The organism is Pseudomonas extremorientalis, from assembly GCF_024584605.1.
Taxonomy (GTDB): Bacteria; Pseudomonadota; Gammaproteobacteria; order Pseudomonadales; family Pseudomonadaceae; genus Aquipseudomonas; species Aquipseudomonas extremorientalis.
Genome location: NZ_CP089519.1, coordinates 5557753 through 5613364, shown reverse-complemented (window position 1 = coordinate 5613364; position 55612 = coordinate 5557753). Strand labels below are relative to the sequence as shown.

Genomic DNA, 55612 nt, shown 5'->3' with positions numbered 1-55612 from the left:
GGCGTAATCGAAGTTCGCCGGCAGTTGTTTCACTTCGAAACCCCACGGTTGGCCTTTCTGCCAGCCGGAGCTCTGCAGGTAGTGTGCGGTGGAGGCGAGGGCGTCTGACGGGCTGTTCCAGATATCGCGGCGACCGTCGCCATCGAAGTCGACGGCGTGGGTGTTGTAGGTGGTTGGGATAAATTGGGTCTGGCCCATGGCGCCGGCCCAGGAACCTTTCATCTGGTCGGCCTGGATATCGCCGTGCTGGATGATCTGCAGCGCCGCCAGCAATTGCGCCTGGGCAAATGCCGGGCGGCGGCCTTCGTAGGCCAGGGTCGCCAGCGAGCGGATCACCGAGTTGTTGCCCTGGAACTGGCCGAAGTTACTTTCCATGCCCCATACCGACACCAGCGCCTGGCGGTCGACGCCATAACGTTGTTCGATGCTTTGCAGGATGTCGGCGTACTTGACCAGCAACGCCTGGCCGTTGCGCACGCGCACGGGCGACAGGGCACCGTCGAGGTATTCCCACACCGGGCGGGAAAACTCCGGCTGGCTGCGGTCGGCGCGGATCACCGCCATGTCGGGGGTAACGTTGGCGAATGCGTTGTCGAACACGGCGGCGGTGATGCCGGCCTGCAGGGCTTGCACGCGGAAGGCCGCCTGCCATTCGGCGAAGGTCTGGGTCGGCTGGATATCAAGATTATCCACAGCCAGCGGGGCCACGACAGCGGGCGCAACCGCAGGGGCGGTCTGGAGCTTGGGCAGCGGTTGAGCGTCGGCGGCGGTGGGTTTCTCCGCACAGGCGACGAGCAGGATGAGGCTGGAGGCAGCGATCAGTTGGCGAAAGTGCCAACGACGGGAAAGACTAGAGGGCATGCACAGGTCCAGGGATTGCAAATCAGGTGCAGACCTTATCATGCCAGAGGGCTGCTTGCCTTCAGGCAGCCAGAAAGTAAGAAGCCTCCCAGCTTTTAGACTGGAAGGCTTCGCGGCGGTAGCTGCCTTTGCCCTTGCCGGCGCGTTCCTGACGGCTACGGAACAGTGGCTGGGCGATGATGGATTTGGCCTTGTTGGGGCCATGCTTGGATGGCTTTTTGCTCATGGTCGTTACTCTCGTTGGGTGGTTGAAACGGTGCAAATCATCTGCCGATGTTGCGCCGCTGTAAAGCCCTTCGAGAGGTAGGACTATTCTGCCGGCAATGTCAGGCGCTGGCCGGCCATCAACAATGATAAACGGCTCAGGCTCATCCACGGCGAACCCGCCGCCTGGCCCTTGATCTGCGCGTCGATGCGTTGCGCTTCCAGCAGCAATTGCGCCCAGCGTTGCGCCGAGTGCCGCTGCAGTGCTTTGCTCATCAAGGGTTTGCGCTTGTCCCACACCGGTGGCTTGGCCTGGCTGAAGCATTTGTCCAGCGGCGTACCCTGGCTATATTGCAGGGCAATATTGGCCAGCACCCGCAGTTCCCGGGCCAGGGCCCAGAGAATCACCGGCGGTTCCACACCTTCGCCGCGCAGGCCTTCGAGCATGCGCAGGGCGTGGGCGGGCTCACCGTTGAGGATCGCATCCACCAGCCCGAACACATCAAAGCGTGCACTGTCAGCCACGGCGCCCTGGACGGTCTCGACGGTAATCTGCCCGTCTTCGGCCATCAGCTTGAGCTTTTCGATCTCCTGGGCAGCGGCCAGCAAATTGCCTTCAACCCGGGCGGCGATCAACTCCACTGCGTCCTGGGTCGCCGACAGTCCCGACTGCGACAGCCGCTGGCGAATCCATTGCGGCAACTGGCTGCTGTCCACCGGCCAGATCTGGATGAACTGGGTCTGCGCCCCTTCCACCAGGGCCTTGCCCCACTTGGTTTTCTGCGCGCTGCCATCAAGCTTGGGCAGGCTGATCAACAGCACGGTGTCTTCAGCGGGGCGCGAGCAGTATTCCATCAGGGCGGCCGCGCCTTTGTCGCCAGGCTTGCCCGAAGGCAGGCGCAGTTCCAGCAGGCGCTTCTCGGCAAACAGCGACATGCTCGCACCGGCCTGCAGCAGCGTGCCCCAGTCGAAGCTGGCGTCGGCGCTGAAGACCTGGCGTTCGTCGAAACCTTGCTGGCGTGCCGCCGTGCGAATGGCATCGGCGGCTTCCTGACACAGCAGCGGATCATCACCGCTGACAATGTAGACAGGCGCAAGGCCACCTTGCAGGTGTTTGGCGAGTTGGGCGGGGGCGAGTTTCATAGGCGGGATAAACGGGGCGCTTGGGGCGCCCCGTCCGGCTTACTCGACAGGGACTTCAACAGGCGACTGTTTCGGTGTGTTGTCTTCGTACTCTTGGGCGGCTTTCAGCGCGTCGGCGTCAGCCTTGGCCTTGTTGTCAGCTTGTTGCTGCAAGGCTTCCAGCTGCTGTGGCGTCAGGAACTGCAGGCGAACCATCATGCGCTGGATCAGTTCCCGGCGCATTTCCTTGCGCACCTGGACAACTTCCGAGTCCGAACCCACCAAGTTGTTGCCGTCGTGGCTGACAACCTTCTGCACCTGAACCTTGTCGCCCATCAACGGCTGATTATTCAGGCCTTGCACTTCAAAATTGAGCACCGTGCTCAGCTCGATATCCGACGCACGGCCGGCGCTGGCGTAGCTCAGGCTGCGCTGGGTTTCTTTCTCATCCACCAGCACCAGTTTGTAGGTCGCGCCGGTGTAGACGTGCACGCCGCTGTTTTCCAGGACCTGACGCAGTTGCACCACAGTATCGCCGTAAGCATTGCGGGCGCTGACGTCCAGTTCCTTGATCGCCAGTTGATTGGTGCCGGTGCCGCGTAGTTGGAAGCCGCAAGCGCTCAGCAGCACGGCAAGGCCCATCACCAGCAAATTGCGTTTGATCATTTTGTTGCTCCCCTTGAAACCATGTGGGCCTTATAGAGGCCCTGAAGGCTTTATTCAGCGCAGAGCCCAAACCCTGCGCCCGATCCGATTAGCTAGCGACGATATTGACCAGTTTGCCAGGCACCACGATCACTTTGCGGATCGTCAGGCCTTCGGTAAAGCGCAGCACGTTTTCGTTGATGCGGGCAGCCGCCTCGACGTCTTCGCGGCTGGCCGTGGCCGGCATGTCGATCTGGCCACGCAGTTTACCGTTAACCTGGATGACCAGTTGCAGCGTGTCCTGTACCAGGGCGCTGTCATCCTGCACCGGCCAGCGCGCATCGATGACGGCGTCGCTGTGGCCCAGGCGGTTCCACAGGTCGTGGCTGATGTGCGGCGTGATCGGCGCCAGCAGCAGGGTGACCGTTTCCAGGCCTTCCTGTACCAGTGCACGATCCTGCTCAGTCACTTGTGGGGCTTTTTCCAGCACGTTCATCAGCGTCATCACCTGGGCGATAGCGGTGTTGAACTTGTGGTTCTGGCCCACATCCTGGCTGGCTTGCTTGATGGCCAGGTGGGTGCTGCGGCGAATGAGTTTCTGCTCGTCGCTCAAGGCGGCCACGTCCAGTTTGCCCGGCAGGCCCTGGCTGATGTGAGCGTGCGCCAGGCGCCAGACGCGCTTGAGGAAACGGTGCGAGCCTTCGACGCCGGAGTCGGACCATTCGGCGCTCATGTCAGGCGGCGAGGCGAACATCATGAACAGGCGGCAGGTGTCCGCGCCGAACTGATCGATCATCGACTGCGGGTCAACGCCATTGTTCTTGGACTTGGCCATCTTCTCGGTGCCGCCGATTTCCACCGGCAGGCCGTCGGCGATCAGCTTGGCGCTGACGACCTTGGCTTTGCTGTCGCGCTCAAGCTCGACGTCGGCCGGGTTGAACCAGGTATAAGCGCCGTTGGCTTCGCGGCGATAGTAAGTCTCGGCGACCACCATGCCTTGTGTCAGCAGGTTCTTGAACGGTTCATCGGAACTCACCAGGCCTTCGTCACGCATCAGCTTGTGGAAGAAGCGCGCGTACAACAGGTGAAGGATGGCGTGTTCGATACCGCCGATATACTGGTCAACCGGCAACCAGTGGTCGGCCGCGGATTTCTCTACCAGGCCGCCTTCATAGTGCGGCGAGGCGTAGCGGGCGTAGTACCACGAGGACTCCACGAAGGTGTCCATGGTGTCGGTTTCACGTTTGGCAGGCGCGCCGCATTTCGGGCAACTGCACTCGTAGAATTCGGGCATGCGCGCCAATGGCGAACCGGCGCCGTCCGGCACCACGTCTTCAGGCAGGACGACCGGCAGTTGGTCTTCCGGTACTGGCACGTCGCCACAGCTTTCGCAGTGGATGATCGGGATCGGGCAGCCCCAGTAGCGCTGGCGGCTGATGCCCCAGTCGCGCAGGCGGAACTGGGTGCGCGAGGCACCGAGGTTTTTCTTGATCAGGGCGACTTCAATGGCGTCGAAGGCGCCCTGGAAGTCCAGGCCATCAAACTCGCCGGAATTGATCAGCTCACCGTGCTCGCCGTAGGCGTCCTGCCACGGGGCCGGGTTGGTGTCGCCCGAGCTGGTACGCACCACGGACTTGATCGGCAGGCTGTACTTGGTGGCGAATTCGAAATCGCGCTCGTCGTGAGCCGGCACAGCCATGACAGCGCCATCGCCGTAGTGCATCAGCACGTAGTTGGCCACCCACACCGGCAGCTTTTCACCGGTAAGTGGGTGCTCGACGAACAGGCCGGTCGGCAGGCCTTTTTTCTCCTGGGTGGCGACGTCGGCCTCGGCCACGCTACCGCCTTTGCATTCGGCGATGAACGCCTGCAACTCAGGGTTGTTCTGTGCAGCCTGGGTGGCCAGCGGGTGTTCGGCGGCCACGGCGACGTAGGTCGCGCCCATCAGGGTATCCGGGCGGGTGGTGAAGACTTTCAGTGCGCCCGCTTCGCCGATCGAGTCGACGTTGTACGGGAACTGCACTTCCATGCCCTTGGATTTGCCGATCCAGTTGCGTTGCATGGTCTTGACCTGCTCCGGCCAGCCCGGCAGGTCGTCGAGGCTCGACAACAGTTCATCCGCGTAGGCGGTGATCTTGAAGTAGTACATCGGGATTTCGCGCTTTTCGATCAGCGCGCCGGAGCGCCAGCCGCGACCGTCGATCACTTGCTCGTTGGCAAGGACGGTCTGGTCGATCGGGTCCCAGTTCACAGTGCCGCTTTTTTTGTAGATCACACCTTTTTCGAACAGGCGCGTGAACAGCCATTGTTCCCAGCGGTAGTAATCCGGCTTGCAGGTGGTGACTTCGCGGGACCAGTCCACCGCCAGGCCCAGGCTGCGCAGCTGGGTCTTCATGTAGGCGATGTTTTCGTAGGTCCACTTGGCGGGGGCCACGTTGTTTTTCATCGCGGCGTTTTCCGCCGGCATGCCGAAGGCGTCCCAACCCATGGGTTGCAGGACGTTCTTGCCTTGCATGCGCTGGTAACGGGAAATCACGTCGCCGATGGTGTAGTTACGCACGTGCCCCATGTGTAGTTTGCCGCTGGGGTAAGGGAACATCGATAGGCAGTAGTAAGTCTCCTTGCCTGGCTGTTCACTGACTTCAAAGGACTTGTGCTCGTCCCAGAAGGTTTGGGCGGCATTTTCTATTTCACGGGGCTGATATTGTTCGTGCATGGCTACTTTTGAACTGAATAGGGGTGGCCTAATCCTCTTCGGTGCAACATTCAGGTTGATCGACACCAAAAAGCGGCGCGTCCGTGCCCAAACCCTGCGGGAAGTGGAGTTACAGGAAGCGCCGTAGCATACATGACCCCACTCTATCGAGGGAAACCCTGATTGCTCTGGCAGGGCCGTCTGTCGCGGCGCCGGGCAGGCGCAGCCACGGGGGCTACGCTGTTTATTGGGGAGCAAGTCTTTCTTCAATGAGGTGAGGGGATGGTTGAATCGCAGCGAATCGTAACGAAACCGGAAATCTACGAAGGACTGATCGACCGATTGGGTCGTGCATTGGATGCAGCGAGGACAGCGGGCCGATTGCGTGATGAACGGCCTGTGGAGTTGGAACTGCGCGGTTTGACCCGCGCGGAGCTGGAACTGATCAAGGCTTATCTGGAACGGAATGGGCGCGGTGCGCCTCCTCTGGTGGCAACCCCGCCACCCAAGGAGCCCACGCACTCTGCCAAGGTGGTGTGGCTCAAGGACTTGTCGGTCGGTCGCGGCCCGGAAAAACGCCGCTTCGTACGCTACAAGTAGTTCACTCCCCCAGAGCAACACCTTCGCGTCATGTCACGGTAAAGATTGTCGCTAAACCCCGTTACACCTTAGGCTTCGGGCATCTTTGGAGATGCCCGATGCCTATTCGTTACTTCATCAAACAACTGCTCCTGCCGCCCGGCATTCTTTTGCTGTTGCTGGCCCTTGCCTGGTGGTTTCGGCGCAGCCGGCCACGCTTGGCGGGTTGCTGCTTTGCGCTGGGGTTTGGCGGTATGTGGCTGATCAGCCTGCCGGTGATGGTGGAGTGGGGCGCGCGAGCCCTGGAGACCGAGCCGCCGTTGGCGCGGGAAGACTGGTCGACGCTGGCGCAGCGCGCCGATGCGATCGTGGTGTTGGGCTCCGGGCGGGAGCGCGGGGACCCGGCCTGGGGCACCGATCAGCCGACGGGGACCGGCCTGGAGCGCCAGCGCTATGCCGCACGATTGGCCAAGGCCTCCGGGCTGCCGGTGCTGACTACCGGCGGCCTGCATTACGGCACACCACCCAGCGAGGCGGAACTGATGGCGGTATCGATGCAGGATGACTTCGGCGTGACAGTGCGCTGGAAGGAAGAACGCAGCCGAACCACCTGGGAAAACGCGCAGATGAGTGCGGAAATTCTCTTGCCCGAAGGCATCAAGCGCGTGGTGGTGGTGACCCAGGCCTGGCACATGCCGCGTTCGGTGTGGAGCTTCGAGAAGGCCGGTTTCACCGTGGTGCCTGCGCCGGTGGGCTTCCTGGGCGTGGATAACGCCCGGCCACTGGGTGGCTGGATGCCCGAGTTCGTATCAGTGTGGCGCAGCGGGCAGTTGATCAACGAAGCGGTGGGGCAGCTGGGTTATCGGTTGTTCTATCGATAACACGGCAGATCAACATCTGGGAGGGGGGCAAGCCCCCTTCCACATTGGTTATGGGGTGTCTGTCAGACGGTTTTGGACATGCGGCCCGCCAGCAGCGCCCAACCGAACAGCCCCAGGCACAGGATAATCAACGGCCACGAACGCCATTGCAGGTACGGCGTGAGGTTGTGCATCGGCACCACTTCGCCGTAGAGAATGCCGCGTTCGAATTGCGGGATCTGCGCCGTGATCTGTCCAAACGGGTTGATCAGGCCGGTCACGCCATTGTTGGTGGCGCGGATCATCCAGCGCCCGGCTTCCAGCGCGCGCATCTGCGCCATTTGCAGGTGCTGCAACGGGCCGATGGAGCGGCCGAACCAGGTGTCGTTGCTGATGGTCAGCAGCAGATCGCTCTGGGCCGACAGGCCGGCGGCGAATTCCGGGTACACCACTTCGTAGCAAATGAACGGCGCAATCTGATAACCCTTGGCCTGCAGCATCGCCTGATCAGAGGGACCGCGGGCGAAGTCCGACATCGGTAGATCAAAAAAGGCAATCAGGCCACGCAACATGTCCTGCAGCGGCACGTATTCACCGAACGGCACCAGCTTCTGCTTGAGGTAGGTACCGTCGCCTTCGCCGACCACGGTGATGCCATTGAAGTAGCGCTTCTGGTGGTGCACTTCCTGGCGAATCGGTACCCCGGTGATCAGCGCGGTGTGCCGGTCGGCGGCGAACTTGCCCATCATGCCCAGGTAGCCTTCGACAGACTCCTTGAGCACCGGCACCGCCGTTTCCGGCCATACCAGCAAGTCGACACGCTTGGAGCTGAAGCTCATGTCGCGATACAGCGCCAGCTGCGCGTTGAGCTGCTCCGGGTCCCACTTCATGCTCTGTTCGACGTTGCCCTGGATGGCGGCCACGCTCAGCGGCGCGCCGGACGGACTGGTCCAGGCGTGATGCTTGAGTGCCAGGCCGATCGCCCAGGGTGCTACCAGCAATACCAGGCCGGCACCGATAAAGGCGTTGCGCTTGCCGGCCAGCAGGCGCGGCAGGTTGCACAGCAGCGCGGCGGTGAGTGCCAGGGCAAAGGAGATCAGCCACATCCCGCCCAGCGGCGCGAGGCCGGTGAGCGGGCCATCGAGTTGGCTGTACCCGGAATACAACCATGGGAAACCGGTGAGGAACCAGCCGCGAAATGCTTCCTGGCCCACCCACAACGCCGCGAAGGTCAGGGCATCGGCCAGCGGCGCTTCGTTGCGACGCAACCAGCGCGCCCACAGCCAGGCGGGCAGGGCGAAGAACCAGGCGATGGCAGCGGTGAACAGCAGCATCAGGAACCCCGCCAGCAACACCGAAGCGCCGCCGAAGTGGTGGATGCTGTAGTAGATCCAGCTGGTGCCGGCGCCGAACAGGCCGAAGCCGAAACACCAGCCACGGCCCAGGGCCTGGCGTGGGCTCAGTTCCCGCAGCCCGATATAGAACAGGCCGACCGCCACCAGCGCAAAAGGCCACAGGTCGAACGGCGCCAGCGCCAGGGTGGTGATGGCGCCGGCCACCACGGCCAGCAAATTACCGGGCCAGCCGGGGCGGGTTAGGCGCTGCATGTCATTCCTTAGCGGGCAATTGGTGTCAGGCGGATCAGATGGATGCGACGGCTGTCGGCATTCAGGATGCGGAAGCGATACGCGCCGATCTCGGTGGTTTCGTTACGCTTGGGCAGGTGCCCGAACGCACTCATCACCAGGCCGCCCACGGTGTCGAACTCGTCATCGGAGAATTCGCTGTCGAAGAACTCGTTGAAGTTCTCGATCGGCGTCAGCGCCTTGATCAGGAAGTCACCGCTGGGCAGTGGCTTGATGTAGCTGTCTTCTTCCACGTCGTGTTCGTCTTCGATATCGCCGACGATCTGTTCCAGCACGTCTTCAATCGTCACCAGGCCAGCGACGCCGCCGTATTCGTCGATCACAATGGCCATGTGATTGTGGTTGGCGCGGAATTCGCGCAGCAACACATTCAGGCGCTTGGATTCAGGCACGAAGGTGGCCGGACGCAGCAAGTCCTTGATATTGAAGCTGTCGCCGTTTTCCTTGAGGATCAGCGGCAGCAGGTCCTTGGCCAGCAGGACGCCCATGACATCGTCATGGCTTTCACCGATCACCGGGTAGCGCGAGTGCGCCGAGTCGATCACGGCCGGGAGGAACTCCCGTGGGGTCTGGGTCGCCTTGATGCTGATCATCTGCGAGCGCGGGACCATGATGTCCCGTACTTGCAGGTCAGCCACCTGGATGGCGCCCTCGACAATGGCCAGCGCTTCGCTGTCCAGCAACTTGTTCTGATGGGCCTCGCGCAGCAGCTCCAAGAGCTCCTGGCGGTTTTTCGGCTCGTGGGCAAAAGCCTGGGTCAGTTTACCCAGCCATGACTTCTGCCCGTTGCTCGATCGGTCTTCGCTCATAGCGATTACTCTGAATCCTTTATTGTTACAGTTGAGTGTTTTTAAGCTTCGTCGTCGGCATATGGGTCCGGATGACCCAATTCTGCAAGCAACGTTTGTTCCAGTGTTTCCATTTCCTCGGCTTCCTCATCGTCTATATGGTCGTAACCCAAGAGATGCAAGCAGCCGTGGATGACTAGATGGGCCCAGTGGGCTTCAAGTTCCTTGCCTTGTTCCTTTGCCTCGCGCTCCACCACGGCGACACAGATGACCAGATCGCCCAGCAACGGGATATCCAGCAGCTCATCCGGCACATCGGCGGGGAAGGACAGCACGTTGGTCGCGTAATCCTTCTGGCGCCAGGTGTGATTCAGTTCGCGGCCCTCGGGCTCGTCCACCAGGCGAATGGTCAGTTCCGAGTCGGCGGTGCGCTGGCGCAGGGCCAGGGCGCACCACTGACGGAACTGGGCTTCGCTGGGGGCGGGCGCTTCGGTGGCCAGCTGCAGGTCTAGCTCAAGCATCGCGGCGAATGTCCTTGGCCGGTGCTTCGTCGCGATGGTCGAAGCGCTCGTAGGCTTCGACGATGCGCTGCACCAGCGGGTGACGAACCACATCCTTGGGCATGAAGTGCGTGAAGCTGATGCCCGGCACGTCCTTGAGCACCTCGATCACCTGGGCCAGGCCCGACTTGGTGCCTTTGGGCAGGTCGACCTGGGTGACATCACCAGTGATCACGGCGGTGGAGCCGAAACCGATGCGGGTGAGGAACATCTTCATCTGCTCGACCGTGGTGTTCTGGCTTTCGTCGAGGATGATGAAGCTGTTGTTCAAGGTACGACCACGCATGTAGGCCAGCGGGGCGATCTCGATCACCTGGCGTTCGATCAGCTTGGCCACGTATTCGAAGCCGAGCATCTCGTACAGTGCGTCGTAGAGCGGGCGCAGGTACGGGTCGATCTTCTGGGCGAGGTCGCCGGGCAGGAAGCCGAGCTTCTCGCCAGCCTCGACCGCCGGGCGTACCAGCAGGATGCGGCGCACTTGCTCGCGCTCCAGCGCATCGACCGCACAGGCCACGGCCAGGTAAGTCTTGCCGGTACCGGCGGGGCCGATGCCGAAGTTGATGTCGTTGCCGAGGATTTCCTTGACGTACTTCTGCTGATTCAAGCCGCGCGGGCGAATCATGCCTTTTTTGGTACGCAGGGCCACGCTGGCTTCGGCCACGGGGTTATTGGCCAGGTCTTCGACAGCCGATTCCTGCAGGTACAGGTGCACGGTTTCCGGCGACAGCTCGCTACCCTTGGTTTCGCGGTAGAGGCGGCGCAGCAGGTTTTCTGCGGACGTGGTGTGTTGGGGTTCACCAATGAGCTCGAACTGATTGCCGCGATTGCGGATCTCGATGCTCAGGCGTTGTTCGATCAGGCGCAGGTGCTCGTCGAACTGTCCGCACAGATTGGCGAAACGGCGAGCCTCAAAGGGCTCGAGGAGAAAACGATGGGGTTCTGCTATGGGTGCGTTCAAGGTTGTTTTTAGCCGCCCTTTGGCTGTTGAGGTGAAAGAGAGAATAACGCCAGCTGCCCGTGCGCGAAAGCACTTACGTCATCGGAATGTTGTGCGGTCAGAATGTGGGAGGGCGCTTGCCCCCGATAGCGCCGGTTCAGATAAAACATCTGTATCTGACACGCCGTCAGCGGGGGCAAGCCCCCTCCCACCTAATCAGGCAATTATTGCCGCAATGACCCGCGCAACGAATGCGGCTGCGCCGCATCGATGTGCACATCGGCAAACTGGCCGATCAGGGTCGGATTATCGCAACGGAAGTTTACGATTCGGTTGTTCTCGGTACGCCCCTGCAATTCGCCCGGGTCTTTTTTCGAATAGTCGGTGACCAGGATGCGCTGGACAGACCCGACCATTTGTCGGCTGATCTCGAAACCCTGCTGGTTCAAGCGGTGTTGCAGCGCATTGAGGCGCTCTTTTTTCAGCGCTTCCGGGGTGTCGTCCGCCAGATCGGCCGCCGGGGTGCCGGGGCGTTGGCTGTAGACGAACGAATAGGAGAAGTCGAAACCGACGTCTTCGATCAGCTTCATGGTCTGCTCGAAGTCTTTCTCGGTCTCGCCGGGGAAGCCGACGATAAAGTCCGAACTGATGCAGATGCCCGGCACCGCTGCGCGCAATTTGCGCAGTTTGGATTTGTATTCCAGGGCGGTGTGGTTGCGCTTCATGGCCGCCAGGATGCGGTCCGAGCCCGATTGCACCGGCAAGTGCAGGTGCTTGACCAGTTCCGGCACTTCAGCGTGGGCCTGGATCAGGCTGTCGGAGAACTCCAGCGGGTGTGAGGTGGTGTAGCGGATGCGCTCGATACCGTCCACGGCAGCCACCACGCGGATCAGCTCCGCCAGGTCGGCCAGGCGGCCATCCTCGGTCAGGCCGCGGTAGCCATTGACGTTCTGGCCCAGCAGGGTCACTTCGCGCACGCCGTTTTCGGCCAGGTGGATGATTTCCGACAGCACATCGTCAAATGGCCGGCTGACTTCTTCACCGCGTGTGTAGGGCACCACGCAGAAGGTGCAGTACTTGCTGCAGCCTTCCATCACTGACACGTAGGCGCTTGGCCCATCGATACGGGGTTCGGGCAAATGGTCGAATTTTTCGATCTCCGGGAACGACACATCCACCTGCGGCAGCTTGGTAACGCGCGCGGCATCGATCATTTCCGGCAGGCGGTGCAGGGTCTGCGGACCGAAGACCACGTCGACATAAGGTGCGCGGTCGCGGATCGCGGCGCCTTCCTGGCTGGCCACGCAACCGCCGACGGCGATCACCATGTCCGGGTTGGCCAGCTTCAATTCGCGCCAGCGGCCCAGCTGCGAGTACACACGGTCCTGGGCCCGCTCGCGGATCGAGCAGGTATTGAGCAGGATCACGTCGGCATCTTCGGCGCGGGCGGTGACTTCCAGGGCCTGGTGTTCGCCCAGCAGATCGACCATGCGCGAGCTGTCGTACTCGTTCATCTGGCAACCGTGGGTTTCGATGTAAAGCTTCTTGGCCATGGGAATCGTCAACTGGTGGTAAAGAACCGCGCATTATAGGGGGCATGCCCATTGGTTCCTAGCGTTGTGCATCGGGTGCCATGCTATAGTTCGCGCCCTCTTTTATATCCCCGATGTGTTGTTCGCCCACCATGACCAAACGTGAAGCTCCAATCTACAAGGTGATTTTCCTCAACCAGGGCCAGGTGTTCGAAATGTACGCCAAGCAGATCTATCAAAGTGATCTGTGGGGTTTCCTGGAGGTGGAAGAGTTCGTCTTTGGCGAGCGCACCCAGTTGGTCGTCGACCCGGGCGAAGAGAAGCTCAAGGCGCAGTTCGAAGGCGTGGTGCGCAGCTTTGTGCCGATGCATTCGATTGTGCGCATCGATGAAGTCGAGCGCCTGGGCACGCCGAAGATCAGCGAGGCGCGGGGCACCAGCAATGTGATGCCATTTCCGATGCCAATGCCGGAGAAGTAAGGCGGCTGTCAGGGCAGCGGTGAGAAGGGCGAACGCCCATCGGCGCTCTGCAGTTCCAGAAGGTAGTTGCGGAAAATCTGGCCCAGCACCTGGGTCGCCACTTCCAGTTCATCGCGCTGCATGTGCTCGGCGACTTCGTCGGCGGTGTCCAGCGCGTCTTCAGCGCCGTTGACCGCGGCCATTTTCAGCACGATGTAGGCCTGGACGTTGTTGGCCGGCACGCCTTCGCCTTTGAAGAACATGTTGCCCAACTGGAATTGCGCTTGGGCATGGCCCTGCAACGACGCTTTCTCGAAGTAGCTCAAGGCCTTGTTGAGGTCGCGGGCAGGGTTCTTGCTGTCGTGGAAGTACTCGCCCAACTCGTATTGCGCCTGCGCATCCCCGCCGTCGGCCTGCTTCTGGCACGCGCTCAGGGCTTCGGCCTGGCTGTCTGGCTGGGTATTGAGGGTGCAACGACCCATCGCTGGGATTAACAACGAGTTGCCGCCTGCTTGTGCATGTGCCAGCAGCGGCTGAAGGAGCAACAGGCAGCCCAGAACCAGGGTGCGGCCGGTGCGTTTCATGGGAATCGACTTACCTCTGACGGGGCACGCGGACCCTCGGGGGATCCAATAAGCGCGCATTATGAAATAAGCAGGCCTCTGCTTACAAAGTCTTTACTCGTTTTTCTGCTGCTTGGCCAAGTTATCTGCCGGATTGCAGGTGAATTCTCGGAAAAACTCGGAAATATCTGTAAGCAAAGTAGCAAATCAGACACCGTTTGCGGGGTGCCTGATGGTTGCGGCCTATTACTTCAGTGCGGCGAAGGCGCGTTCGGCGGCGTCGAGGGTCAGTTTCAGCTCGGCTTCGCCGTGGGCGATCGAGGTGAAGCCGGCTTCGAAAGCGCTCGGTGCCAGGTATACGCCGCCTTCCAGCATCAGGTGGAAGAAGCGTTTGAACAGATCGGCATCGCTGCCCATTACGTCGTCAAAAGTGACGATATCGTCGGCACCGCTGAAGTACAGGCCGAACATACCGCCCGCCTGGGTGGTGACAAACGGAATGCCGGCGGCATCGGCGCGCTGTTGCAGGCCGTCGAGCAGGCGCGTGGTGTAGTCGGTCAGCTCGGCGTGGAAGCCCGGGCGGCTGATCAGGCGCAGGGTGGTCAGGCCGGCGGCCATGGCCAGTGGGTTACCCGACAAGGTGCCCGCCTGGTACACCGGGCCCAGCGGCGCGATGTGCTGCATGATCTCGCGCTTGCCGCCGAAGCAGCCCACCGGCATGCCGCCGCCGATGATCTTGCCGAAGGTGCTCAGGTCCGGCGTGACGCCGTAGTGCGCCTGGGCGCCGCCGAGGGCGACGCGGAAACCGGTCATCACTTCGTCGAAAATCAGCACCACGCCGTGTTTGTCGCACTGTTCGCGCAGGCCTTCGAGAAAGCCCGGCGCGGGCGGCACGCAGTTCATATTGCCGGCCACCGGCTCGACGATGATGCAGGCCACGTCCTGGCCCACTTCATTGAGCATCTGCTCGACGGCGGCGATGTCGTTGAACGGCAGGGTCAGGGTGTGCTTGGCAAACGCGGCTGGCACGCCCGCCGAGCTAGGGACACCTTGGGTCAGCGCGCCAGAACCGGCCTTGACCAACAGGCTGTCGGAATGGCCGTGATAGCAGCCTTCGAACTTGATGATGCTGTCGCGGCCGGTGAAACCACGGGCCAGGCGGATCGCGCTCATGGTGGCTTCGGTGCCGGAGCTGACCATACGCACCATTTCCATCGACGGCACGATCGAGCAGACCAGGTCCGCCATCTCGGTTTCCATGGCGGTCGGCGCGCCGTAGGACAGGCCGTGTTCCAGTTGCTTGCGCACCGCGTCCAGCACGTCCGGGTGGCTGTGGCCGAGGATCATCGGGCCCCAGGAGCCGACGTAGTCCACGTAGCGCTTGTCATCTTCGTCGGTGACGTAGGCGCCTTCGGCATGCTTGAAGAACAGCGGCGTGCCGCCCACGCTCTTGAACGCACGCACGGGGGAGTTCACACCGCCGGGGATGTGTTTCTGGGCATTGGCAAACAGCGTTTCGGAACGGGACATGATCGGGCTCTCTAAACTGAAATTTTAAGAAGGTCGTTGAACGCACGGGCGCGGCGCGTGACTTCCTGGGTGCTATCGGCGCCAAACAGGCCGTGCACCACCGCCAGCAGGTCGGCACCGTGGGCCACCAGGGGTTCGGCGTTCTCCAGGGTGATGCCGCCGATCACGCAGATCGGCAGCTGCAGGCGCGCACGGGCCTGGGCCAGCATTTCGAGGGTGGCGGCCGGGGCGCCGGGCTTGGTACTGGAATTGAAGAAGCGACCGAAGGCGACGTAGCTCGCACCTTCCTTGGCAGCCTGCTCGGCCAGTTCGATCTGGCTGTGGCAGGTGGAACCGATGATGGCCTTGGAGCCGAGCAGGGCACGGGCCGGGGTCAGCGGGCCGTCGGTCTGGCCCAGGTGCACGCCGACGCCGAGGCGCGCGGCCAGTTCGGCGTCGTCGTTGATAATGAGTTGGGTTTTGTAGCGCGAGCACAGCTCCCGCAGCTTTTCTGCTTCACGCAGGCGCCGGGCTTCGTCGCTGCTTTTGTCGCGGTATTGCAGCAGAGTCACGCCACCGTCCAGCGCCGCTTCGACGTAGGCGAGGAATTTGCCGGCCAACAGTTGGCTGTCGGTAATGGCGTAAAGGCCACGTAGTTTCATCAGGCAGGCCTCGTGCTGTTAAGAGCAGAAATCCAGCGGCAGACGGCGCGGCACGAACTGGCCCTGGCCGAGTTGTTCAGCGTCACGCAGGGTGCGCCAAGTGTAGTTGAGGGCCGATTGCACGGCGCTCACCAGGCCTTCGCCCTGGGCGATCCGGCCCGACAGGGCACTGGCCAGCGTGCAGCCCGAACCGTGATAGCTGCCAGGCAGGCGCTGGCAGGTAAAGGTCTGGCGCGTGCCGTCGCGGCTGTAGAGGCGGTTGTGTACTTCGTGCTCGTCGCCATGCCCGCCGGTGATCAGCAAATGCCTGATATACGGCAGCAGCTTCTCGGCGCATTCGTCTGCCGAGCCTTCCGGCAGCTCGGCGAGGATGCGCGCTTCGGGCAGGTTCGGCGTGGCGATCAGCGACAACGGCAACAGCCGCTCGCGCATCGCATAACCGACCTCGTCCTTGCCCAGGCTACCGCCGCCACCGGCGCGCAGTACCGGGTCGCACACCACCGGCAGGTGCGGATGCGCCTGCAGCAGTTCGACCACGGTGTCGACCATCGCGGTGGAACCGAGCATGCCGAGCTTGACCGCCGCCACTTCGGAGTCGCCGAGCACGGCATTGGCCTGGGCCAGTACCCATTCGCGGTCGAGCACGCGGAAGTCGCTGACGTTGACCGTGTTCTGCACGGTCAGCGCGGTGACGGCCGGAGCCGCGTGGCAACCCTGGGCGAGCAGGGCTTCGATATCTGCCTGCAAGCCGGCGCCACCACTGGGGTCATGGCCGGAGAGACAGAGGACAACAGGGCGAGAGCTGTAGATATTCATGGTGCGCGAGCTTACCACCAAACGCTTTTGGCGGGGCTGTTGCGCGAAAGAGGATTTTCACCGCGGGTGGAAGGTTTCAGCAATCCAGGTCAGTGCATGAATATTGCTGAAAGCACCGTTCTAGAGCCTTTCAAAAAATTATTTCAATGGTGTCCAATAGCCTTTAGTGGCTATGCTAGAGTGGATCCAAACTACTAACTGTATTGCCGGTGTACGTCTTCTCAAAAGGAATGGGGGGCTTTTTGACATAACCGGGCAGGCCACGCTGGGGCTCTATGCGCTATTTGCTGATTTTATTGTTGTGCGGGCTGCCGCTGCTCGCCAGCGCCATCGAGTTCAACCAGGACACGCGCAGCCTGCCGCTGGGTCGAGCCTTGCAAGTGCTCGAAGACCCGACCGATGCCCTCACGATCGCCGATGTCAGCGCACCCTCTGCCGTCACGCAGTTCAAGCCCCACGATAAAGACACGCTCAACGCCGGTTACTCACGTTCGGTGTTCTGGCTCAAGGTCAATCTGCACTACCTGCCTCAGAATCCTGAAGCCCAACGCACCTGGTTGCTGGAGCTGGCCTACCCGCCGCTCGACCATCTGGACCTGTACCTGCCCGACAGCACAGGCACCTATCGCCTCGCCGGGCGCACAGGGGATGCGCTGCCGTTTGCCGCCCGTGAGATTCGCCAGAACAACTACCTGTTCAAGCTCGACTTCACGCCGGGCGAAGCGAAAACCGTCTACCTGCGCCTGCAAAGCGAAGGCTCGATCCAGGCGCCCTTGACGCTGTGGTCCAGCACCGCCTACCTGGAACAACAGCCGCTGCGCCTGTATGTGTTGGGCCTGATCTACGGCGTGTTGCTGGGCATGCTGGTGTACAACCTGTTCATCTATCTCAGCGTGCGCGACACCAGCTACCTCTATTACATCCTGTATATCGCTTCATTCGGCATGTACCAGCTGTCGGTCAACGGCGCGGCAGTGGAGTACTTCTGGCCGGACAATCCCTGGTGGGCGAATGCCGCGACGCCGTTCCTGATTGGCTCGGCAGCGTTGTTCGGCAGCCTGTTTGCGCGCAGCTTTCTGCACACGGCCCAGCACAGCCGCTGGATCAACCGTCTATTGCTGGGGCTGGTGGCGTGTGGCGGTGTGGTGATGCTGCTGTCGTTGATGACCAGCTACGCCCTGGCGCTGCGCCTGGCCACCGGCTTGGCGCTGGTATTTACCGTGACCATCTTTGTCGCGGCCATCAAGGCCTGGTATTGCGGGCAGCGGGTGGCGCGCTATTTCATCATTGCCTGGTCGGCGTTCCTGCTCGGCGGGGTGGTCAATACCCTGATGGTGCTGGGCTACCTGCCGAATGTGTTCCTGACCATGTACGCCAGCCAGATCGGTTCGGCGATCGAAGTAGCGTTGTTGTCCCTGGCCCTGGCCGACCGCATCAACGCAATGCGTGAGCAACAGGCGCAGATCCTGTTCGATGCCAGCCAGAAGCTCGAAGTGCTCAACCTCCAATTAGCCCGCAGCAACCGTCTCAAGGATGAATTCCTCGCCACCCTGACTCACGAACTGCGCACCCCGATGAACGGCGTGATCGGCTCCCTCGAACTCATGCAAACCGTGCCGCTGGATGCGGACCTGGCGCAGTACCAGCAAACCGCCGCCGGCTCGGCGCGGGACATGATGCGCATGGTCAACGGCATCCTTACCCTCACCGAGTTGCAGGCCGGGCGCCTGGTTGCGCGGCCCGAGGTGTTCAGCCTGCGCGGTACGCTCGACACCTTGCGCCAGCAGTTCAGCGCCAGCGCCCAGAGCAAGGGCCTGGCGTTTTCCATCGATGTGGCGGACGAGCTGCCGGACCGCGTGCTGGGCGATGCCGACAAACTGCTGCAGTGCCTCGATTGCCTGCTGGATAACGCCTTCAAGTTCACCCACGAAGGTTCGGTGCGCCTGCGGGTGGTCGGTGTGCCCCACAGCGATGGTCGCCTTCGCCTGAGTTTTATCGTCACCGACACCGGGATCGGCTTTGCTTTCCTTGATGAAGCCACCCTGTACCAGCGCTTTTTCCAGCTGGATGGCTCCACCACTCGCGAGTACGGCGGCCTGGGCATCGGCCTGGCCATCTGCCGGCAACTGGTCGAACTGCTGGGCGGGCGCCTCACCCATCATTCCGAGCCGCGCAAAGGCAGCCGCTTTCAGCTGGAAGTGGAGGTCAGCCCGGTCCCGTCCGAGTCAAAGCCTGGACCGGACAAACAACGTGCGCCCCAGGAATGCTCGGTGCTGTTGGTGGATGACAACAGCGTCGGCCAATTGGCGGTGCGCGGTATGTTGCTCAAGCTCGGTTACCGGGTGAAAACCGTGGACAGCGGCCCGAGCGCGTTGGCGGCGTTGCAGGCAGCGGATTTCGATGCAGTGCTGTTGGATGTTCCAGAAGGCGGTTTCTCGTTGTGCTGTCAGATTCGTGCGTTGCCTGGCTGCGGCGAATTACCGGTGATCGCCTTGAGCTCGTCACCGAATGTGTCGGAGCGCGAGGGCTGCCATGGCATCGGGATTTCCGAGCGCCTGGCCAAGCCTGTACGTTTCGAGGCGTTGCAGGTGGTATTGGAGCGTCGGTTGTTGTGTCCGTTAGAGGGCAAAAGCGCCGGACAATCGGCGGGTATGTCACTTTTTTAAGCGGTATGACGGTGCTTAACTGAAATGCAGGCCTCAACTGAACGTGGCCTTTTTTCTTGGAGGCCCGTCATGAAACTGCATCAATTTGCCGAAACCCACGACGTCACCAACCAGCCGCCGTCCCTGGACGGCACCAACCTGTACCGTATCGATCTGCCCCTGCAGGAATGGTCGCGCCGCTTTGGCGCCGGCTGGGCGCAGGCGCGTATCGATGCCTACGGTGTGTTGGCGGGCGGGCCGTTGATGGAAGCCGGGTTCCTGGCCAACCAGAACAAGCCGGTGTTCAACAGCCATGACCGTTATGGTCGTCGCATCGACCTCGTGGAATTTCACCCGGCTTATCACGAGCTGATGCGCACCGCCGTCGAACACGGCCTGCCGTCACTGCCCTGGGCCCATCCGCAGTCCGGCGCCCACGTGGCCCGCGCCGCCATGACCTACCTGCACAGCCAGGCCGAAGCGGGCACCGGCTGTCCGCTGACCATGACCTTCGCCTGTGTGCCGACGCTGCGTTTGCAGCCTGACCTGGCCGATATCTGGCTGCCGAAAGTCCTCAGCACCCAATACGATTCGCGCAACGTTGGCATCGCCCACAAGGCCGGTGCCACCATCGGCATGGCCATGACCGAGAAGCAGGGCGGCACCGATGTGCGTGCCAACACCACCCGGGCATATCCGGTGGGCGCCGGCGGGCCAGGGCAGGCTTATGAACTGGTGGGCCACAAGTGGTTCTGTTCGGCACCGATGTGTGATGCGTTCTTGACCCTGGCGCAAACCGACAAGGGCCTCACCTGTTTCCTGCTGCCCCGGCACCGACCGGATGACACACGCAACGAGTTCTACATCCAGCGCCTGAAAAACAAACTCGGCAACTGCTCCAACGCTTCCAGCGAAGTGGAATTCCGTGGCGCCCTGGCCTGGATGATCGGCGAAGAAGGTCGTGGCGTGCCGACCATCATCGAGATGGTCGCCATGACTCGCTTCGATTGCATGGTCGGCTCCAGCGCCCTGATGCGCCAGGCGCTGACCCAGGCCAGCCATCATTGTGCCCATCGTTCGGTCGGCGGCCGCGTGCTCAGCGAGCAGCCGTTGATGCAGAACGTGCTGGCGGACCTGGCGCTGGAAAGCGAATCCGCACTGGCCCTGAGCCTGCGCATGGGCCGGGCGCTGGATCATCTGGACGATGAACAGGAAGCCAAGTTCGCCCGGCTGGTGACGGCGGTGGGCAAGTATTGGATCTGCAAACGTGCGCCAGCGATGATCAACGAGGCCGCTGAGTGCATGGGCGGCGCGGGGTATGTCGAAGACAGCATTCTGCCGCGCCTGTACCGCGAGGCACCGGTGAACTCGACGTGGGAAGGGTCCGGCAATGTGCAGTGCCTGGACGTGCTGCGGGCGTTGTCGAAAGAGCCGGGCGTGCTGGAGGCACTGTTTGTCGAACTGGGCGATGGGCACGGCGACCGGCAGCTGGCGCGGCATATCGAGCAGTTGAAGTCGGCATTCATGGACACCCAGGACATCCAGTACCGTGCGCGGCAACTCACCGAAGACATCGCCGTGGCATTGCAGGCCAAGTTGTTGCTGGAGGCGGGGAATGCGGCGGTGAGTGATGGGTTTATTGCCAGTCGGTTGGGTGGCTCGTCTGGCCGTGTGTATGGAACCTTGCCACGCGGCGTAGATGTGGAGGCTCTCATCGCCCGCTCCACCCCCAATCTATCGGACTAAAATGCGGTAAACATGTGGGAGGGGGCTTGCCCCCGATAGCGGTGTGTCAGCGATAGATGTGTTGGCTGACAGTCAGCTATCGGAGGCAAGCCCCCCCCACATGTTTACCGCATTCCAACTCTGGTGTTTCGGTGAGGCCGGGATACAGGCAAGATAAAGGCCTGCAAGTCAGAACACAGGATGCTTACCGTGACCGAAGCTTTTGTTGTCGTTCAAACCGCTGAAGAAGCCGTGGACCGGCTGGCGGCCCTGCATGAGCGTGCCACTGGCGCGCTCAATCAAGCCCTCAAGCAATACCTCAAAGATCGCGTCGAGCCCGACGCCGAACAACGTGCGCTGTTTCGCTACCCGGAACTGCGCCTGACCTACCACTGCCACGGTGAAGTCCCACAGACCACCCGGGCGTATGCCAAGGTCCAGTTGCCGGGAACCTACAGCGTCACCGTCACCCATCCTGCAGCGTTCCGTAAGTACCTGCTGGAGCAACTGGTGCCGTTGATGCACGACTTCACCGTGACCGTGGAAGTCGGCGTGAGCCAGCAGAACATTCCGTACCCGTACGTGGTGGAGCAGGGCGACGAACTGGCCGGTTCCGGCGTGACCGCCGCGACCCTGGCCCGTGTATTCCCCAGCACCGACCTGTCGGCCGCCACCGATGGCATCGCCGACGGCTTGTACGACTGGGAAAACACCGACCCACTGCCCCTGGCACTGTTCGATGCGGCCCGCGTGGACTTCTCCCTGCGCCGCCTGGTGCACTACACCGGCAGCGACTGGCGCCATGTGCAGCCGTGGATCCTGCTGACCAACTACCACCGGTATGTCGACCAGTTCATCCTGCATGGCCTGGAGCAACTGCGCAGCGACCCGCGCTTTATCCGCATGGTGCTGCCGGGCAACGTGGTGATCGACAAGAGCATGGATCACGGTGAGGCGTCGGCAATTGCCGCCGGTGTGGTGTGGCACCGTTACCAGATGCCGGCCTATCACCTGCAGGCCACTGATGGCCATGGCGTGACCCTGGTGAACATCGGCGTCGGCCCGTCCAACGCCAAGAACATCACCGACCATCTGGCCGTGCTGCGTCCGCATTGCTGGCTGATGATCGGCCACTGCGGCGGCCTGCGCCAATCCCAGACCATCGGCGACTACGTACTGGCGCACGCCTACATGCGCCGCGACGGTATTCTCGACCGCGTGGTGCCGCCGAACATCCCGATCCCGGCGCTGGCTGAAGTGCAGCTTGCGTTGCAGCAAGCGGCGGCTAACGTTACCGGCGAAAAAGGCGAAGAGCTGAAAAAACGCCTGCGTACCGGCACCGTGTTGACCTACGACGACCGTAACTGGGAACTGCGCTGGGCCCAGGAACGCCCACTGATCAACCTGTCCCGCGCCGTGGCCGTGGACATGGAGAGCGGCACCATCGCCGCGCAAGGCTATCGTTTGCGGGTGCCGTACGGCACCTTGTTGTGTGTATCGGACAAACCGCTGCATAGCGAAATCAAGCTGCCGGGTTCGGCCAACGCGTTCTATGAGCGTGCGGTCAGCCAGCACTTGAAGATCGGCATCGAGGCGGTGGACCTGTTGCGCACCGAACTCAACTCGCTGCACTCGCGCAAACTGCGCAGCTTCGACGAGCCGCCGTTCCGCTAAGCGGTTGGGATGGTCATTTAACGGTCAGGCCACTAGCATTGTCGGTCCTGACCGTTAGATGTTCCTTTGCCATGTCCCGTCCCACCCGTCCCGATTCGCGCCGCCCTGGCGTGAAACCCCCGTATTCCGCTGCGCGGCGTGTCGCCAAGGCGCCTCCGGCCGAACCGAAGTTGATCCTGTTCAATAAACCGTTCGATGTGCTGACTCAGTTCAGCGACGAAGGCGGCCGCGCGACGCTCAAGGATTTCATCGATATTCCCGGCATCTACCCGGCGGGCCGTTTGGACCGTGACAGCGAAGGCCTGCTGCTGCTGACCAATGACGGCCAGTTGCAGGCACGGATTGCCGATCCCAAACACAAGCTGGCGAAAACCTACTGGGTGCAGGTGGAAGGCGAACCCACCGAAGAACAGTTGCAACGCCTGCGCAAAGGCGTCGAACTGAACGACGGCATGACCTTGCCCGCCGAGGCTCGGCAGTTGGATGAGCCCGAGCTGTGGCCGCGCAACCCGCCCGTGCGCTTTCGCAAAAGCGTCCCGACGCACTGGCTGGAACTGGTCATTCGTGAGGGGCGCAACCGACAGGTACGGCGCATGACCGCTGCTGTCGGTTTGCCTACTTTGCGCCTGGTGCGCGTGCGGATTGGCGATTGGTCGATCGACGGCCTGGACCAAGGCCAGTGGAAGGAAGTGCCGGCGCGCTTATAACGCGCCGGACTCGATCAGGCCGATCACCACGCTCTTGATGATGAACGCGGCCACGCCCAGGCCCAGCACGAAGAACAGAATGAACGAGCCAAAGCGCCCGGCCTTGGACTTCTTCGCCAGGTCCCAGACGATAAAGCCCATGAAAATGATCAGGATCGTGACCAGGCCGGTCATCATCCATTCTTCGAAGAGGGCGGGGTCGATGTTGTTCATGGGGGATTTTTCCGACAGGGCAGGCGGGCAGTATACGGCAGCGTTACCGACGCAACATTGACCTGGATCGAAGTGCAATCCAAATGTGGGAGGGGGCTTGCCCCCGATAGCGGTGGGTCAGTTGATAAATAACTGACTGACACTCAGCCATCGGGGGCAAGCCCCCTCCCACATTTGACCTTCACCGATCTTAAGTGCGCAGGTGGGTCAGGGGCAGTTCGGTGCTGTTCAATACCTGATTGAGCACAAAGCTGGAGCGCACGCTGGTCACCCCTTCGATACGGGTCAAATGCCCCAGCAGCAATTTCTGGTAGTGGTCCATGTCCGGCACCACCACCTTCAACTGATAGTCCGCATCCATCCCCGTCACCAAACTGCACTCCAGCACCTGGGGCAGGGTGCGGATCGCCGCCTCGAAATTCTCGAAACGCTCGGGGGTATGGCGGTCCATGCCGATCAGCACGTAGGCGGTCAGGCTCAGGCCGAGCATCTTTCGGTCGAGCAACGCGACCTGGCGGGCGATGTAGCCGTCATCCTCCAGTTGCTTGACCCGGCGTGAGCAGGGCGACGGCGACAGGCCGATGCGTTCGGCCAACTCCTGGTTGGAGATCCTCGCGTCGCGCTGCAATTCCGCCAAAATACTCAGGTCGTATCGGTCAAGCTTGCTCATTGGGTTGGCCTTTGTCGTAACTATTGCGGCGAATTATCCATGAAGGGTTAAAAATTGCGCAAGCACTGTTTATTGACGCAATCTTCGCAATCATCCGTCGGGCGCCTACGGGTATCTTTATCAACAGAATCACCGCCTGGACAACAGTCCACAGCAGCCCGCCCAATCAGGCTCGCTGCGGCCGCTACCCCAGCAGGGTTGAGCCGGCCTCCAGGCTGCACACTGTCCACAAGACGGCGTGAGGTGAGCCAACGTCAAAAGCGTTGAGCCAGGACGAAGTTCTCAAGGGGTGGCCGACGGGTCGCCCCTTTTCTTTTGCCTGCTGATAACCTGTGCGAGAACCGGGCCTGGCTTTTCCAGTCTCATGGACAGGCCCTAATCCGCAGTGAGGAATAGCATGAAGCGCATCTGGCGTATGGCAGGTGTAGGTTTGCTGGTGGTCACCGTTGGCGCCCAGGCAGTGGCCGACGAACGTGACAACGGGCCGCGTGGTGAAGGCGGTGGTCAGCATGAAAGAGGGCCGGAGGGCGGACGGCCAGGGGGCAATGAACAGCCGCGCCCGCAGAGCAACCCGCCACGGCCGGAAAACAATCAGCCACGCCCGCAGAATCAGCACTTTGATCGCGGCGGCCAGAACGGTGGCGGCCAATGGCAGGGACGTCCCCAGGGCAATGAGCAGGGGCGGCCGGTGCAACCCCCACCGCCACAACCGTCGAACAACCTGCCGATCCAGGGCCGCCCCGACACCGTACGCCAGACCCAGGAGCCCCGTCAGGGCTACTACCGCGACATCCCGCGCCGCAATGACGGCAATCAACACTGGGAAGCCGGCGGGCCCGGCTCGCGTCCCGGCGACAACCGCTGGCCAGGGCGCCCCGACGGTCATGGCAATGGCTGGGGCCCCGGCCCTCAACATCGCCCAGGCTATGTGATCGACCGTTTCCCCGACCGCAACTACCGTGTGCCTTACCGTGGCCAGGATTATTTCTACTCCGGCGGCTATTGGTATCGCCCGCAAGGCCCGCGTTATGTGGTGGTGACGCCACCGTACGGCATCCGTGTGCATTACCTGCCGGACTACGCGCGTGAAGTGTGGGTGGGCGGCGCGCTGTTCTTCCTCGCCGCAGGTGCCTATTACACCTACGAAAGCAGCTCCCAGCAGTACGTGGTCGTGCAACCACCGACGCAGGTGCCGCCGCCGCCCGCGCCGCAAGGCAATGGCTATGACGTGGTGGCGTACCCCGTCAACGGCCAATCGCCGGCCCAGGTGCAGCAGGACGGTTATGACTGCTATCGCTGGGCGGTGCAGCAAAGCGGTTTCGACCCGCAGCAAGTGACCTACGCCCCCGACCCGGCAGTGGTGCAAACCTATCGCCAGGCCCAGGGCAACTGCCTGAGCAGTCGCGGCTATCAGGTGCAGTACTAGGGTTTATTGCCCGTGACCACTTCCCGTGGGTCGGCGTGCACCAGCACTTCGGCACGCGGGTAGGCTTTGTGAATGGCATCGGCGGCCTGGTCGCTGATGCCGTGGGCCACTGACAGCGTCAATTCCCCCGGCAATTCCAAGTGCAACTGTACGAACCAGTGGCTGCCGGAAATCCGCGTGCGCAAATCATGGGCGCCCAACACTCCGGGCACACCACGGGCCAGTTCCAGCATGTGCTGGCTGACCTCCGGCGGCAGCTCCTCGTCCATCAGTACCGCAAAACTTTCCCGGGCGATCTGGATCGCGCTCCACAAGATATAGGCGGCAATGCCCAGGCCGAACCAGGCGTCCACCTGATGGTAGCCAAACCCTGCCAGCACCAGCGCCACCAGGATGCTGCCGTTGAGCAGCAGGTCCGAGCGATAGTGCAGTGAGTCGGCGCGCACGGCGTTGGAGCCGGTTTCGCGGATCACCCGGTGTTGCAGCATCAACAAGGCCACGGTCAGGACCAGGGAAAACACAATCACGCCAATGCTCAGCCACGGTGCGCCGACCGGCTCCGGGTGTTGCAGGCGCTGGTAGGCCTGGAACGCGATCAACACCGCACTGACGCCGATGAATAGCGCCTGGGCCATGCCGGACAGCGACTCAGCCTTGCCATGCCCATAGCGGTGATCGTCATCGGCCGGGCGCAGGGCGTAGTGCACCGCGAGCAAATTCAACAGCGAGGTCACGCCGTCCAACAGCGAATCGGTCAAGCCGGCGAGCATGCTCACCGAGCCGCTGAGCCACCAGGCGATGGCCTTGGTGATAATCAGCGCACAGGCCACGCCCACCGAAGCGCGGGTGGCCAGGCGCAAGAGCCTGGCGTGTTCGGGACTGCTGGTCATGGACGGTCCTTATGCGGCGGGTTGCAGGCCCAGGGACGCGAGTTGCTGCACACTCCCTTTGAACTGGATCATGCGCGGGTCGTCCAGCGGCAGGCTGCGGCCGGTTTCCTTCTGGATGATGCTTTGCAGCTTGGCATTGTCGACCTTGCCGTCGGCGCCAATGGCGTCGTGGAGTTTGGCCGGGTCGACCTGGGCAGTCTTGCCCGGTTCGAAATAGATGGCGCCGGTGGCGAAGTCCACGCCGAACGCGATCAGGCCGGGGATCACATAGAACAGCAGGCCCACGGCGTCGAGCACGGCAATGGTCGGGTCGATCTTGCCGTCGATCTGGCCACGGCGGTCGGGGTAGAAAATCGACCCGCAGGCGGTGAGTTGGCTCAGCAGGGTGACGGCGAGGACACCGCCGATGACACGGGAAGCGATACGCATGGGGACTCTCCTGAACACGGTGGATACGCGACTATATAGCAACGGCCTTACAGCAATGGCCTTGAGACCATCGTCGGCATTCGGCAGTTCGCCGTTATACTCGCCGCTCTGCTTTGGAGCCAGTATGAATTCGTTGCCGATCGATGAAGTTTTACCCGCGCTGCGTGACGCCTTGGCGAATCGCCATGAAGCCGTGTTGGAAGCACCGCCCGGCGCCGGTAAAACCACCCGTGTGCCTTTGGCGTTGTTGAACGAGCCCTGGCTGGCCGGGCAGACCATTCTCATGCTCGAACCCCGCCGCCTGGCCGCCCGTGCCGCGGCCGAGCGCCTGGCCAGCGAGCTGGGTGAAAAGGTCGGCGAAACGGTCGGCTATCGCATCCGCCTGGACAGCAAAGTCGGCCCTGACACCCGTATCGAAGTGGTCACCGAAGGCATCCTCACCCGCCGTCTGCAGGACGACCCGGCGCTGGACGGTGTGGGCCTGTTGATCTTCGACGAGTTCCACGAGCGCAGCCTCGACGCCGACCTGGCGCTGGCCCTGAGCCTCAACGGCCGCGAACTGTTTCGCGATGAGCAACCGCTGAAGATCCTGCTGATGTCCGCCACTCTGGAAGGCGAGCGTCTGGCCAGCCTGCTGGATGACGCGCCGATCCTGCGCAGTGAAGGCCGCATGTTCCCGGTGCAGATGCGCTGGGGCCGCCCTTATCAGCCCGGTGAATTCATCGAACCGCGGGTGGTGCAAACCATCCTCGAAGCCCTGCACGACGAAACCGGCAGCGTGCTGGTCTTCCTGCCAGGGCAGGCAGAAATTCGTCGGGTCCACCAGCAACTGGTCGACGTCCTCGGCGGGCGCCCCGATGTGCTGTTGTGTCCGCTGCATGGCGAGTTGGACCTCAACGCTCAACGCGCCGCCATCGACCCGGCGCCCGCCGGTAAACGCAAAGTCGTGCTGGCGACCAACATTGCCGAGACCAGCCTCACCATTAACAGCGTGCGCGTGGTGATCGATGCCGGGCTGGCACGCGTACCGCGTTTCGACCCGGGCAGCGGCATGACTCGCCTCGACACCCAGCGCATCTCCCGCGCCAGCGCCACCCAGCGCGCCGGTCGGGCAGGGCGCCTTGAGCCGGGCGTGTGTTATCGCCTGTGGTCCGAAGACCAGCATGAAGGCCTGGCCGCCTACGGCAGTGCGGAAATCCTCGCCGCCGACCTGACCGGCCTGGCCCTGCAGCTGGCGCGCTGGGGCGTTACACCCAATCAATTGGTGTGGCTGGATGTGCCGCCGACCGCCGCGTATGCCCAGGCCCAGGATTTGCTGGTGCGCCTCGGTGCATTGAATGACGACGCACTCACCGCCCACGGCCAGAAAATGGCCGAACTGCCGGCCCACCCGCGTATCGCCCATCTGCTGTTGCGCGGGCAGGACCTGGGGCTGGCAAGCACCGCGTGCGATGTCGCCGCGCTGTTGGGCGAGCGCGATATCTTGCGCGGCGGCGGTGCGGACTTGCACAGTCGCCTGGCGCTGCTGTCCGGTGAAGAGCGCTCGCGCGGTACGCAAGGCGGCGTGCAACGGGCCAGGCAGTTGGCCCGGCAATACCGCGGCTATTTAAGAGCGCAGGCGACTCAAGCAGTGGCCGACCCCGATCATCCGCGCTGGCTCGGCGCCTTGCTGGCACTGGCCTACCCGGACCGTGTCGCCCAGCAACGTTGCCCAGGCGGTGCCGAGTACCGCCTGGCCAATGGACGCGCGGCGCTGTTCGCCGAGGCCGATAGCCTGATGAAACAACCCTGGCTGGTCATCGCCGACCTGGGCAGCCGCCAGGGCCAGCGTGAAGAGCGCATCTACCTGGCGGCGGATTTTGACCCGGCGCTGTTCGACACGGTGCTTGCCGAACAAGTGCGCAACGTCGATCAACTCGACTGGGATGAGCGCGAAGGCGTGCTGCGCGCCGAGCGCCAACGCAAAGTTGGTGAGTTAGTGCTCAGCCGCGAACCCCTCACCGGCCTCGATGAGTCCGCGCGCAGTCAGGCACTGGTCAACCTGGTGCGTCGCAAAGGCCTGGAACTGCTGCCGTGGACGCCGGAACTGCGCCAATGGCAGGCCCGCGTCATGCTGCTGCGCCACCTTGACGCCGGCAAAACCAGTGAATGGCCGGATATCAGCGACAGTGCCTTGCTCGCCAGCCTCGAACACTGGCTGATGCCCTACCTGGGCAAAGTGTCGCGCCTGAGTCATTTCGCCAACCTGGATATCTCCAGTTTCCTGCACAACCTGCTGCCGTGGCCGCTGCCCCAGCGTCTCGATGAACTGGCGCCGCAGCATGTGAAAGTGCCGTCGGGCTCGTCGGTGCGGCTGGACTACAGCGAACAGCCACCGATCCTCGCGGTGCGCTTGCAGGAGTTGTTCGGGCTGGCCGACACCCCGCGCATTGCCGGTGGGCGCCAGGTGGTGAAGCTGCACCTGCTGTCCCCAGCGCGACGGCCGGTGCAGGTCACCCAGGATCTGGCGAACTTCTGGCGCAGCACCTACGCCGAGGTGAAGAAGGATCTGAAGGGGCGCTACCCCAAGCATTACTGGCCGGATGATCCGTTGGTGGCCGAGGCAACGGCGCGGATCAAGCCCCGCAAGTCGTAACACCACAGGCTCCAAATGTGGGAGGGGGCTTGCCCCCGATAGCGGTCTGTCAGCTAGAGAGGTATTGGCTGGCACACTGTAATCGGGGGCAAGCCCCCTCCCACATGGGTTTGTGTTGTTGGTTATGGCGCGGGGGGTAGCAGGAACCGGGCGATCACCGGCAGGTGGTTGGAAATGCGCAAGGTATCTTCCTGCCGCACTTTCGCTTCGACCCGCTTGATCTGCGGGCTGTAGAACAGGTAATCCAGTGTTCGGTCCGGCCCTTCCACACTGGGGTCGTTGGGGAAGTGCGTCAGCCACTTCTCACGGTCGATGCCGCTGGATTGGCTGTTGCTCGGGACCATCGGGTATTTGTCCCACAGCAGATGCAGCTCGCTGTCCGGCGAATACTGCCCGCGCTTGCCGGCGTCCAGGCGCAGGAATTGGCCCAGGGGCAGCAGGTTGAAATCCCCGCCGATCAGCCAGGGCGTGCCGCGCCCTTCGAATTTATCCAGCAGCTTGACCGTGGTCTGTACTTGTTCCAATACCGCGCTGCGCCCTGGGGCGTCACCGTCCAGGCGTGTGTTGAGCACCGCCAGTTGGCCGCCGTCGCTCAGGGGCAGGTAAGTCAGCAGCAAGGCCGGCTTGGGCTGGAACTGGCGGCTGAGGATGTTGGCCTCGGACGCCGGCAATTGCAGGCGTTCGGCGTGTTCGATCTGATAGCGGCTGAGTGTCGCGAGCTTGCGGCCGACGCTGCCGAAGATATGCCAATCGGGCACGAAGTCGGCTTTCCAGTCGAAGGCCTGGGCGCTGCATGGGTACAGGTCGACCAGGCGTTCTTGCAGCAGGGCCAGTTGGTCCTGATAGTGGGAAGGCTTGGCGTTTTCGTCGAGCTCCTGCAAGAGCAGGATGTCGGGTTGTTCGTCGCGGATCACCCGCGCCACTTCGTCAAGGCTGGCGGCCATGTCTTCCACGGTAGGCCGATCATCCGGGCCGCTGCCATCGGCCGTGTCGTACCAGAACACGTAGTTCTTGCCGGCAAGGTATTGCACGTTCCAGGTCATGACCTTGAGCGCCTGCCCCGGCAGCAGCGTGGGCGCACGGGGCGCAACGCAACTCACCGGCAGGGTTTCCTTGGGCTCGGGACGCCAGGTCAGGCTGTAGACCATGGCTGCAAACAGCCCCGCGATGATCAGCAGGCTCAGCAAGGTGATGCGCAATAAACGGGTCATCGGCTCGGCTTATAGCGTTTCAGAAGTGGCACGGAGCATATCACCGCGCGTCGGCATCGCCACCGATCAGCATGAATAAACGGAACAGTACCACGCTGGTAAACAGCTGCAGGAAGCTGTGGGCGCTGTCCAGTAACAGGCCCAGCAGCGGCGCGGGCTCGGGGTAGGCCGCTACGCTGGCGCCCTTGAGCAGCCACAACGGCGTCATCACACACAGCAGGCACACCAGGATCCGCCAGAAATGCCCACGGCTCAGGCGGAAACTTTCCTTCATCGCCTCCAGCGCTGGCATGCCGCGCAGCACCAGCAGGTACTCGGCAAACGCCAGCACCACCATCAGCCACAGCCCCGGCAGGAAATACAGCGACAGCCCCAGCAGGATCAGCAGTGTGCTCATGGCCGTCAGCAGGGCAAAGCGCGGCCACAGGGTCAGGGCCATGGCCCAGACATCCTTGGTGCGCGGCGACTCGCCACGGGTGCGGGCATCCAGAAACAGGATCAAGGCCCCGGTGTACAGCGGGTACACCAGCAACCCCACCACCACGCTGTAGCCGGGGAATGCATCCTCGCCCACCACGTGATTCAGCACCTGTTGCAGCAGGGCTTCGAAAATCACCAACGGCAAGCACAACTGGACGATGGCGCCCAGGTTGCGTTGGGTGAAACGGAAGGAGTCGCGCAGCACGTCTAACGGATTCATCAAGTTCATCGCAGGCCTGAAAGCAAGGGCAACACTTTAACCGATCATCACCGGCGGTGAGCAAACGTAAACCTTGAGTAAAGACCATTGAAACAACTCGTAACACCCCCATAACTAGAGCGGCGCCTGATGACAGGCACACCACGATTTCTACCGGCAATCTAACGAGGTCGCCATGAACAGCGAAGAGCAAACCCTGATCGATGGACTGTTTTCACGGTTGCAACAAGCCGAAACGGACTCAGCCCCCCGCGACGCCCAGGCCGAAGCGCGGATCAAGGAGCACATGACGCGCCAACCGGCGGCCGGGTACTACATGACCCAGTCGATCCTGGTGCAGGAACATGCGCTCAAGAGCCTCGACGCGCAGAACAAGCAGCAGGCGCAGCAGATCCAGCAATTGCAGGATGAACTGCAGAGGGCCAAATCCGCGCAGCCTGCTCCGGCGAGCAGCGGCGGTTTCCTGTCGAGCATCTTTGGCGGCGGTGGTTCCCGTGATCAGCAGCCGGCTCAAAGTGCACCGCCTTCTTCTGGTGGCGGCTGGCGCGAACCGGCGCGGCCTGGGTTCAGCCAACCTGCCCCGCAGCAGAATTATCAACAGCCTGCTCCAGCCGCTCCGGTGGGCAGCGGCTTCCTTGGCGGCGCGATGAAAACCGCAGCCGGCGTGGCCGGTGGTGTATTGCTGGCCGAAGGCATCAGCAGCCTGTTCAACCACAATTCGCAACAGCCGCAAGTCGTGGAAGAAATCATTCGTGAGGAGCCAGCGCCTGCCAGTGACAACGGCAACTGGGGCAATGATGACCAGAAGTACGCCGGCAACGACAGCTGGGGCAGCAACAATTCGGACAGCTTTGCCGACAGCGATTATTCCGACGATTCTTCCTCCTTCGGCGACGACGATTCCTTCGTCTGACCTACCTTGGCCCGGGGCGCTGCGTCGCCCCGGTCTGATTTTTCCCGGCAACCCTCTCGCGGCTGGCATACTTGCACCCTTTCCGGGCCCTGGCGCCTGGCTGTCATGAGGAAGTGCGGTGAAGAAAATTGCAGTGTTCGCCGATGTGCAAAACCTCTACTACACCGTCCGCCAGGCCTATGGTTGCCACTTCAACTACGCCGCGCTGTGGGCTGACATCAGCGCGCGCGGGCAGATCGTCGAGGCGTACGCCTATGCCATCGACCGTGGCGACAGCAAGCAGCAGCAATTCCAGCAGATCCTGCGCAACCTGGGCTTCACGGTAAAACTCAAGCCCTACATCCAGCGCAGCGACGGCTCGGCCAAGGGCGACTGGGACGTGGGCATCACCCTCGACATCATGGACGCCGCCGACCACGTCGATGAAATTGTGCTGGCCTCCGGCGACGGTGATTTCGACATGCTGCTCGACCGGGTTATCCACAAGCATGGCGTCGAGGCCGTGGCCTATGGCGTACCGGGGCTGACGGCCAATTCATTGATACGCGCCGCCAGCCGCTACGTGCCGATCGAAGGCGCTTTGTTGCTTAAATAGATCTTCAGATGGAGTTGGAACAGGTTTGGAACGTATAGCGGTCATCGACTTTGAAACCACCGGCATCACCCCGAGCAGCCGTTGCCGTGCCACGGAAATCGCGGTGGTCATCCTTGAGCGTGGCCAGATCGTGGACCGCTACCAGAGCCTGATGAAAACCGGCGTGCACGTGCCGGCGTTCATCGAACAACTCACCGGCATCAGCAACGCCATGCTGCGCAGCGCGCCGCCGGCGGAGCGGGTGATGAACGAGGTCAATGAGTTCGTCGGGACTACGCCGCTGATGGCGCACAACGCTGCGTTCGACCAGAAGTTCTGGGATTACGAATTGGGCTTGATCCGCCGCACGCGTTTGCAGAAGTTTGCGTGTTCTCTGTTATTGGCGCGACGCCTGATGCCGTCGGCGCCAAACCATAAGCTCGGCACGTTGAACGCCTTCGCTCAACTGCCCCACACCGGCCAGGCTCACCGGGCGCTGGCGGATGCGGAGATGGCGGCCAACCTCACGGCGCACCTGGCTCAGGAGCTGCGCCGTACCCACGGCCTGCGCGAACTGTCCCACGACCTGCTGTGCACCTTGCAGAAAGTGCCGGCGGCGAAGATCAATGAACACTTGAAGAAACATCGCGGGTTCTGACCTCGCCACACGCTCCAGAACACTGGGCTCTGAATGTGAAACTCAACATGTGGGAGGGGGCTTGCCCCCGATAGCGGTCTGACAGCTACAGATGTATTGGCTGACACACTGCCATCGGGGCAAGCCCCCTCCCACATGGGTTCTGCGGTGTTTAGCGAGGCTGCACACAGGCCAATGCCCGATCCACTACACCCTTGGCCATCTCTACTAAATGCATCACGGCCCGCTGTTGCGCCTTCATCCGCCTGATAAAGCAGGCGTTGGATGGTAGGGCTTTTGCGCATTTTCCACTGATCGGACTTGCACGTCCGGTCACCGGATATTCGATGACATAGCGAGACTAGCCACATGGCTCAATGGAAACAAGGCTGTGGAATTCTCTAGGAAACTTCCCGCAAATGAAAGGGATCGGTCTTGCTGGTCATCCACAGCATCAGTGCTGTGTAATTAATCCTGCGGGTGAGTGAGAAAATCTCATACGCTGGTAGGGCCTTACACGTCATTCAGCCACGGGGCAGTATTAAGTGAAAAAGAAGCCAATCCATCTCTTGAGTCTGGCGATCACATCAAAGATACTCGGTATAAATTAGTCGCTGCTCGATTATAGAGAGCTATCATGCTTACCAAACTCGAAGCTCATGGTTTCAAAAATCTTTTAGATTTTTCTGTGTCACTTGGTCCATTTAACTGTATTGCTGGTCTGAATGGCGTAGGAAAATCAAATATATTTGATGCTATTAAGTTCCTCTCGCTGTTAAGTGACAAGTCTATCGTAGAGGCGGCATTGGCAGTTCGGGATTCCGAATCTACTGATCCGCTAGATATTTTTTGGACAAATGGTGAGTATCGAGTCGAAAGTTTAAAGTTGGCTGTGGAGATGATTGTTCCGCTGGATATAGTTGATGATTTTGGCCGTAAGGCTCAAGCAACTTCAACATTTTTGCGTTATGAGGTCGAAATTGCTAGGGATCCTCTAGAGGAGAAGTCTGGCTCCTTGGGGTTGTATCTTTCGCGTGAAACGCTTGTGCATATAAATAAGGGGGAGGCTACCAAGTCTTTGCATTTTCCGCTAAGTGTTTCACAGTTTCGTGATAATGTTGTTTTGAATAAAAGAAAAGGTGCAGGTTTCATTTCTACTCAAAAGGTAGATGATGGGATTGTGGAGATTCACCTTCATCAGGATGGTGGGAGTAGTGGCCAACCTCAGAAAATTCCCGCTAGGTACATTCCTAAAACGGTTGTCGCGAACACGAATAGTGCTGTTTGGCCAACGATTTTGGCAGCTAGAAGAGAAATGCAATCTTGGAGATTCCTTTCTCTAGAGCCGACAGCGATGCGACGTTCAAACAAAATGCACGAAGACGCAAGTGTCGGTGCTGATGGCGGTCGTTTGGCTGCCGCATTACATAAGTTATATCGTAAAGACGAGAATGTCTATTCGCGTATAGCGAGTAGACTTTCTGAAATTGTTCCTACATCTGATGTGCGAGTCGATGTAGATCAAGTTAGGCAATTGCTCACTGTTGAGGTCAAAGAGCGCTCTGGTGCGTTTTTACCAGCAAGAGCTCTTTCCGACGGAACTCTTAGATTCATGGCTCTATGTATTATGGCCGAGGATCCGGATTTCAAAGGACTTCTTTGTTTCGAAGAGCCCGAGAATGGTATCCATCCTGCAAAAATGGGAGCGATGTTAGCGTTGCTTAAGGAACTGGCTGTTGATACCAGCTATCCAGTAGGGGAAGATAATCCAATGAGGCAAATATTGATTGCTACTCACTCCCCAGTTTTAGTGAAGCTAGAGTCTCCAGATGATTTGATATATGCAGATGTCGTAAAGGTTTTGGGGCCGGATGGAACGCCGGCGTCTACGATTCGCTGTAAAAGCTTGCGCGAAAGCTGGCGTTTTAAATCTGGTTCTGAATGCATTGATAAAGGATCGATTATTGCTTATCTGGCTCTGCCGCCGGATAGTCAAATCTCTATGGAATTTGAAGAGTAAATCCTGGGGTTTTTGCATATGAAGATAAGGTTCGTTCTCACTGGGGAAGGCTCTTCGGATTTGAGGCTGGTAGAGCATATACAAACAATACTAATCGAAGAGGGGTTTTCAGAGGTCAGTGGTGAGGTTCCTGATTTGGGTATGTTTAGGCCCGCTATAGGACGCTCCGTTCGTGATAAGTTGGTGGCGCTGGCGAAATATTATCCTCATGCAGACGTAATATTTGTGCATCGTGATGCTGATAACGTCGGCGTGGCAGTTAGAGAACTTGAAGTTTCTCAAGCGAGCGTAGGTGTGTTGGAATTGGAGAGAGTTATATCGGTGGTTCCAGTTACCATGCTAGAAACTTGGCTGCTCGCAGACGTGAACGCAATAAAACGTGTGGCGGGAAACGCGTCTTACCGTGGAGCCATCGGCTGTATTCCGTCCGTTCGGAGACTTGAAGATGCACGTGATACAAAGCAGATATTGATGGATGCCCTCTGTGAGGCGAGTGGAACTCAAGGTGCGAGGTTGAGCAAGTTCAAAAAAAGATTTTCCGAGATGCGGGCTCGTCTGACAGTAGATCTGGATCCTGCCGGTCCGGTTCGAGACCTGCCCTCCTATCAGCTGTTTCGAGAGAAAGTCAGTAGCTATGCAAGAAATAAACTTGATGCTTAGTGAAAACTGGTTGTTGAGGTGAGTTTAAGGGGGGCGCATGCCCCCACTTGACTTACTTAGTACTCCCCTCCAACTGCCCCAACGGCACCCGTCGCTCTATCGCACTCGACAAAATAATCGAGGTCTTGCTGAACCCGAACTTCGCCACGCGGTTGATCAAGCTCTCCAACTCCGGCATCGACCCCACCGCCGCCTGCATGATCACGCACGGGTCGCCGGTCACCCGATGGCATTCTGTCAGCTCGGGAATTTCCGCCAGCGCGTCGTACACCTTCTGACTGCCATGATTGGTCAACCGCAGTTCAATCACGCACTGGATCGGCAACCCCACCTTGGATAAATCCACCTTGGCCTGATACCCGGTGATCACCCCGCTGGCCTCCAATTTGGCCACGCGTTCGGCGACGGCAGGGGCGGAGAGGTTTACCGTGCGGGCCAGTTGCGCGTAGGACGCGCGGCCGTCTTCGAGCAGGGCGCTGAGGAGCATGCGGTCGTATTTGTCCATGATAAGGCTCCGGTTGCACGTGACTTTCGAAAGCACGGTTTATAGCCTTCACAACCGTGCTTTGAAAAGTGTATTGGCGTTTTAAACAGGTTTTGTAACTTATGTTTAACGACCTGTCTTTTTAGAATAAGCCTCCCATCTCCTGCCATAGAGCTGCCCAATGCCTGGCCCACGTCGCTTTCCCTTACCGTTGATCGCCGCTTTTTTTGCGCTGTATGTGATTTGGGGGTCCACCTATCTGGTGATTCGCATCGGCGTTGAGTACTGGCCGCCGTTGTTGCTGGCGGGGATTCGGTTTTGCACGGCGGGGGCGTTGATGTATGGCTTCCTGCGCTGGCGTGGGGTGCCGGCGCCGACGTGGCCGCAGTGGAAAGCAGCCGGGATGATTGGTCTTTTGCTGCTCACCGTGGGCAACGGCGGTGTCAGCGTGGCGGAACACATGGGGGTGTCGTCCGGCGTGGCGGCGCTGGCCGTGGCGACGGTGCCGTTGTTCACCTTGCTGTGTGGATATTTCTGGGGCGCGCGCAACACTCGCTTGGAGTGGGCGGGGGTGATTCTGGGGATCATCGGCATCGCCATGCTCAATATGGGCAGCACGTTGCAGTCGAGCCCGATGGGTGCTGTGTTGCTGTTGGTGGCGGCGGCTTCCTGGGCGTTTGGTTCGGTGTGGAGCCGGCAATTGCCGTTGCCCCAGGGCGCGATGGCCAGTGCTGCGGAGATGCTGGTCGCCGGTGTGGCGCTGTTGTTCGTCAGCGCGCTATCCGGTGAACGCCTGCAGGCCGCGCCGCCGCTGGAAGGCTGGTTGGCCCTGGCCTATCTGACGGTATTCGGCTCGATCATCGCCTTCAATGCCTACATGTACCTGCTCAAGCACGTACGCCCGGCGGCGGCGACCAGCTATGCCTACGTCAACCCGGCGGTGGCGGTATTGCTGGGGATTGTGTTCGTGGGCGAGACCATCGGCCTGGAAGAAGCCCTGGCCATGCTGGTGATCATTAGCGCCGTCCTGCTGATCAGCCTGCCCCAGTGGCGCAAGCCCAAGCCGGAAATAAGGTAAACTGCGGCGCATTGCGACCTTGCGCTGAATTTTTCCTACGGTAAACACATGACTTTCGCCACCCTTGGCCTGATCGAACCCTTGCTGCGCGCCCTTGAGACGCTTGGCTACCAGACCCCGACGCCGGTGCAGGCGCAAGCCATTCCGGCAGTGCTGGCCGGTCGCGACCTGATGGCCGCGGCCCAGACCGGTACCGGCAAGACCGCCGGTTTCGCCCTGCCGCTCCTGCAACTGTTGACGATGGAAGGGCCGAAAGTCGCCGCCAACTCGGCGCGTGCGCTGATCCTGTGCCCGACCCGCGAGCTGGCCGAGCAGGTGCACGCCAGCGTCGCCGAGTACGCCCAACACCTGCCACTCACCACCTACGCGGTGTACGGCGGCGTGAGCATCAACCCGCAGATGATGAAGCTGCGCAAGGGCGTCGACATTCTGGTCGCCACGCCCGGTCGCCTGATCGACCTGTTCCGCCAGAACGCGCTGAAGCTCAACCAACTGCAAACCCTGGTGCTCGACGAAGCCGACCGCATGCTCGACCTGGGCTTCTCGGAAGAGCTGGCGAACATCTACCGCATGCTGCCGAAAAAGCGCCAGACCCTGCTGTTCTCCGCGACCTTCTCCGATGACATCCGCCTGCTGGCCGGGCAGATGCTCAACGACCCGCTGAGCATCGAAGTCAGCCCGCGCAATGTTGCTGCCAACACCGTGAAGCAGTGGATCGTGCCGGTGGACAAGAAGCGCAAGCCGGAGCTGTTTGTGCACCTGATGCGCAAAGGCCGCTGGAAGCAGGTGCTGGTGTTCGCCAAGACCCGTAACGGCGTGGATGCGCTGGTGGATAAGTTGCAGGGCCTGGGCATCAATGCCGACGGCATCCATGGCGACAAGCCTCAAGCGACCCGCCAACGTGCGCTGGACCGTTTCAAATCCAGTGAAGTGCAGATCCTGGTAGCCACTGATGTGGCTGCCCGTGGCCTGGACATCGAAGACTTGCCGCTGGTGGTCAACTTCGACTTGCCGATCGTGGCTGAAGACTACATCCACCGAATCGGCCGTACCGGGCGTGCGGGCAATACCGGTGAGGCGATTTCCCTGGTGTGTGCCGATGAAGTGAACATGCTGTCGGCCATCGAGATGCTCACGCGTCAGACCCTGACCCGCAAGATGGAGCCGGACTTCGAACCGGAGCACCGCGTGCCGGACACCGACGCCAGCGGGCAGGTGGTGAAGAAGCCGAAGAAACCGAAGAAGCCTAAAACGTCCGGTGGTGGCGGTAAGCGCAACCTGGGCAAGTGGGTGGACAGCGGTGAAGTGACGCCGGCGGAGCCTTCGATCAAGCCGGTGCGCAAGGTGCCCGTTTTTAATACCGGGCCACGCAAGAAGAAGTAAGTTCTTCAGCGCGGCTGATGGCCTCATCGGGGGCAAGCCCCCTCCCACACTTTGATTTGTGAATACAGTCAAATGTGGGAGGGGGCTTGCCCCGGTACAAACCGGGGACATCGTTTACATTTCTAACCGGGGACATGGTTTACAGGTTAATACGCATGATCAGGAGGTAACTGATCATGCCCTGGAACCAAGAGTCCCCCATGAACCAACGAATCAAGCTGGTTGCTGACTGGCTTTCGGGTAACTTCACGAAAAGCCAGCTGGCCCGCCGCTTCGGTGTCAGTCGACCTACCGTAGACAAATGGATTTCTCGGCATAACGGCGATTTGAAGTCGTTAGCCGAGGTTTCTCGGCGACCTCATAACAGCCCCAACAAGACCGACGATAAGATCCTGGCTCGCGTAGTGGCCATGAAGGAAGCCCACGATAAATGGGGGCCAAAGAAGCTCATTGAGCTATTGCGAATTGAAGATCCCTCTATCGATTGGCCGTCTCCCAGTACAGCCGGCCAATGGCTTGACCGACTTGGGCTGGTCAGCAAACGGCGGTTCAAGCGTCGGCACGGTACCTCCCATATTGAAATGCGAGAGGCCAATGACCCCAACAAAACCTGGTGCGTGGACTACAAAGGGCAATTCAAGATGCTCAACGCCCAGCTTTGCTTCCCGCTGACGGTTACAGACCATGCATCCCGTTTGATTCTGGCGTGCAGGGCTCATCCTAAAATCATGACCCAGCCTGTAAAACAAACCTTTGAGCGGCTTTTTCAGGATTACGGCATGCCGGAAGTCATTCGCTCTGACAACGGAGTCCCTTTCGCCTCTCCTGGCCTGGCGAGGATATCCACACTGGCCGTTTGGTGGATCCGTTTAGGTATCTATCCCGAGCGAACCATGCCGGGAAGACCTGCCCAGAATGGTCGACACGAACGAATGCATCGCAGCCTGAAACTTGAGCTACCGCTAGGGAGCAACTTGGTGGAGCAGCAGCTTTTGCTGGAGCATTTCCGGCATGAGTTCAATTACGTACGCCCTCATGAAGCGCTTGGTATGAAACGTCCGGGAGATGTGTACGTGCCATCTACCCGACTGTACCCAGGGTGCTTGCCCGATGTGGAGTATCCGGCAGAAATGCGGGTGCGAAGCGTCAGGCAGGATGGATCGATCAAGTGGAACGGCAAGTTGGTATTTGTCAGCGAGGCCCTATCCGGAGAAAGGATAGGTCTTAAAGAAGCTGAGGATGATGTCTGGGATTTGTACCTGTGTGATTATCCCTTGGGGAGGCTTGGACGAGGTATGACCCGCGTCCAAGCCTCAAATGTGTAAACGATGTCCCCGGTTTCAGATGTAAACGATGTCTACGGTTCTACACCCCGATGGCGGCTTTGAATTCACCGCAATATCAGCGATTGAGCCACTCCAACATCCCCCGCCCAGCCGCCCGGCCGCTGGCAAAACATCCCGTCAGCAAATACCCCCCGGTCGGCGCCTCCCAATCCAGCATTTCCCCCGCACAAAACACTCCCGGCAACTGCTTGAGCATCAAGCGCTCATCCAGCGCCTCAAATGGCACGCCGCCTGCGGTGCTGATGGCCTCATCCATCGGCCGTGTCTTCACCAACGTCAATGGCAGCGCCTTGATCGCCACCGCCAACTTCGCCGGATCGTTGAAGTGCTCAGCCGGCGCCAACTCGCGCAGCAGTGCCGCTTTGACCCCCTCCAACCCCAACTGACTGTGCAGGTGTTTGCTCATCGAGCGCGAACCACGCGGCTTGGCCAGGGCAGCCAGGACCTTGTCCAGCGGCTTGCTCGGCAACAGGTCGATATGCACGGTGGCCGCACCGTCGCGGTTGATCGCTTCGCGAATCGGCGCTGACAGCGCGTAGATCAAGCTGCCTTCGATGCCGGTAGCGGTGATCACGCATTCGCCCAGCCGAGGCTTGTCGTCCCCCAGCCCGATGGCGACGTTTTTCAACGGCGCGCCAGCGAATTTGCTGACCATCAATTCGCTCCAGGCTGACACCTCGAAACCGCAGTTGCTCGGTTGCAGCACGGCGCAGGGCACGCCGCGATCCGCCAGCAACGGGAGCCACGCACCGTCCGAGCCCAGGCGCGACCAACTGCCGCCGCCCAGCGCCAGCAGCACGGCATCGCTGCGGACCGTTTTTTCGCCTTCGGGGCTGTGGATAAGTAAGTCGCCCTCGGCATTCCAGCCTACCCAACGATGCCGGGTGTGGATAACCACGCCCTGGTCGCGCAGACGCTTGAGCCAGGCGCGCAGCAGCGGGGCGGCTTTCATATCTGTAGGAAACACTCTGCCCGAGCTGCCGACAAAGGTCTCGATCCCCAAGCCATGAATCCACTCGCACAACGCCTCGGCCCCAAAACTACGCAGCAGTGGCGCCATGTGCGGCGCACGTTCGGCATAGCGCGACAGAAACGCCGGGTACGCCTCGGAGTGGGTGATGTTCATGCCGCCCACGCCGGCCAGCAGGAACTTGCGCCCCACGGACGGCATGCCGTCGTACAGGTCCACCCTTACGCCTGCCTGGCTCAGGACTTCGGCGGCCGTCAATCCGGCAGGGCCGCCGCCGATGATGATGACGTGTGGGGGAGGGGTATCGGGCATGGGCTGCGCTCGCATAAATTAGCCGAGCATTCTACCCGACGAGAGTGAAAACGCCTGATCAAAAAACGTACAGCTTCCTACAGGCCTTATGATTAGTAGCTCTCACACGCTTACACTCAAGTTATCCACAGGTGGTTCCACAGGCATTGTGGGTAACGCCCACAGTTCAGTGACAACCTGATGACGTCCATACCCGTTGCGCACTGTGGTGCAGAATGCCGTGGCGGCGGGCCAGGGCCGGGCGGTCCTTGCTGTAGCCGCCGCCGATCACGCCCATCACCGGGATGTCGCGGCCCAGGCAATGGCGCATCACGCTTTCGTCGCGGGCGGCGACGCCTTGGTCTGTCAGCTTGAGGTAACCGAGGGCGTCGTCCTTGTGCACATCGACGCCGGCGTCGTACAGCACCAGGTCCGGCTGGTAGAGCGGCAGCAGGTAGTTGAGCGCGTCGTCCACCACCTTGAGGTAATCGGCGTCGCCCATGCCCATCGGCAGAGGGATGTCCCAGTCACTCTGGGCCTTGCGCGCGGGGAAGTTCTTTTCGCAGTGCAGCGATACGGTGATGGCGTCCGGCGTGTCGTGGAGGATGCGTGCCGTGCCATCGCCCTGGTGCACGTCGCAATCGAAGATCAGCACGCGGTTGACCCGGCCGCTGGCCAGCAGGTAATGGCTGATCACCGCCAGGTCATTGAAGATGCAGAAGCCCGCCGGGTAATCGTAGTGGGCGTGGTGGGTGCCGCCGGCCAGGTGGCAGGCCAGGCCGTGTTCCAATGCTTGCTCCGCTGCCAGGATGGAGCCACCGACCGCGCGCACGGTGCGCCGGGCCAGGGCTTCGTTCCAGGGCAGGCCGAGGCGACGTTGGTCCTCGCGGGACAACTCGCCGCCCATGTAGCGTTCGATATACCCAGCGTCATGGGCCAGGGCCAGAATCTCTGGCGGGCACAGCTGCGGGCGCAGCAGTTGGCTGTCCTCGGTCAGTCCGGTGGACACCAGGTGGTCGCGCAGCAGGCGGAACTTGTCCATGGGGAACCGGTGGTCCGCCGGGAACTCGGGGCTGTAGTCATCGTGGTAGATCAATGGCAGAGGCATGGGATTTTCTGACGGGAACCTGCGAGGCATCTTACCCGCGTTGTACACTCACGCACATGGCAAGGGAGGGGACCCATGGAGCCGATACTCGAATTGGAAAGCGCACGCCTTTTGTTGCGTCAATGGCGCGACAGCGACCTGCCGGACTTTGCGCGCATGTGCGCCGACCCGCAGGTGATGCGTTATTTCCCGGCCACACTGAGCCACCTGGAAAGCGCCGCGTTGATCGGCCGGATTCGCGGCCACTTCGCCGAATACGGCTTTGGCCTGTGGGCGTTGCAACGCAAGGACACGGGGGAATTCATCGGTCTCACCGGGTTGCTGAATGTCAGCTTCGATGCCGACTTTACCCCGGCGGTGGAAATCGGCTGGCGCCTGGCTCGCGAACACTGGGGCCTGGGCTATGCCAGCGAGGCCGCCTGGACCGCATTGCGCTGTGGTTTTGATCGTCTGAACCTGGACGAGATTGTCGCCTTCACCACCGAATCCAATCTGCCATCACAAAAAGTCATGCAGGCCATCGGTATGCATTACGATCCCCAGGCAGATTTTGAACACCCCAAGGTCGCAGCCGATGACCCGCTGCGCCATCATGTTTTGTACCGCATCACCCGCGCCCAATGGTTGGACACGCTGCACGGATAGGCAGCCCGGAATGCCCGATAGATTTTAGGAGTTGCTCTATGAGCCAAGTATTGGAAGATCTGGTGGACCTGCTGACCCTGGAGCCGATCGAGGAAAACCTCTTTCGCGGCCGCAGCCAGGACCTGGGTTTTCGCCAACTGTTCGGCGGCCAGGTGCTCGGCCAGTCGCTGTCGGCGGCCAGCCAGACCGTAGAAGAAGCGCGGCACGTGCATTCCCTGCACGGTTATTTCCTGCGCCCTGGCGACGCGAAGTTGCCGGTGGTGTACTCGGTGGACCGCGTGCGCGACGGCGGCAGTTTCAGCACGCGCCGGGTGACGGCGATCCAGAAGGGCCACCCGATCTTCACCTGCACCACCTCGTTCCAGTACGACGAACAAGGCTTCGATCACCAGACCACCATGCCCGTGGTGGTCGGCCCGGAAAACCTGCCGTCGGAGCTGGAACTGACCCAGCAACGCGCGCACCTGATCCCCGAGCACATGCGCGACAAGCTGCTGTGCCCCAAGCCGATCGAAGTGCGCCCGGTCACCGAGAAAGACCCGTTCAACCCGCAACCGTCCGACCCGGTCAAGTACGTGTGGTTCCGCGCCGACGGCGCCCTGGCCGATGCACCGGCGCTGCACAAATACCTGCTGGCCTACGCCTCGGACTTCGGCCTGCTGACCACTTCGCTGCTGCCCCACGGCAAGACCGTGTGGCAGAAAGACATGCAGGTCGCCAGCCTCGATCACGCGCTGTGGTTCCACGCCGACCTGCGTGCCGATGACTGGTTGCTCTACGCCATGGACAGCCCGTGGGCCGGCAATTCCCGGGGGTTCTCCCGAGGCAGCGTGTACAACCGCGCCGGGCAACTGGTGGCCTCGGTCACCCAGGAAGGCCTGATTCGCCATCGCAAGGATTGGGCATGAGCCTGACAGAGGTTAAACATTGGGTGTTCGACATGGACGGCACCCTGACGGTGGCCGTGCATGATTTCGCGGCCATTCGCGTGGCCCTGGAGATTCCACCCGAAGACGACATCCTCACGCACCTGGCGGCGTTGCCGAAGGAGGTTGCGGCGGCCAAGCATGCCTGGTTGCTGGAGCACGAGCGTGAGCTGGCGTTGGAGTCGGTGGCCGCCGAAGGCGCGGTAGAACTGGTGCGCGAACTGGCCGGGCGTGGCTATCGCCTGGGCATCCTGACGCGCAATGCGCGGGAGCTGGCGCATATCACCCTGGACGCGATTGGCCTGGCGGACTGTTTTGCCATGGAGGACGTGCTGGGGCGTGACGATGCGCAACCGAAGCCGGATCCGGACGGCCTGCTGAAACTCGCGGCGGCGTGGGATGTGTCGCCAAGCGAGATGGTGATGGTCGGTGATTACCGCTTTGACCTGGACTGCGGCCGGGCGGCGGGGACGCGAACGGTGTTGGTGAATCTGCCGGAGAACCCGTGGCCGGAGTTGGCGGATTGGCATGCATCGGACTGCGCGGTGCTGCACCAGATGATCCAGCCCAAACAATAGAGATCAACTGTGGGAGGGGGCTTGCCCCCGATAGCGGTGTATAAATCAGCACATGTGTAGTTGGCAGACCGCAATCGGGGGCCCCCTCCCACAGGTTATGGCGTGAACAGTACTTTCTGGCCCTCGGGCGACGTAAACATCCCGTCTCCGTCATGCCCCACCCCCGGCACTTCCACCAACTTATGACTCAGCTGCGGATGCCGCTGCTTGAGGTAGTCAAAGTAGTTGTGCCCACGAATCAGGCGGTACGCGCCCTGGGTCTCGGCGGCGCAGCTTTTGTCCAGCGCGGGGTGGTTCGGGTCGGTGTCCTGCTGGCCCAGCAGGTAGGTGATATTGCGTGACACGTAAGCCTGCTCGAGCTGTTGGGCGCTCTGGCCCTTGGCGTAGTCGGGCAGGTCTTGCAGGCCGTACTTCCAGTCGTTGAAGCCTGGGCAACGGGCGGTATCGAACTTCACCGGGCGTTGGGGGGTGAAGTAAGCGTAGGACGAAGGGTTGGCCACCACGTAACGCAGGCTGATGCCTTCGGTTTGCAGCAGCGGATGGTCGTGCCCGGTGAGGGCGAAGCGCTGCACCACCTGGCCGCCACCGGAGTGGCCGGCCACGACGATTTCCTTCAGCGCCGGGAACAGCGTGCGGTTGCCCAGGTGCTTGATGATCTGGTCGAGGGCGCCGTAGGAACTGATGTGTCCCGGACCGGTGGAGGGCTCGCCGGCCATCCAGTCATTGCCGTTCCAGCGCAGTACCTGATTGTCCAGGTGGTTGCGCTTGACGTCGGACGCATTCAGAAACTGCGGCGCAATCACCAGTGTGTTGGCGCTCTGGCCTGCGTGCTCGGCGGCGTCTTCGGCGCTTTGCAGGTAGGTTTGCGCATTGCGCAGGCGGCCGTGCACGATGATCAATGCGCGGGTGACCTGGGGCAGTGGCTGGCGCCAATCCTGGCTCAAACCGAGGCTGAGATCGCCGGCCTCCAGGTGGAAACGATGGGGGCTGACGTCCTTGACGCCGTGTTCGGCGGCCCAGGTTGAACACGTGACTAACAAGCCCAGCAGCAATCCCAAGCGTTTATTCATTCAAAGACTCTTGGCGGTAAACGTGTCGCATTGAGTGATCTGGCCCTGGGCGAAGCCGGTCTTGAACCAGCGAACCCGCTGTGCCGAGGTGCCGTGGGTAAACGAGTCCGGCACAACACGCCCCTGACCCTGTTGCTGCAAGCGGTCATCGCCAATGGCGTTGGCCGCGTTCAGTGCTTCTTCGATATCGCCGGGTTCCAGCCAGTTGAGGCGCTTTTGCGCACGGTTGGCCCACACCCCGGCGAAGCAGTCGGCCTGTAGTTCCTGGCGCACCAGCAGGCCGCCATCACCTTGCATCTGCCGACCCTGCTGGCGTGCGGCCTGGATTTTCGACGAGATGCCCAGCAAGGTCTGCACGTGGTGCCCGACTTCGTGGGCGATCACGTAGGCCTGGGCGAAATCACCGGCGGCCTGGAAGCGCTGCGACATTTCCCGGAAGAAATCCAGGTCCAGGTACACCTGCTGGTCAGCCGGGCAATAGAATGGGCCGCTGGCCGAGGTGGCACCCCCGCAGGCGGAATTGACCCGGCCACGGAACAGAATCAGTTTCGGATTCTTGTAGGCCAGGCCGTTTTCCTGGAACACCTGGCCCCAGGTGTCTTCGGTATCGCCCAGCACGGCGCGGACAAAGTCTGCTTGCTCGTCGTTGGCCGGCGGCGCCTGACGTGTCTGCGTACTCACCGAGGGTGCCTGCTCCATCTGGCCGGTCAGTTGGCCGAGGATCTGCAACGGGTCCTGGCCGGTCAACCAGCCGATGCCGACAATCAGCACGATGGCCGTGAGGCTCAGGCCCTTGCCGCCCCCAAAGCGCATACCGCCCCCACCACCGCCGCTGTCATCGCGGGCGTCGACCACGTTGTCGCTGCGTCGGCCTTTTTTCCATAGCATGGGGCAATCCTCTCGGTGAACGGTCCTACATTAATTGGGGAAGAGTATGGCCGTTAATCGCGGCAATAGCCTTCGCCGGTATCGACAATCAGGCAATCCTTTTTATCCGCCAACCATTTCAAACCGGTGGCTTCGCCGTCGCCGGCGCTCAATTGCTGGGGGCCGTCCGGGCGGGTAAAGGCGATGCCGTCTTCGTTGGCTTCACCTTTGAAGGTGCCGGAGTCGTCGTCATCAAGGCCATATTTCATGGTCAGAATGTAGTGACCACGGCCAATACTGTCGTCCTTGGCGATGGTCAGGTAGAGGCCTTCTACGCCGATCCACTTGCCGAGCCATTTGTCGGTGGGCGGCGTTGCCGGCACCAGGGTGGCCTGCACGGACGCCGGTGCCGGCTTGGGGGCTGGCTGCTCTTGCTGGTTGCACGCGGTGAGCAGGGCAAGGGCAGACAGGACAAAGAGGATTTTTTTCATAGCAGCAAGGCCTTGATTAAAAAGTGTGCAACACGGCGGTCAACGTGCAGCGTTGGACTCGAATCCCGTGATTTAGTGCGCTGTTCGCACGGTGTTTGGTTATGCTCTAGGGGCAGACGCAGGCCCGGCTGCTAGATTACCGGGTTGAGTGCCACGCGTTCAGCTCGCCACGCAAGAGAATTCCATGACTGTCAGCACCCCCCTTTCCGGCGTCAACCACCCCTTCAAAGGCATTTTGCTGATTGTACTGGCGACGTTCCTGTTCTCCAGCCATGACGCCTTGTCCAAATACCTGGCCGGGTTCTACCCGATCGTGATGGTGGTGTGGGCGCGTTACCTGGTGCACACCCTGTTGATGGCCGGCATCTTCCTGCCGCAATCGGGCTTGCGCGTGCTGCGCAGCAAACGGCCGGGTATGCAGGTGGTGCGGGCGCTGTGCCTGTTGGGCACCAGCCTGTTTTTCACCTCGGCGCTGCACTTCATCCCCCTGGCGGAAGCCACGGCGGTGAACTTCCTTGCACCGATCCTGGTAACGGCGCTCTCGGTGCCGCTGCTCGGCGAACATGTGACACGTGGCCAGTGGCTGGCGGTGATCTGCGGGTTTGTCGGGGTGCTGGTCATCATCCACCCGGGCGGCGAACTGTTCACCCCGGCGGTCTTGTTGCCCCTGTGTTCGGCGCTGTTCTTCTGCTTCTACCAACTGCTCACGCGCATTCTCAGCCAATACGACACGCCCACCACCAGCAACTTCTTCGCCGGCCTGTGCAATACCTTGGTGATGAGTGCGATGGTGCCGTTCTTCTGGCAAGTGCCGACGCTGTGGCACGGCGTGTTGATGCTGGCCCTGGGCACCTGCGGGATGACCGCGCACTTGATGCTGACCCAGGCGTTCCGCTTCGCGGCACCGGCCTTGCTGGCGCCGTTTGGCTATTGCCAGATCGTGTTTGCGGGGTTGTTGGGCTGGCTGGTGTTCAACCACACCCCGGACCTGACCACGGTGGTCGGTATCGGGGTGATCTGCATGAGCGGGCTGGCCGCTGCCTGGCAGCAGCGGCGCCGGTAGCTGAGACGGTAGATCAAACGTCCACGGTAGGGATCTTGCGCGGTGCCATGAAGTACATCCAGGTCAGCGCAATGAAGTACATCGCCGGGATCAGGGTGAACAACACGGTGTAGTTGTTGTTCGTGACCGTGAGGATGTGGCCGACGATCTGGGTCATGAACATGCCGCCGATGGCCGCGCACATGCCACCAAAACCGAACACCGTGCTCATCATGTGCTTGGGTGTGTAGTCCATCACCAGGCTCCAGATGTTGGCGGTCCAGGCCTGGTGTGCGCCAATCGCCAGGGAGATGGCAAACACCGCGACCCACAGCTGGCTGGAACCGGCGGCCATGATCACGCCGACGATGCAGCAGGCAAACAGCAGCATCGACAGCAGCCGCGCCTTGATCGAGTTCATGCCTCGGCCGATCAGGAACGACGACAGAATCCCACCCCCCACGCTGCCGAAGTCGGCGGTCAGGTAGATGATGATCAGCGGGATACCCATCTGGGTCACGTTGATGCCCAGGTTGTATTGCTGGTTCAGGAACGGCGGCAGCCAGTACAGGTAGAACCAGAACACCGGCGCGGTCATCGAGTAGGCGAGGGCGAAGGCCCAGGTGCCACGCATGCGCAGGATGCGGCTGAAGGGCACGCGGGGTTGTTCCGGTTCGACTTCCTGTTGCACGTAGTCCAGTTCGGATTGTTTGACGGTGGGGTGGTCTTCCGGGTTGAAGTACTTCAAGCCCCAGAACAGCAGCCAGATTCCGCCGAGCGCCGACATGCACAGGAACGCCGCCTGCCAGCCCCACACGTGCAGGATCAACGGCAGCAGCATCGGCGTCATCATCGCACCCACGTTGGTGCCGGCGTTGAAGATACCGGTGGCCACTGCCCGTTCACCAGCCGGGAACCACAGGCGCGTGGTCTTGACGCAGGCCGGGTAGTTGGCGGCTTCGGTCAGCCCGAGAATGAAACGACAGACCATGAAGCCCACCGCCGAGGTGGCCAGGCCATGGGCGCCGGTGGCCAGGCTCCACAATAGGACCGCGCAGAAGAACACGCGTTTCACACCGACCCGGTCGATCAAGCGGCCCTGCAGCACAAAGCCGATGGCATAGCCGACCTGGAACCAGAAGTTGATGTTGGCGTAGTCCATCGCCGTCCAGCTCATCTCCTTGGCGAGGATAGGCTGCATCACGCCCAATGCGGCGCGGTCGATGTAGTTGAGGGTGGTGGCGAAGAACACCAGGGCCAACATGCCCCAGCGCGTTTTACCCACGGCCAGGGCGCCGCGGATCTTGTCGCCGATGCCGGCGTGCGGTGTGCCCGGGCGGTCGGCCAGGACGGAGTTTTGCAAAGGCATGAGGTCGTACCCGTTTTTTGAAATTTTTATGGTGTGTTCTGGGTCTTGTTACTGAATCGATGGTGCGCAGCGGCTAAAAAATCGTCAATTCGCCAAAACGGCTTTGTGTTCGATAATCGCACCAAAAACTAACCGGTTCGTACATTTTAATTGCTGTGAACAGTTTAGCGGCCAATAATTTGCCGTAAACAAGACGCGCCTAAATGCCGGGAGTCGCCCATGCAACGCTCCATTGCCACCGTTTCCTTGAGCGGAACCCTGCCGGAGAAACTCGAAGCCATCGCGGCCGCCGGGTTCGACGGCGTAGAAATCTTCGAAAACGATCTGTTGTATTACGATGGCAGCCCCCGGGAAGTCAGGCAAATGTGTGCCGACCTTGGCATTGCCATCACCTTGTTCCAGCCGTTTCGCGATTTTGAAGGCTGCCGTCGAGACCGCCTTGCACGCAACCTGGAACGCGCCGAGCGCAAATTCGACTTGATGCAGGAACTGGGCACCGACCTGGTGCTGGTGTGCAGCAATGCCTCCGCCGATTGCGTGGGCGACGAGCGCATTCTGCTCGATGACCTCGGCCTGCTCGCCGAACACGCCGGCCGTCGTGGCTTGCGCATTGGCTATGAAGCGCTGGCCTGGGGCAAGCATGTAAATACCTGGCAACAGGTGTGGAACCTGGTGCGTCAGGTCGATCACCCGAGCCTTGGTGTATTGCTCGACAGCTTTCATACCCTGTCCCTCAAGGGCGACCCGAGCGCCATCGCCGAGATCCCCGGCGACAAGATCTTCTTCGTACAAATGGCCGACGCGCCGATCCTGGCCATGGACGTGCTGGAGTGGAGTCGGCACTTCCGCTGCTTCCCCGGCCAAGGCGAATTCGACCTGGCTGGGTTCCTCGGGCCGATCATCAAGAGCGGCTACACCGGGCCGCTGTCCCTGGAAATTTTCAACGACGGCTTCCGCGCCGCGCCCACCCGTGCGAACGCGGCGGATGGCCTGCGCTCCCTGCTGTACCTCGAAGAGAAAACCCGCGAACGCCTGAAACAGGAAGCGCCGGCGCAACCGGTCGAGATTCTGTTTGATACCCCGCCTGCCAGCGAATACGACGGCATCGAGTTCCTTGAATTTGCCGTGGACGAGAGCCTTGGCGCCAAGCTCACCCACTGGCTGGAACGCCTGGGGTTCGTCAAGGCCGGGCAGCATCGCTCCAAGAGCGTGAGCCTGTTGCGCCAGGGCGATATCAACCTGATCCTCAACTGCGAACCCTATTCGTTTGCCCACAACTTTTTCGAGGCCCATGGGCCGTCGCTGTGTGCCACCGCGATTCGGGTCAAGGACAGCGCCAAGGCCCTGGAACGGGCGGTGGCGTACAAAGGCCAGCCGTATCGCGGCCTGGTCGGGCCGAATGAGCTGGAGCTGGCGGCGGTACGTGCGCCGGATGGCAGCCTGATTTACCTGGTGGATCAGAGTGAAGGCGGGCTGTACGACACCGACTTCAACCTGCAGCCCGGCGTGTCATCCAGCGGCGGCTTGCTGCGTATCGACCATATGGCCATGGCCCTGCCAGCCGACAGCCTCGACAGCTGGGTGCTGTTCTACAAGAGCCTGCTGGATTTCGAAGCCGATGACGAAGTGGTACTGCCCGACCCTTACGGCCTGGTGAAAAGCCGCGCGCTGCGCAGCCGTTGCAGCTCGATCCGTCTGCCGCTGAACATCTCCGAGAACCGCAACACGGCGATTTCCCACGCGCTGTCGAGCTATCGCGGCTCGGGTGTGCACCATATTGCCTTCGACTGCGCGGATATCTTTGCCGAAGTGCGCCGCGCCAAGGAGGCCGGTGTGCCGCTGCTGGATATCCCGCTCAACTACTACGACGACCTGGCGGCGCGTTTCGATTTCGACGATGAGTTCCTCAGTGAGCTGGCGTACTACAACGTGCTGTACGACCGCGATGCCCAGGGCGGCGAGTTGTTTCACGTCTACACCGAACCCTTCGAAGGGCGGTTTTTCTTCGAGATCATCCAGCGCAAGAATGGTTATGCTGGCTACGGCGCAGCCAACGTGGCGGTGCGCCTGGCCGCCATGGCCAAATCGCGCAGCGGTGCGGTGCGCCAGGCGCGTTTATAACGGCGGTGCGGTGCTTTCTTTCGGGGAGCGTCGCGGCCCATAATCACGGCCTGCATAACACTGGCCGTGAGCGCACCATGACCACCGAGGCACCTCGCAAGAGTCGTAAGAACAATCCGGAAAAGACCCGCGAAAACATACTCCAGGAAGCCATCGTCGAGTTTGTCCAGCAGGGCCTTTCCGGCGCTCGCGTGGACGCGATCGCCGAGCGTATCCACACCTCCAAGCGCATGATCTATTACTACTTCGGCAGCAAGGAGCAGTTGTACGTCGAGGTGCTGGAGAAACTCTACGGCGACATCCGCAACACCGAGACCCGCATGAACCTCACGGCCCTGGAGCCGCGTGAAGCGATCCGGCGGCTGGTGGAGTTCACCTTTGATCACCATGACCAGAATGTGGATTTTGTGCGCATTGTCAGCATCGAAAATATCCACAATGCCGAGTACGTGAAGCGTACAGACACCATCAAGGCGATGAACAGCAAGATCCTTGAAGGGTTGGGGGAGACCTTGCGCCGTGGCGCCGAGCTGGGCTTGTTCCGGGAAGGGCTGGAACCGTTGGACGTGCACCTGCTGATCAACTCGTTCAGCTTTTACCGGGTGTCCAACCGCCATACCTTCAGTGAGATTTTTCAGATCGACCTGTCGGATGAGGCGGTTAAACAGCGGCATCGGGACATGATTTGTGATTCGGTGATGCGTTACCTCCAGGCCTGAAGTCTCAGGTTGGAATGCATTTAAAATGTGGGAGGGGGCTTGCCCCCGATGACAGTGGGTCAGCTACAGATAAGCTGGCTGATCCACCGCTATCGGGGGCAAGCCCCCTCCCACATTTGGATTTTTATTCCAACTCAGTCAGGTATTCATGCACTGGAAGTGCGCCAGCATGCGCTGCGCATCCGGCACTTCCCCACAGAACAGCTCAAACGCCTTCACCGCCTGAAACACCGCCATGTTGCCGCCATCCAGGGTGCGACAGCCCAATGCGCGGGCATCGCGCAGCAGTTCGGTTTCCAGCGGGAAATACACGATTTCCGCCACCCACAGGTCTGCTCTTAGCAAAGCGGCGGGCACCGGTGTGCCGGGCAGCTTGGCCATGCCCATCGGCGTGGTGTTCACCAGCCCATCGGCCTCGGCCACGGCGTTTTCTACGTGGTTGCCCACTTGGGCGCGCCCTGGGCCGAAACGTAGCGTGAGGTTCTCCACCAGGTCGCGGGCACGGGCGGGGTCCACGTCGAAAATACTCAACTGTTGCACTCCCTCGGCCAGCAGCGCATGGGCCACTGCGGCACCTGCACCGCCGGCGCCCATCTGCACCACGCGTTGGCGGGCGACATCACTCAAGTTGCGCCGGAACCCTTCGGCAAATCCCAGGCAATCGGTGTTGTGGCCGATGCGCTTGCCGTCCTTGAACACCACCGTGTTGACCGCGCCAATGCCATGGGCCTCGTCGGACAGTTCATCGAGCAGCGGTAGGATAGCCTGCTTGCACGGGTAGGTAATGTTCAGCCCGGTAAAGCCCATGAGCTCGGCGGCGCGCAGCAGATCGGGCAAGGCGTCGATGCCCAACTGCCGGGGCTCAAGGTCGATCAGGCGGTACAAGTAGCGCAAACCTTGGGCATCGCCTTCCTGTTCATGCAGCGCGGGCGTGCGGGAAGCCTGGATGCCAGCGCCGATCAGGCCGGCGAGGATGCGTGTTTTCATCGGGCCGATCCTTTGAGCAACTGGCTGAAGTGTTCCAGCGCCAGGTGGTAGCCGTGGCTGCCGAACCCCGCGAGCACGGCCTTGGCGATGGGTGACACAAAGGAGTGATGACGGAACGCTTCGCGGGCATGCACGTTGGAGAGATGCACTTCGATCACCGGCACTTCACTGGCCACCAGCGCATCACGGATCGCCACCGAGGTGTGGGTCCAGGCCGCCGGGTTGATCACGATCCCGGCGCAGCGGGCGCGGGCGCCGTGGATCCAGTCGAGCAGTTCGCCTTCATGATTGGTCTGGCGGAATTCGATTTTCAGGCCCAGCTGTTCAGCGCTGCGGCCGCACAAGGCCGCCACATCGGCCAGGGTTTCATGGCCGTAGGTAGCGGGCTCGCGGGTGCCGAGCAGGTTGAGATTGGGACCGTTGAGCACCAGCACGATAGGCGGCATGGGGTGTTCTCCACAATTCTTGTTAGTTGTGCAGATAAAATGTACTGAATGGTTAATTTGGTCAATTGATGGCGGCGTATGTGTTCGATTATCGAACCGTTAATCAGGCCGTTCATAAAGGCGGATCAGATTAGATATCAATTGAAAATCATTCTCGACAATGCTTAAGATGCCCGCCTGTTTCCTTAACATTCCAGGGAGTCGGTTTGTCGGACGTGGATCTCAAAGGCCTGTTTCTCAAGCATGCCGATGCCTTGCGCGGGTATCTGGCGCGCAAGGTACGGGACCCGCAGTTGGCCGCAGACCTGGTGCAGGAGAGCTTCCTGCGCCTGGCGGAAAAGCCGGCGGGCGAGCGCATCGACAACTCCCAGGGCTATCTCTATCGAACGGCAAGCAATCTGCTGATCGACCATATTCGCCAGGAAGCGCGGCGCAAGACTGACTCCGTGCCCCATGAGGCGCTGGCCGAGATTGAAGATGACGTGGCCGGGTTGGAGGTTCAGGCAATGGCGCAGCAACAGCGACAGGCATTGAAGCAGGCACTGGCGGAGTTGCCGGAGCGCACCCAGCAGATTTTCCGCCTCAACCGCATCGAAGGCATGACCCATGCCCAGGTCGCCCGGCACCTGGACATCTCTGACAGCTGCGTCCAAAAGCACCTGGCCAAAGCGTTGGCCTACGTGATGCAACGCTTGCAGGAAGGCGAGAGGGCGCCATCCGACGAATGAATTACCGAAAAACGCCCGTTCACTCGTCACAGCGTTATATAACGAAAAATTCGAGATTCACACGTGAATAGCCAGGGTCCGCAGCAGCACAGCATTACCGAGGCGGCCGCCGAGTGGGCGGTGCGCCTGCACGCCGGTGCCCTGACCGAACAGGAGCAGGCCGAATTGCGGCATTGGATCGCCTGCGACAGCCGCCACGAAGCGGCATTGCGTTTTGCCGAACAGACCTGGGCGGCACTGGGCGAGGTGTACAAGGAACCCCCGGTGAACCGCCAGCGCCCGTCGACGGCGACGCAGCCTGTGCGCGGGACCAGGCGGCGCCGGCCATGGCAACGTGCGGCGGCCGTCGCGCTGGTCGTGGTGGTAGCCGGTGTCGGCTGGGTGCGTGGTCCGGACTTGTTGCTGCACATGCAGGCCGACTACATCACCGAGAAAGGCGAAGTGCGCACCGTGCACCTGGCCGATGGCAGCAAGGTTGAACTGGATTCCGCCAGTGCCATCCGCCTGGATTACGACAGTGTGCAACGCCGCATCAGCCTGCTGCAGGGCTCGGCGATCTTTGATGTGGCACCGAAGGTGGGCGAGGAAACCCGACCGTTCGTGGTGCAGAGCGCTGGCGGGCAGACCCGGGCGCTGGGCACGAAGTTTGTGGTGGAGCGCGAGGGCGACAGCCAGGCGTGGACCGGGGTGTTGGAACACAGTGTCGAGGTCACGCTGCAAGCCATCCCGAAAAAAGGCCCGGCCGACAAAGTGGTCAAACAAGGCCAGGCCGTACGCTACAGCACTCAGGAAGGCAT

General features: G+C 61.2%; 54 protein-coding genes and 1 pseudogene (2 of these 55 running past the window's edge). 25 read left to right on the top strand and 30 right to left on the bottom strand.

The window, feature by feature from the left end:
* From LUU92_RS25385 to leuS, 5 genes are all read right to left on the bottom strand, one after another.
* Positions 1-861, bottom strand: partial view of a lytic murein transglycosylase gene (locus tag LUU92_RS25385; RefSeq protein ID WP_071489898.1) — the 5' portion only. 465 nt of this gene lie to the left of the window's left edge; 861 of the gene's 1326 nt are visible here — the first part of the coding sequence; its start codon is at positions 859-861; the stop codon falls past the left edge of the window.
* A 61-nt stretch (positions 862-922) separates the two neighbouring features.
* A complete protein-coding gene (gene arfA / locus LUU92_RS25380; RefSeq protein ID WP_071489899.1) occupies positions 923-1087 on the bottom strand; it encodes an alternative ribosome rescue factor ArfA in 165 nt (54 codons plus the stop codon).
* An 83-nt stretch (positions 1088-1170) separates the two neighbouring features.
* Complete coding sequence (gene holA, locus LUU92_RS25375) at positions 1171-2208, bottom strand: DNA polymerase III subunit delta (protein WP_058427766.1); 1038 nt, start codon at positions 2206-2208, stop codon at positions 1171-1173.
* A 39-nt stretch (positions 2209-2247) separates the two neighbouring features.
* Positions 2248-2853 (bottom strand): LPS-assembly lipoprotein LptE, encoded by a 606-nt coding sequence (locus tag LUU92_RS25370; RefSeq protein WP_071489900.1) that lies wholly within the window; start codon positions 2851-2853, stop codon positions 2248-2250.
* Between the two features lie 88 nt (positions 2854-2941).
* Positions 2942-5548, bottom strand: a complete 2607-nt coding sequence (gene leuS, locus LUU92_RS25365) for a leucine--tRNA ligase (protein WP_222540480.1) — start codon at positions 5546-5548, stop codon at positions 2942-2944.
* 261 nt (positions 5549-5809) lie between these two features.
* Between leuS and LUU92_RS25360 the strand changes: the two genes are divergently transcribed.
* The gene (locus LUU92_RS25360; RefSeq protein WP_058427763.1) at positions 5810-6127 is read left to right on the top strand and encodes a hypothetical protein; all 318 of its coding nucleotides are present in this window, start codon (positions 5810-5812) and stop codon (positions 6125-6127) included.
* A gap of 98 nt (positions 6128-6225) precedes the next feature.
* Positions 6226-6987 (top strand): YdcF family protein, encoded by a 762-nt coding sequence (locus LUU92_RS25355; protein ID WP_071489903.1) that lies wholly within the window; start codon positions 6226-6228, stop codon positions 6985-6987.
* A gap of 62 nt (positions 6988-7049) precedes the next feature.
* Here the strand turns inward: LUU92_RS25355 and lnt are convergent, their stop codons facing one another.
* The 5 genes from lnt to miaB all read right to left on the bottom strand — a co-directional run bounded on the left by lnt (position 7050) and on the right by miaB (position 12450).
* The gene (lnt, locus tag LUU92_RS25350) at positions 7050-8573 is read right to left on the bottom strand and encodes an apolipoprotein N-acyltransferase (protein ID WP_071489904.1); all 1524 of its coding nucleotides are present in this window, start codon (positions 8571-8573) and stop codon (positions 7050-7052) included.
* Positions 8574-8581: 8 nt separating this feature from the next.
* Positions 8582-9421, bottom strand: a complete 840-nt coding sequence (locus LUU92_RS25345; protein ID WP_010206772.1) for a CorC family transporter — start codon at positions 9419-9421, stop codon at positions 8582-8584.
* Between the two features lie 41 nt (positions 9422-9462).
* Positions 9463-9921, bottom strand: coding sequence for an rRNA maturation RNase YbeY (ybeY, locus tag LUU92_RS25340; protein ID WP_093125711.1), 459 nt, complete (start codon positions 9919-9921; stop codon positions 9463-9465).
* Positions 9914-10918, bottom strand: a complete 1005-nt coding sequence (locus tag LUU92_RS25335) for a PhoH family protein (protein WP_071489906.1) — start codon at positions 10916-10918, stop codon at positions 9914-9916. Before LUU92_RS25335 ends, ybeY begins: the two co-directional genes overlap by 8 nt.
* 203 nt (positions 10919-11121) lie before the next feature.
* Positions 11122-12450 (bottom strand): tRNA (N6-isopentenyl adenosine(37)-C2)-methylthiotransferase MiaB, encoded by a 1329-nt coding sequence (miaB, locus tag LUU92_RS25330; RefSeq protein ID WP_071489907.1) that lies wholly within the window; start codon positions 12448-12450, stop codon positions 11122-11124.
* A gap of 131 nt (positions 12451-12581) precedes the next feature.
* Here miaB and LUU92_RS25325 point away from each other — a divergent pair, with 131 nt between their 5' ends.
* Positions 12582-12908, top strand: a complete 327-nt coding sequence (locus LUU92_RS25325; RefSeq protein ID WP_003194436.1) for a DUF1820 family protein — start codon at positions 12582-12584, stop codon at positions 12906-12908.
* Between the two features lie 8 nt (positions 12909-12916).
* Here the strand turns inward: LUU92_RS25325 and LUU92_RS25320 are convergent, their stop codons facing one another.
* From LUU92_RS25320 to LUU92_RS25305, 4 genes are all read right to left on the bottom strand, one after another.
* Complete coding sequence (locus LUU92_RS25320; protein ID WP_071489908.1) at positions 12917-13471, bottom strand: tetratricopeptide repeat protein; 555 nt, start codon at positions 13469-13471, stop codon at positions 12917-12919.
* 225 nt (positions 13472-13696) lie between these two features.
* A complete protein-coding gene (hemL, locus tag LUU92_RS25315; protein WP_071489909.1) occupies positions 13697-14980 on the bottom strand; it encodes a glutamate-1-semialdehyde 2,1-aminomutase in 1284 nt (427 codons plus the stop codon).
* An 11-nt stretch (positions 14981-14991) separates the two neighbouring features.
* On the bottom strand, positions 14992-15621 hold the full coding sequence (gene thiE / locus LUU92_RS25310; RefSeq protein WP_071489910.1) for a thiamine phosphate synthase: 630 nt from the start codon (positions 15619-15621) through the stop codon (positions 14992-14994).
* Between the two features lie 18 nt (positions 15622-15639).
* Complete coding sequence (locus tag LUU92_RS25305; RefSeq protein ID WP_092248180.1) at positions 15640-16437, bottom strand: hydroxymethylpyrimidine/phosphomethylpyrimidine kinase; 798 nt, start codon at positions 16435-16437, stop codon at positions 15640-15642.
* 275 nt (positions 16438-16712) lie between these two features.
* Between LUU92_RS25305 and LUU92_RS25300 the strand changes: the two genes are divergently transcribed.
* The 4 genes from LUU92_RS25300 (at position 16713) to LUU92_RS25285 (ending at position 23188) form a co-directional block, all read left to right on the top strand.
* A complete protein-coding gene (locus LUU92_RS25300; RefSeq protein WP_071489912.1) occupies positions 16713-19103 on the top strand; it encodes a hybrid sensor histidine kinase/response regulator in 2391 nt (796 codons plus the stop codon).
* Between the two features lie 69 nt (positions 19104-19172).
* A complete protein-coding gene (locus LUU92_RS25295) occupies positions 19173-20828 on the top strand; it encodes an acyl-CoA dehydrogenase family protein (RefSeq protein WP_257102808.1) in 1656 nt (551 codons plus the stop codon).
* Between the two features lie 180 nt (positions 20829-21008).
* Positions 21009-22481 carry an AMP nucleosidase gene (amn, locus tag LUU92_RS25290; protein ID WP_161630243.1) on the top strand — a complete coding sequence of 491 codons (1473 nt, stop codon included), beginning with the start codon at positions 21009-21011 and terminating at the stop codon, positions 22479-22481.
* A 71-nt stretch (positions 22482-22552) separates the two neighbouring features.
* Complete coding sequence (locus LUU92_RS25285; protein WP_071489914.1) at positions 22553-23188, top strand: pseudouridine synthase; 636 nt, start codon at positions 22553-22555, stop codon at positions 23186-23188.
* Here the strand turns inward: LUU92_RS25285 and LUU92_RS25280 are convergent.
* Both LUU92_RS25280 and LUU92_RS25275 read right to left on the bottom strand, forming a co-directional pair.
* Positions 23183-23392 carry a DUF2788 domain-containing protein gene (locus LUU92_RS25280; protein WP_025999909.1) on the bottom strand — a complete coding sequence of 70 codons (210 nt, stop codon included), beginning with the start codon at positions 23390-23392 and terminating at the stop codon, positions 23183-23185. The genes LUU92_RS25285 and LUU92_RS25280 overlap by 6 nt on opposite strands.
* 199 nt (positions 23393-23591) lie before the next feature.
* Positions 23592-24071: an Lrp/AsnC family transcriptional regulator gene (locus LUU92_RS25275; protein WP_003194418.1), complete on the bottom strand. Its 480-nt coding sequence runs from the start codon at positions 24069-24071 to the stop codon at positions 23592-23594.
* Between the two features lie 397 nt (positions 24072-24468).
* On the opposite strand from LUU92_RS25275, the gene LUU92_RS25270 reads away from it, so the two are divergent.
* Positions 24469-25497: a DUF6515 family protein gene (locus LUU92_RS25270; RefSeq protein WP_071489915.1), complete on the top strand. Its 1029-nt coding sequence runs from the start codon at positions 24469-24471 to the stop codon at positions 25495-25497.
* On the opposite strand, the gene LUU92_RS25265 is transcribed toward LUU92_RS25270, so the two are convergent.
* Both LUU92_RS25265 and pmcY read right to left on the bottom strand, forming a co-directional pair.
* Positions 25494-26387 carry a cation diffusion facilitator family transporter gene (locus LUU92_RS25265; RefSeq protein ID WP_071489916.1) on the bottom strand — a complete coding sequence of 298 codons (894 nt, stop codon included), beginning with the start codon at positions 26385-26387 and terminating at the stop codon, positions 25494-25496. The genes LUU92_RS25270 and LUU92_RS25265 overlap by 4 nt on opposite strands.
* A gap of 9 nt (positions 26388-26396) precedes the next feature.
* Positions 26397-26816 (bottom strand): periplasmic Zn2+ metallochaperone PmcY, encoded by a 420-nt coding sequence (pmcY, locus tag LUU92_RS25260; RefSeq protein ID WP_071489917.1) that lies wholly within the window; start codon positions 26814-26816, stop codon positions 26397-26399.
* A 124-nt stretch (positions 26817-26940) separates the two neighbouring features.
* Here pmcY and hrpB point away from each other — a divergent pair, with 124 nt between their 5' ends.
* Positions 26941-29451, top strand: a complete 2511-nt coding sequence (gene hrpB, locus LUU92_RS25255; RefSeq protein WP_257102807.1) for an ATP-dependent helicase HrpB — start codon at positions 26941-26943, stop codon at positions 29449-29451.
* A 122-nt stretch (positions 29452-29573) separates the two neighbouring features.
* Here the strand turns inward: hrpB and LUU92_RS25250 are convergent, their stop codons facing one another.
* Positions 29574-30662 (bottom strand): endonuclease/exonuclease/phosphatase family protein, encoded by a 1089-nt coding sequence (locus LUU92_RS25250; protein ID WP_257102806.1) that lies wholly within the window; start codon positions 30660-30662, stop codon positions 29574-29576.
* 40 nt (positions 30663-30702) lie between these two features.
* On the bottom strand, positions 30703-31362 hold the full coding sequence (locus LUU92_RS25245; protein WP_071490028.1) for a DUF7847 domain-containing protein: 660 nt from the start codon (positions 31360-31362) through the stop codon (positions 30703-30705).
* A 175-nt stretch (positions 31363-31537) separates the two neighbouring features.
* On the opposite strand from LUU92_RS25245, the gene LUU92_RS25240 reads away from it, so the two are divergent.
* From LUU92_RS25240 to LUU92_RS25230, 3 genes are all read left to right on the top strand, one after another.
* Positions 31538-32275: a DUF2076 domain-containing protein gene (locus tag LUU92_RS25240; protein ID WP_068932002.1), complete on the top strand. Its 738-nt coding sequence runs from the start codon at positions 31538-31540 to the stop codon at positions 32273-32275.
* Positions 32276-32393: 118 nt separating this feature from the next.
* Positions 32394-32870 (top strand): LabA-like NYN domain-containing protein, encoded by a 477-nt coding sequence (locus tag LUU92_RS25235; RefSeq protein ID WP_025858209.1) that lies wholly within the window; start codon positions 32394-32396, stop codon positions 32868-32870.
* Between the two features lie 25 nt (positions 32871-32895).
* Positions 32896-33507, top strand: a complete 612-nt coding sequence (locus LUU92_RS25230) for a 3'-5' exonuclease (RefSeq protein WP_092248204.1) — start codon at positions 32896-32898, stop codon at positions 33505-33507.
* A 151-nt stretch (positions 33508-33658) separates the two neighbouring features.
* Here the strand turns inward: LUU92_RS25230 and LUU92_RS25225 are convergent.
* Positions 33659-33748: pseudogene (locus tag LUU92_RS25225) on the bottom strand (DUF3077 domain-containing protein); the annotation flags it as partial.
* Positions 33749-34123: 375 nt separating this feature from the next.
* Between LUU92_RS25225 and LUU92_RS25220 the strand changes: the two are divergent.
* Together LUU92_RS25220 and LUU92_RS25215 are read left to right on the top strand one after the other, a co-directional pair.
* Positions 34124-35506 (top strand): AAA family ATPase, encoded by a 1383-nt coding sequence (locus tag LUU92_RS25220; RefSeq protein WP_222540474.1) that lies wholly within the window; start codon positions 34124-34126, stop codon positions 35504-35506.
* An 18-nt stretch (positions 35507-35524) separates the two neighbouring features.
* Positions 35525-36166: a hypothetical protein gene (locus tag LUU92_RS25215; RefSeq protein WP_222540473.1), complete on the top strand. Its 642-nt coding sequence runs from the start codon at positions 35525-35527 to the stop codon at positions 36164-36166.
* Positions 36167-36218: 52 nt separating this feature from the next.
* Here LUU92_RS25215 and LUU92_RS25210 read toward each other — a convergent pair whose 3' ends face one another.
* Positions 36219-36671: an Lrp/AsnC family transcriptional regulator gene (locus tag LUU92_RS25210; RefSeq protein ID WP_222540472.1), complete on the bottom strand. Its 453-nt coding sequence runs from the start codon at positions 36669-36671 to the stop codon at positions 36219-36221.
* Between the two features lie 160 nt (positions 36672-36831).
* Here LUU92_RS25210 and yedA point away from each other — a divergent pair, with 160 nt between their 5' ends.
* The 3 genes from yedA to LUU92_RS25195 all read left to right on the top strand — a co-directional run bounded on the left by yedA (position 36832) and on the right by LUU92_RS25195 (position 40436).
* The gene (gene yedA, locus LUU92_RS25205; protein WP_092248213.1) at positions 36832-37728 is read left to right on the top strand and encodes a drug/metabolite exporter YedA; all 897 of its coding nucleotides are present in this window, start codon (positions 36832-36834) and stop codon (positions 37726-37728) included.
* Positions 37729-37776: 48 nt separating this feature from the next.
* Entirely contained in the window at positions 37777-39111 is a 1335-nt protein-coding gene (gene rhlE1 / locus LUU92_RS25200; protein WP_071489925.1) for an RNA helicase RhlE1, read from the top strand.
* A gap of 176 nt (positions 39112-39287) precedes the next feature.
* Positions 39288-40436: an integrase core domain-containing protein gene (locus LUU92_RS25195; protein ID WP_371322026.1), complete on the top strand. Its 1149-nt coding sequence runs from the start codon at positions 39288-39290 to the stop codon at positions 40434-40436.
* A gap of 76 nt (positions 40437-40512) precedes the next feature.
* Here LUU92_RS25195 and LUU92_RS25190 read toward each other — a convergent pair whose 3' ends face one another.
* Positions 40513-41739 (bottom strand): TIGR03862 family flavoprotein, encoded by a 1227-nt coding sequence (locus tag LUU92_RS25190; protein ID WP_257102804.1) that lies wholly within the window; start codon positions 41737-41739, stop codon positions 40513-40515.
* 166 nt (positions 41740-41905) lie between these two features.
* A complete protein-coding gene (locus LUU92_RS25185) occupies positions 41906-42826 on the bottom strand; it encodes a histone deacetylase family protein (RefSeq protein ID WP_071489927.1) in 921 nt (306 codons plus the stop codon).
* A gap of 75 nt (positions 42827-42901) precedes the next feature.
* Here LUU92_RS25185 and LUU92_RS25180 point away from each other — a divergent pair, with 75 nt between their 5' ends.
* From LUU92_RS25180 to LUU92_RS25170, 3 genes are read left to right on the top strand one after another with little or no spacing between them, the layout of a single operon-like run.
* Positions 42902-43471, top strand: coding sequence for a GNAT family N-acetyltransferase (locus tag LUU92_RS25180; RefSeq protein ID WP_071489928.1), 570 nt, complete (start codon positions 42902-42904; stop codon positions 43469-43471).
* A gap of 38 nt (positions 43472-43509) precedes the next feature.
* On the top strand, positions 43510-44379 hold the full coding sequence (gene tesB, locus LUU92_RS25175; protein ID WP_025858197.1) for an acyl-CoA thioesterase II: 870 nt from the start codon (positions 43510-43512) through the stop codon (positions 44377-44379).
* A complete protein-coding gene (locus LUU92_RS25170; RefSeq protein WP_257102803.1) occupies positions 44376-44975 on the top strand; it encodes an HAD family hydrolase in 600 nt (199 codons plus the stop codon). Before tesB ends, LUU92_RS25170 begins: the two co-directional genes overlap by 4 nt.
* Positions 44976-45070: 95 nt before the next feature.
* On the opposite strand, the gene LUU92_RS25165 is transcribed toward LUU92_RS25170, so the two are convergent.
* From LUU92_RS25165 to LUU92_RS25155, 3 genes are read right to left on the bottom strand one after another with little or no spacing between them, the layout of a single operon-like run.
* Complete coding sequence (locus LUU92_RS25165; protein ID WP_222540469.1) at positions 45071-46045, bottom strand: alpha/beta hydrolase; 975 nt, start codon at positions 46043-46045, stop codon at positions 45071-45073.
* Positions 46046-46933 (bottom strand): KPN_02809 family neutral zinc metallopeptidase, encoded by an 888-nt coding sequence (ypfJ, locus tag LUU92_RS25160; RefSeq protein ID WP_071489931.1) that lies wholly within the window; start codon positions 46931-46933, stop codon positions 46046-46048.
* 53 nt (positions 46934-46986) lie between these two features.
* A complete protein-coding gene (locus LUU92_RS25155) occupies positions 46987-47403 on the bottom strand; it encodes a membrane lipoprotein lipid attachment site-containing protein (protein ID WP_071489932.1) in 417 nt (138 codons plus the stop codon).
* Between the two features lie 184 nt (positions 47404-47587).
* Here LUU92_RS25155 and LUU92_RS25150 point away from each other — a divergent pair, with 184 nt between their 5' ends.
* The gene (locus LUU92_RS25150; RefSeq protein ID WP_071489933.1) at positions 47588-48466 is read left to right on the top strand and encodes a DMT family transporter; all 879 of its coding nucleotides are present in this window, start codon (positions 47588-47590) and stop codon (positions 48464-48466) included.
* A 13-nt stretch (positions 48467-48479) separates the two neighbouring features.
* Here LUU92_RS25150 and LUU92_RS25145 read toward each other — a convergent pair whose 3' ends face one another.
* Positions 48480-49814, bottom strand: a complete 1335-nt coding sequence (locus tag LUU92_RS25145; protein ID WP_092248230.1) for an MFS transporter — start codon at positions 49812-49814, stop codon at positions 48480-48482.
* A 219-nt stretch (positions 49815-50033) separates the two neighbouring features.
* On the opposite strand from LUU92_RS25145, the gene quiC reads away from it, so the two are divergent.
* Together quiC and LUU92_RS25135 are read left to right on the top strand one after the other, a co-directional pair.
* Positions 50034-51935: a 3-dehydroshikimate dehydratase QuiC gene (quiC, locus tag LUU92_RS25140; protein ID WP_257102802.1), complete on the top strand. Its 1902-nt coding sequence runs from the start codon at positions 50034-50036 to the stop codon at positions 51933-51935.
* 77 nt (positions 51936-52012) lie between these two features.
* Positions 52013-52654, top strand: coding sequence for a TetR/AcrR family transcriptional regulator (locus LUU92_RS25135; RefSeq protein WP_033897904.1), 642 nt, complete (start codon positions 52013-52015; stop codon positions 52652-52654).
* 138 nt (positions 52655-52792) lie between these two features.
* Here the strand turns inward: LUU92_RS25135 and LUU92_RS25130 are convergent, their stop codons facing one another.
* Together LUU92_RS25130 and aroQ are read right to left on the bottom strand one after the other, a co-directional pair.
* Entirely contained in the window at positions 52793-53641 is an 849-nt protein-coding gene (locus tag LUU92_RS25130; protein WP_071489936.1) for a shikimate dehydrogenase, read from the bottom strand.
* Complete coding sequence (gene aroQ / locus LUU92_RS25125) at positions 53638-54087, bottom strand: type II 3-dehydroquinate dehydratase (RefSeq protein WP_010206717.1); 450 nt, start codon at positions 54085-54087, stop codon at positions 53638-53640. Before aroQ ends, LUU92_RS25130 begins: the two co-directional genes overlap by 4 nt.
* Before the next feature lie 206 nt (positions 54088-54293).
* Between aroQ and LUU92_RS25120 the strand changes: the two genes are divergently transcribed.
* Both LUU92_RS25120 and LUU92_RS25115 read left to right on the top strand, forming a co-directional pair.
* Entirely contained in the window at positions 54294-54815 is a 522-nt protein-coding gene (locus LUU92_RS25120; RefSeq protein WP_092248238.1) for an RNA polymerase sigma factor, read from the top strand.
* A gap of 63 nt (positions 54816-54878) precedes the next feature.
* A protein-coding gene (locus LUU92_RS25115) for a FecR family protein (protein WP_071489938.1) crosses the window boundary here: on the top strand, positions 54879-55612 show its 5' portion. 265 nt of this gene lie beyond the right edge of the window; the window shows 734 of its 999 coding nt (coding positions 1-734); its start codon is at positions 54879-54881; the stop codon falls past the right edge of the window.

Bases quoted from the DNA above. Each gene is read 5' to 3' on its own strand.
- LUU92_RS25370 (WP_071489900.1), bottom strand. From the start codon at position 2,853: ATGATCAAACGCAATTTGCTGGTGATGGGCCTTGCCGTGCTGCTGAGC.
- yedA (WP_092248213.1), top strand. From the start codon at position 36,832: ATGCCTGGCCCACGTCGCTTTCCCTTACCGTTGATCGCCGCTTTTTTT.
- LUU92_RS25130 (WP_071489936.1), bottom strand. From the start codon at position 53,641: ATGAAAACACGCATCCTCGCCGGCCTGATCGGCGCTGGCATCCAGGCT.
- LUU92_RS25240 (WP_068932002.1), top strand. From the start codon at position 31,538: ATGAACAGCGAAGAGCAAACCCTGATCGATGGACTGTTTTCACGGTTG.
- LUU92_RS25250 (WP_257102806.1), bottom strand. From the start codon at position 30,662: ATGACCCGTTTATTGCGCATCACCTTGCTGAGCCTGCTGATCATCGCG.
- arfA (WP_071489899.1), bottom strand. From the start codon at position 1,087: ATGAGCAAAAAGCCATCCAAGCATGGCCCCAACAAGGCCAAATCCATC.
- holA (WP_058427766.1), bottom strand. From the start codon at position 2,208: ATGAAACTCGCCCCCGCCCAACTCGCCAAACACCTGCAAGGTGGCCTT.
- LUU92_RS25185 (WP_071489927.1), bottom strand. From the start codon at position 42,826: ATGCCTCTGCCATTGATCTACCACGATGACTACAGCCCCGAGTTCCCG.
- hrpB (WP_257102807.1), top strand. From the start codon at position 26,941: ATGAATTCGTTGCCGATCGATGAAGTTTTACCCGCGCTGCGTGACGCC.
- amn (WP_161630243.1), top strand. From the start codon at position 21,009: ATGCTTACCGTGACCGAAGCTTTTGTTGTCGTTCAAACCGCTGAAGAA.
- LUU92_RS25360 (WP_058427763.1), top strand. From the start codon at position 5,810: ATGGTTGAATCGCAGCGAATCGTAACGAAACCGGAAATCTACGAAGGA.
- aroQ (WP_010206717.1), bottom strand. From the start codon at position 54,087: ATGCCGCCTATCGTGCTGGTGCTCAACGGTCCCAATCTCAACCTGCTC.
- LUU92_RS25325 (WP_003194436.1), top strand. From the start codon at position 12,582: ATGACCAAACGTGAAGCTCCAATCTACAAGGTGATTTTCCTCAACCAG.
- LUU92_RS25345 (WP_010206772.1), bottom strand. From the start codon at position 9,421: ATGAGCGAAGACCGATCGAGCAACGGGCAGAAGTCATGGCTGGGTAAA.
- LUU92_RS25245 (WP_071490028.1), bottom strand. From the start codon at position 31,362: ATGAATCCGTTAGACGTGCTGCGCGACTCCTTCCGTTTCACCCAACGC.
- leuS (WP_222540480.1), bottom strand. From the start codon at position 5,548: ATGCACGAACAATATCAGCCCCGTGAAATAGAAAATGCCGCCCAAACC.
- thiE (WP_071489910.1), bottom strand. From the start codon at position 15,621: ATGAAACTACGTGGCCTTTACGCCATTACCGACAGCCAACTGTTGGCC.
- LUU92_RS25190 (WP_257102804.1), bottom strand. From the start codon at position 41,739: ATGCCCGATACCCCTCCCCCACACGTCATCATCATCGGCGGCGGCCCT.
- LUU92_RS25270 (WP_071489915.1), top strand. From the start codon at position 24,469: ATGAAGCGCATCTGGCGTATGGCAGGTGTAGGTTTGCTGGTGGTCACC.
- LUU92_RS25275 (WP_003194418.1), bottom strand. From the start codon at position 24,071: ATGAGCAAGCTTGACCGATACGACCTGAGTATTTTGGCGGAATTGCAG.
- lnt (WP_071489904.1), bottom strand. From the start codon at position 8,573: ATGCAGCGCCTAACCCGCCCCGGCTGGCCCGGTAATTTGCTGGCCGTG.
- rhlE1 (WP_071489925.1), top strand. From the start codon at position 37,777: ATGACTTTCGCCACCCTTGGCCTGATCGAACCCTTGCTGCGCGCCCTT.
- LUU92_RS25305 (WP_092248180.1), bottom strand. From the start codon at position 16,437: ATGAATATCTACAGCTCTCGCCCTGTTGTCCTCTGTCTCTCCGGCCAT.
- tesB (WP_025858197.1), top strand. From the start codon at position 43,510: ATGAGCCAAGTATTGGAAGATCTGGTGGACCTGCTGACCCTGGAGCCG.
- LUU92_RS25355 (WP_071489903.1), top strand. From the start codon at position 6,226: ATGCCTATTCGTTACTTCATCAAACAACTGCTCCTGCCGCCCGGCATT.
- LUU92_RS25165 (WP_222540469.1), bottom strand. From the start codon at position 46,045: ATGAATAAACGCTTGGGATTGCTGCTGGGCTTGTTAGTCACGTGTTCA.
- LUU92_RS25135 (WP_033897904.1), top strand. From the start codon at position 52,013: ATGACCACCGAGGCACCTCGCAAGAGTCGTAAGAACAATCCGGAAAAG.
- LUU92_RS25210 (WP_222540472.1), bottom strand. From the start codon at position 36,671: ATGGACAAATACGACCGCATGCTCCTCAGCGCCCTGCTCGAAGACGGC.
- LUU92_RS25295 (WP_257102808.1), top strand. From the start codon at position 19,173: ATGAAACTGCATCAATTTGCCGAAACCCACGACGTCACCAACCAGCCG.
- LUU92_RS25300 (WP_071489912.1), top strand. From the start codon at position 16,713: ATGCGCTATTTGCTGATTTTATTGTTGTGCGGGCTGCCGCTGCTCGCC.
- LUU92_RS25265 (WP_071489916.1), bottom strand. From the start codon at position 26,387: ATGACCAGCAGTCCCGAACACGCCAGGCTCTTGCGCCTGGCCACCCGC.
- LUU92_RS25180 (WP_071489928.1), top strand. From the start codon at position 42,902: ATGGAGCCGATACTCGAATTGGAAAGCGCACGCCTTTTGTTGCGTCAA.
- LUU92_RS25170 (WP_257102803.1), top strand. From the start codon at position 44,376: ATGAGCCTGACAGAGGTTAAACATTGGGTGTTCGACATGGACGGCACC.
- LUU92_RS25285 (WP_071489914.1), top strand. From the start codon at position 22,553: ATGTCCCGTCCCACCCGTCCCGATTCGCGCCGCCCTGGCGTGAAACCC.
- LUU92_RS25145 (WP_092248230.1), bottom strand. From the start codon at position 49,814: ATGCCTTTGCAAAACTCCGTCCTGGCCGACCGCCCGGGCACACCGCAC.
- hemL (WP_071489909.1), bottom strand. From the start codon at position 14,980: ATGTCCCGTTCCGAAACGCTGTTTGCCAATGCCCAGAAACACATCCCC.
- pmcY (WP_071489917.1), bottom strand. From the start codon at position 26,816: ATGCGTATCGCTTCCCGTGTCATCGGCGGTGTCCTCGCCGTCACCCTG.
- LUU92_RS25155 (WP_071489932.1), bottom strand. From the start codon at position 47,403: ATGAAAAAAATCCTCTTTGTCCTGTCTGCCCTTGCCCTGCTCACCGCG.
- LUU92_RS25215 (WP_222540473.1), top strand. From the start codon at position 35,525: ATGAAGATAAGGTTCGTTCTCACTGGGGAAGGCTCTTCGGATTTGAGG.
- ybeY (WP_093125711.1), bottom strand. From the start codon at position 9,921: ATGCTTGAGCTAGACCTGCAGCTGGCCACCGAAGCGCCCGCCCCCAGC.
- LUU92_RS25195 (WP_371322026.1), top strand. From the start codon at position 39,288: ATGCCCTGGAACCAAGAGTCCCCCATGAACCAACGAATCAAGCTGGTT.
- LUU92_RS25320 (WP_071489908.1), bottom strand. From the start codon at position 13,471: ATGAAACGCACCGGCCGCACCCTGGTTCTGGGCTGCCTGTTGCTCCTT.
- miaB (WP_071489907.1), bottom strand. From the start codon at position 12,450: ATGGCCAAGAAGCTTTACATCGAAACCCACGGTTGCCAGATGAACGAG.
- quiC (WP_257102802.1), top strand. From the start codon at position 50,034: ATGCAACGCTCCATTGCCACCGTTTCCTTGAGCGGAACCCTGCCGGAG.
- LUU92_RS25150 (WP_071489933.1), top strand. From the start codon at position 47,588: ATGACTGTCAGCACCCCCCTTTCCGGCGTCAACCACCCCTTCAAAGGC.
- LUU92_RS25220 (WP_222540474.1), top strand. From the start codon at position 34,124: ATGCTTACCAAACTCGAAGCTCATGGTTTCAAAAATCTTTTAGATTTT.
- ypfJ (WP_071489931.1), bottom strand. From the start codon at position 46,933: ATGCTATGGAAAAAAGGCCGACGCAGCGACAACGTGGTCGACGCCCGC.